Origin of the sequence: Citrobacter sp. Cpo040, from assembly GCF_030332915.1 — a bacterium.
GTDB classification, from domain to species: domain Bacteria; phylum Pseudomonadota; class Gammaproteobacteria; order Enterobacterales; family Enterobacteriaceae; genus Citrobacter; species Citrobacter portucalensis.
Map to the genome: position 1 here is coordinate 403,312 of NZ_JAOWGX010000036.1, position 57,347 is coordinate 460,658.

54 protein-coding genes and 1 pseudogene (2 of these 55 only partly in view) are annotated in these 57,347 nt (G+C 53.4%); 25 read left to right on the forward strand and 30 right to left on the reverse strand.

The window, feature by feature from the left end; genetic code table 11:
* From nagC to nagB, 3 genes are all read right to left on the reverse strand, one after another.
* Positions 1-1,104, reverse strand: the 5' portion of a protein-coding gene (gene nagC, locus OGX86_RS16770; RefSeq protein ID WP_003022796.1) for a DNA-binding transcriptional regulator NagC. 117 nt of this gene lie to the left of the window's left edge; only the first 1,104 of its 1,221 coding nucleotides appear in the window; its start codon is at positions 1,102-1,104; the stop codon falls past the left edge of the window.
* A gap of 8 nt (positions 1,105-1,112) precedes the next feature.
* A complete protein-coding gene (nagA, locus tag OGX86_RS16775; RefSeq protein ID WP_003831339.1) occupies positions 1,113-2,261 on the reverse strand; it encodes an N-acetylglucosamine-6-phosphate deacetylase in 1,149 nt (382 codons plus the stop codon).
* Between the two features lie 61 nt (positions 2,262-2,322).
* Positions 2,323-3,123 carry a glucosamine-6-phosphate deaminase gene (gene nagB, locus OGX86_RS16780; protein ID WP_003022803.1) on the reverse strand — a complete coding sequence of 267 codons (801 nt, stop codon included), beginning with the start codon at positions 3,121-3,123 and terminating at the stop codon, positions 2,323-2,325.
* Between the two features lie 342 nt (positions 3,124-3,465).
* Here nagB and nagE point away from each other — a divergent pair, with 342 nt between their 5' ends.
* From nagE to OGX86_RS16800, 4 genes are all read left to right on the forward strand, one after another.
* The gene (gene nagE / locus OGX86_RS16785; RefSeq protein ID WP_003831342.1) at positions 3,466-5,415 is read left to right on the forward strand and encodes a PTS N-acetyl glucosamine transporter subunit IIABC; all 1,950 of its coding nucleotides are present in this window, start codon (positions 3,466-3,468) and stop codon (positions 5,413-5,415) included.
* 187 nt (positions 5,416-5,602) lie between these two features.
* Entirely contained in the window at positions 5,603-7,270 is a 1,668-nt protein-coding gene (gene glnS, locus OGX86_RS16790) for a glutamine--tRNA ligase (protein WP_048226099.1), read from the forward strand.
* 436 nt (positions 7,271-7,706) lie between these two features.
* Positions 7,707-9,113 (forward strand): chitoporin ChiP, encoded by a 1,407-nt coding sequence (gene chiP / locus OGX86_RS16795; RefSeq protein WP_008784105.1) that lies wholly within the window; start codon positions 7,707-7,709, stop codon positions 9,111-9,113.
* A gap of 49 nt (positions 9,114-9,162) precedes the next feature.
* Positions 9,163-9,495, forward strand: a complete 333-nt coding sequence (locus OGX86_RS16800) for a ChiQ/YbfN family lipoprotein (RefSeq protein WP_008784106.1) — start codon at positions 9,163-9,165, stop codon at positions 9,493-9,495.
* Positions 9,496-9,546: 51 nt separating this feature from the next.
* Here OGX86_RS16800 and OGX86_RS16805 read toward each other — a convergent pair whose 3' ends face one another.
* The 9 genes from OGX86_RS16805 to ybfF all read right to left on the reverse strand — a co-directional run bounded on the left by OGX86_RS16805 (position 9,547) and on the right by ybfF (position 17,189).
* Entirely contained in the window at positions 9,547-10,842 is a 1,296-nt protein-coding gene (locus OGX86_RS16805) for an MFS transporter (protein ID WP_048226097.1), read from the reverse strand.
* A gap of 53 nt (positions 10,843-10,895) precedes the next feature.
* Positions 10,896-12,035, reverse strand: a complete 1,140-nt coding sequence (gene tcuB, locus OGX86_RS16810; protein WP_103015091.1) for a tricarballylate utilization 4Fe-4S protein TcuB — start codon at positions 12,033-12,035, stop codon at positions 10,896-10,898.
* Positions 12,022-13,425 carry an FAD-dependent tricarballylate dehydrogenase TcuA gene (gene tcuA / locus OGX86_RS16815; protein ID WP_048226094.1) on the reverse strand — a complete coding sequence of 468 codons (1,404 nt, stop codon included), beginning with the start codon at positions 13,423-13,425 and terminating at the stop codon, positions 12,022-12,024. The genes tcuB and tcuA overlap by 14 nt, the downstream gene beginning before the upstream one ends.
* A gap of 97 nt (positions 13,426-13,522) precedes the next feature.
* On the reverse strand, positions 13,523-14,449 hold the full coding sequence (gene tcuR / locus OGX86_RS16820) for a tricarballylate utilization LysR family transcriptional regulator TcuR (RefSeq protein WP_213785908.1): 927 nt from the start codon (positions 14,447-14,449) through the stop codon (positions 13,523-13,525).
* Positions 14,450-14,577: 128 nt separating this feature from the next.
* Positions 14,578-15,024, reverse strand: coding sequence for a ferric iron uptake transcriptional regulator (gene fur, locus OGX86_RS16825; RefSeq protein ID WP_003022836.1), 447 nt, complete (start codon positions 15,022-15,024; stop codon positions 14,578-14,580).
* Positions 15,017-15,103, reverse strand: coding sequence for a ryhB-regulated fur leader peptide (locus OGX86_RS16830; RefSeq protein WP_100247215.1), 87 nt, complete (start codon positions 15,101-15,103; stop codon positions 15,017-15,019). Before OGX86_RS16830 ends, fur begins: the two co-directional genes overlap by 8 nt.
* A 210-nt stretch (positions 15,104-15,313) precedes the next feature.
* Entirely contained in the window at positions 15,314-15,844 is a 531-nt protein-coding gene (fldA, locus tag OGX86_RS16835; protein WP_003022839.1) for a flavodoxin FldA, read from the reverse strand.
* A gap of 155 nt (positions 15,845-15,999) precedes the next feature.
* Positions 16,000-16,287, reverse strand: a complete 288-nt coding sequence (gene ybfE, locus OGX86_RS16840) for a LexA regulated protein (RefSeq protein WP_003831362.1) — start codon at positions 16,285-16,287, stop codon at positions 16,000-16,002.
* Between the two features lie 128 nt (positions 16,288-16,415).
* The gene (gene ybfF, locus OGX86_RS16845) at positions 16,416-17,189 is read right to left on the reverse strand and encodes an esterase (RefSeq protein WP_048236466.1); all 774 of its coding nucleotides are present in this window, start codon (positions 17,187-17,189) and stop codon (positions 16,416-16,418) included.
* 194 nt (positions 17,190-17,383) lie between these two features.
* Between ybfF and seqA the strand changes: the two genes are divergently transcribed.
* Positions 17,384-17,926, forward strand: a complete 543-nt coding sequence (gene seqA / locus OGX86_RS16850) for a replication initiation negative regulator SeqA (RefSeq protein WP_048214679.1) — start codon at positions 17,384-17,386, stop codon at positions 17,924-17,926.
* A 24-nt stretch (positions 17,927-17,950) separates the two neighbouring features.
* Positions 17,951-19,591 carry a phosphoglucomutase (alpha-D-glucose-1,6-bisphosphate-dependent) gene (pgm, locus tag OGX86_RS16855; RefSeq protein ID WP_008784117.1) on the forward strand — a complete coding sequence of 547 codons (1,641 nt, stop codon included), beginning with the start codon at positions 17,951-17,953 and terminating at the stop codon, positions 19,589-19,591.
* Between the two features lie 97 nt (positions 19,592-19,688).
* On the opposite strand, the gene kdpE is transcribed toward pgm, so the two are convergent.
* The 6 genes from kdpE to kdpF are packed head-to-tail and all read right to left on the reverse strand — an operon-like array spanning position 19,689 to position 27,470.
* Positions 19,689-20,366 carry a two-component system response regulator KdpE gene (kdpE, locus tag OGX86_RS16860; protein ID WP_048226088.1) on the reverse strand — a complete coding sequence of 226 codons (678 nt, stop codon included), beginning with the start codon at positions 20,364-20,366 and terminating at the stop codon, positions 19,689-19,691.
* Positions 20,363-23,047 carry a two-component system sensor histidine kinase KdpD gene (kdpD, locus tag OGX86_RS16865; RefSeq protein WP_286640309.1) on the reverse strand — a complete coding sequence of 895 codons (2,685 nt, stop codon included), beginning with the start codon at positions 23,045-23,047 and terminating at the stop codon, positions 20,363-20,365. The genes kdpE and kdpD overlap by 4 nt, the downstream gene beginning before the upstream one ends.
* A 10-nt stretch (positions 23,048-23,057) precedes the next feature.
* A complete protein-coding gene (gene kdpC / locus OGX86_RS16870; RefSeq protein WP_168978505.1) occupies positions 23,058-23,624 on the reverse strand; it encodes a potassium-transporting ATPase subunit KdpC in 567 nt (188 codons plus the stop codon).
* A gap of 8 nt (positions 23,625-23,632) precedes the next feature.
* On the reverse strand, positions 23,633-25,681 hold the full coding sequence (gene kdpB / locus OGX86_RS16875; protein ID WP_168978504.1) for a potassium-transporting ATPase subunit KdpB: 2,049 nt from the start codon (positions 25,679-25,681) through the stop codon (positions 23,633-23,635).
* Between the two features lie 20 nt (positions 25,682-25,701).
* Entirely contained in the window at positions 25,702-27,381 is a 1,680-nt protein-coding gene (gene kdpA / locus OGX86_RS16880) for a potassium-transporting ATPase subunit KdpA (protein ID WP_168978503.1), read from the reverse strand.
* Positions 27,381-27,470, reverse strand: a complete 90-nt coding sequence (gene kdpF / locus OGX86_RS16885) for a K(+)-transporting ATPase subunit F (protein WP_001670793.1) — start codon at positions 27,468-27,470, stop codon at positions 27,381-27,383. The genes kdpA and kdpF overlap by 1 nt, the downstream gene beginning before the upstream one ends.
* Before the next feature lie 308 nt (positions 27,471-27,778).
* On the opposite strand from kdpF, the gene OGX86_RS16890 reads away from it, so the two are divergent.
* The 3 genes from OGX86_RS16890 to phrB all read left to right on the forward strand — a co-directional run bounded on the left by OGX86_RS16890 (position 27,779) and on the right by phrB (position 30,074).
* The gene (locus OGX86_RS16890) at positions 27,779-27,985 is read left to right on the forward strand and encodes a YbfA family protein (protein ID WP_003022870.1); all 207 of its coding nucleotides are present in this window, start codon (positions 27,779-27,781) and stop codon (positions 27,983-27,985) included.
* A gap of 97 nt (positions 27,986-28,082) precedes the next feature.
* Positions 28,083-28,637: a DUF1722 domain-containing protein gene (locus tag OGX86_RS16895; RefSeq protein ID WP_100247216.1), complete on the forward strand. Its 555-nt coding sequence runs from the start codon at positions 28,083-28,085 to the stop codon at positions 28,635-28,637.
* A gap of 18 nt (positions 28,638-28,655) precedes the next feature.
* On the forward strand, positions 28,656-30,074 hold the full coding sequence (gene phrB / locus OGX86_RS16900; RefSeq protein ID WP_100272762.1) for a deoxyribodipyrimidine photo-lyase: 1,419 nt from the start codon (positions 28,656-28,658) through the stop codon (positions 30,072-30,074).
* Between the two features lie 254 nt (positions 30,075-30,328).
* Here the strand turns inward: phrB and dtpD are convergent, their stop codons facing one another.
* Positions 30,329-31,810: a dipeptide permease DtpD gene (gene dtpD / locus OGX86_RS16905; protein ID WP_128316863.1), complete on the reverse strand. Its 1,482-nt coding sequence runs from the start codon at positions 31,808-31,810 to the stop codon at positions 30,329-30,331.
* 289 nt (positions 31,811-32,099) lie between these two features.
* On the opposite strand from dtpD, the gene ybgI reads away from it, so the two are divergent.
* From ybgI to nei, 8 genes are read left to right on the forward strand one after another with little or no spacing between them, the layout of a single operon-like run.
* Entirely contained in the window at positions 32,100-32,843 is a 744-nt protein-coding gene (gene ybgI, locus OGX86_RS16910) for a radiation resistance protein YbgI (RefSeq protein ID WP_057067734.1), read from the forward strand.
* Between the two features lie 15 nt (positions 32,844-32,858).
* Complete coding sequence (pxpB, locus tag OGX86_RS16915; protein ID WP_123268521.1) at positions 32,859-33,515, forward strand: 5-oxoprolinase subunit PxpB; 657 nt, start codon at positions 32,859-32,861, stop codon at positions 33,513-33,515.
* Positions 33,509-34,441 (forward strand): 5-oxoprolinase subunit PxpC, encoded by a 933-nt coding sequence (gene pxpC / locus OGX86_RS16920; RefSeq protein ID WP_048214672.1) that lies wholly within the window; start codon positions 33,509-33,511, stop codon positions 34,439-34,441. The genes pxpB and pxpC overlap by 7 nt, the downstream gene beginning before the upstream one ends.
* The gene (gene pxpA, locus OGX86_RS16925) at positions 34,431-35,165 is read left to right on the forward strand and encodes a 5-oxoprolinase subunit PxpA (RefSeq protein WP_008784130.1); all 735 of its coding nucleotides are present in this window, start codon (positions 34,431-34,433) and stop codon (positions 35,163-35,165) included. The genes pxpC and pxpA overlap by 11 nt, the downstream gene beginning before the upstream one ends.
* 55 nt (positions 35,166-35,220) lie before the next feature.
* Entirely contained in the window at positions 35,221-35,943 is a 723-nt protein-coding gene (locus OGX86_RS16930) for a DUF969 domain-containing protein (RefSeq protein WP_003831395.1), read from the forward strand.
* Positions 35,940-36,935 (forward strand): DUF979 domain-containing protein, encoded by a 996-nt coding sequence (locus OGX86_RS16935; RefSeq protein WP_008784131.1) that lies wholly within the window; start codon positions 35,940-35,942, stop codon positions 36,933-36,935. Before OGX86_RS16930 ends, OGX86_RS16935 begins: the two co-directional genes overlap by 4 nt.
* 9 nt (positions 36,936-36,944) lie before the next feature.
* Positions 36,945-37,589, forward strand: a complete 645-nt coding sequence (gene pcp, locus OGX86_RS16940; RefSeq protein ID WP_003831398.1) for a pyroglutamyl-peptidase I — start codon at positions 36,945-36,947, stop codon at positions 37,587-37,589.
* A gap of 14 nt (positions 37,590-37,603) precedes the next feature.
* Positions 37,604-38,395: an endonuclease VIII gene (nei, locus tag OGX86_RS16945; RefSeq protein ID WP_286640310.1), complete on the forward strand. Its 792-nt coding sequence runs from the start codon at positions 37,604-37,606 to the stop codon at positions 38,393-38,395.
* On the opposite strand, the gene OGX86_RS16950 is transcribed toward nei, so the two are convergent.
* The 3 genes and pseudogenes from OGX86_RS16950 to OGX86_RS16960 form a co-directional block, all read right to left on the reverse strand.
* Positions 38,392-39,438 (reverse strand): AbrB family transcriptional regulator, encoded by a 1,047-nt coding sequence (locus OGX86_RS16950; protein ID WP_048226078.1) that lies wholly within the window; start codon positions 39,436-39,438, stop codon positions 38,392-38,394. The two genes, nei and OGX86_RS16950, sit on opposite strands and share 4 nt — an antisense overlap.
* Before the next feature lie 175 nt (positions 39,439-39,613).
* Positions 39,614-40,897: a citrate synthase gene (locus OGX86_RS16955; RefSeq protein ID WP_003831404.1), complete on the reverse strand. Its 1,284-nt coding sequence runs from the start codon at positions 40,895-40,897 to the stop codon at positions 39,614-39,616.
* Positions 40,898-41,100: 203 nt separating this feature from the next.
* Positions 41,101-41,211 (reverse strand): annotated as a pseudogene (locus OGX86_RS16960) (hypothetical protein).
* Between the two features lie 383 nt (positions 41,212-41,594).
* Between OGX86_RS16960 and sdhC the strand changes: the two are divergent.
* The 8 genes from sdhC (at position 41,595) to sucD (ending at position 51,269) form a co-directional block, all read left to right on the forward strand.
* The gene (gene sdhC, locus OGX86_RS16965) at positions 41,595-41,999 is read left to right on the forward strand and encodes a succinate dehydrogenase cytochrome b556 subunit (protein ID WP_003831406.1); all 405 of its coding nucleotides are present in this window, start codon (positions 41,595-41,597) and stop codon (positions 41,997-41,999) included.
* Positions 41,993-42,340 carry a succinate dehydrogenase membrane anchor subunit gene (gene sdhD / locus OGX86_RS16970; protein ID WP_003831408.1) on the forward strand — a complete coding sequence of 116 codons (348 nt, stop codon included), beginning with the start codon at positions 41,993-41,995 and terminating at the stop codon, positions 42,338-42,340. The genes sdhC and sdhD overlap by 7 nt, the downstream gene beginning before the upstream one ends.
* Positions 42,340-44,106: a succinate dehydrogenase flavoprotein subunit gene (gene sdhA / locus OGX86_RS16975; protein ID WP_003831409.1), complete on the forward strand. Its 1,767-nt coding sequence runs from the start codon at positions 42,340-42,342 to the stop codon at positions 44,104-44,106. The genes sdhD and sdhA overlap by 1 nt, the downstream gene beginning before the upstream one ends.
* 15 nt (positions 44,107-44,121) lie before the next feature.
* On the forward strand, positions 44,122-44,838 hold the full coding sequence (sdhB, locus tag OGX86_RS16980) for a succinate dehydrogenase iron-sulfur subunit SdhB (RefSeq protein WP_003022921.1): 717 nt from the start codon (positions 44,122-44,124) through the stop codon (positions 44,836-44,838).
* A gap of 265 nt (positions 44,839-45,103) precedes the next feature.
* Complete coding sequence (gene sucA, locus OGX86_RS16985) at positions 45,104-47,905, forward strand: 2-oxoglutarate dehydrogenase E1 component (protein ID WP_168978499.1); 2,802 nt, start codon at positions 45,104-45,106, stop codon at positions 47,903-47,905.
* A gap of 14 nt (positions 47,906-47,919) precedes the next feature.
* Positions 47,920-49,143, forward strand: a complete 1,224-nt coding sequence (gene odhB, locus OGX86_RS16990; protein ID WP_003022925.1) for a 2-oxoglutarate dehydrogenase complex dihydrolipoyllysine-residue succinyltransferase — start codon at positions 47,920-47,922, stop codon at positions 49,141-49,143.
* A gap of 90 nt (positions 49,144-49,233) precedes the next feature.
* Positions 49,234-50,400, forward strand: a complete 1,167-nt coding sequence (gene sucC / locus OGX86_RS16995) for an ADP-forming succinate--CoA ligase subunit beta (protein WP_003022927.1) — start codon at positions 49,234-49,236, stop codon at positions 50,398-50,400.
* A complete protein-coding gene (gene sucD / locus OGX86_RS17000; protein ID WP_003022929.1) occupies positions 50,400-51,269 on the forward strand; it encodes a succinate--CoA ligase subunit alpha in 870 nt (289 codons plus the stop codon). Before sucC ends, sucD begins: the two co-directional genes overlap by 1 nt.
* A 96-nt stretch (positions 51,270-51,365) precedes the next feature.
* Here the strand turns inward: sucD and OGX86_RS17005 are convergent, their stop codons facing one another.
* The 8 genes in view from OGX86_RS17005 to otnK are tightly spaced (at most 28 nt apart) and all read right to left on the reverse strand, a layout consistent with a single transcriptional unit that may run on beyond the window.
* The gene (locus OGX86_RS17005; protein WP_048214664.1) at positions 51,366-52,019 is read right to left on the reverse strand and encodes an aspartate/glutamate racemase family protein; all 654 of its coding nucleotides are present in this window, start codon (positions 52,017-52,019) and stop codon (positions 51,366-51,368) included.
* On the reverse strand, positions 52,016-52,435 hold the full coding sequence (locus tag OGX86_RS17010) for a GlcG/HbpS family heme-binding protein (RefSeq protein ID WP_032942726.1): 420 nt from the start codon (positions 52,433-52,435) through the stop codon (positions 52,016-52,018). Before OGX86_RS17010 ends, OGX86_RS17005 begins: the two co-directional genes overlap by 4 nt.
* A 5-nt stretch (positions 52,436-52,440) precedes the next feature.
* Positions 52,441-53,787, reverse strand: coding sequence for a bile acid:sodium symporter family protein (locus OGX86_RS17015; protein WP_020996543.1), 1,347 nt, complete (start codon positions 53,785-53,787; stop codon positions 52,441-52,443).
* Between the two features lie 21 nt (positions 53,788-53,808).
* Complete coding sequence (locus tag OGX86_RS17020) at positions 53,809-54,621, reverse strand: beta-keto acid cleavage family enzyme (RefSeq protein ID WP_008784143.1); 813 nt, start codon at positions 54,619-54,621, stop codon at positions 53,809-53,811.
* A gap of 28 nt (positions 54,622-54,649) precedes the next feature.
* On the reverse strand, positions 54,650-55,426 hold the full coding sequence (locus OGX86_RS17025; protein ID WP_128316867.1) for a hydroxypyruvate isomerase family protein: 777 nt from the start codon (positions 55,424-55,426) through the stop codon (positions 54,650-54,652).
* Positions 55,407-56,216: a DeoR/GlpR family DNA-binding transcription regulator gene (locus OGX86_RS17030; protein WP_008784145.1), complete on the reverse strand. Its 810-nt coding sequence runs from the start codon at positions 56,214-56,216 to the stop codon at positions 55,407-55,409. Before OGX86_RS17030 ends, OGX86_RS17025 begins: the two co-directional genes overlap by 20 nt.
* Positions 56,217-56,222: 6 nt before the next feature.
* The gene (gene otnC, locus OGX86_RS17035) at positions 56,223-56,867 is read right to left on the reverse strand and encodes a 3-oxo-tetronate 4-phosphate decarboxylase (RefSeq protein ID WP_008784146.1); all 645 of its coding nucleotides are present in this window, start codon (positions 56,865-56,867) and stop codon (positions 56,223-56,225) included.
* Positions 56,864-57,347: the 3' portion of a 3-oxo-tetronate kinase gene (gene otnK / locus OGX86_RS17040; RefSeq protein WP_128316868.1), read on the reverse strand. The gene runs 773 nt beyond the window's last position; the window shows 484 of its 1,257 coding nt (coding positions 774-1,257); the start codon falls outside the window, past its right edge; the stop codon is at positions 56,864-56,866. Before otnK ends, otnC begins: the two co-directional genes overlap by 4 nt.

Sequence of the window (57,347 nt, forward strand, 5' to 3'; positions counted from 1 at the left end):
GCGAAACGCTTTCAACGCCTGCGTGTTGATACAGCTTTCTATTGCAGGCAGCAGCACCTTATCCGCCTCGGTAATTTCGCCCGCAATGACGATTTTTTGCGGGTTAAACAGGTTGATGGCAATGGCGATAGTTTTACCCAGATGGCGACCAACGTGCTCAATAACTTCTGCTGCCAGATTATCGCCTTTATTCGCGGCCTTACAAATGGCTTTGATGCTGCAATCATCCAGCGTGAGTCGACTTGGATAACCCTGCTTCAGTAAGTTCTGCACGCGATGTTCAATAGAAGCATTGGCGGCAATGGTTTCCAGGCAGCCGAAATTACCGCAGTGACAGCGCTCACCCAGCGGCTCTACCTGAATATGACCAATCTCGCCGACGTTGCCATTGCGACCGATGAAAATTCGGCCATTGGAGATGATACCCGCGCCGGTTCCGCGGTGCACTCGCACCAAAATGGAGTCTTCGCAATCCTGGCTTGCCCCGAAATAGTGCTCAGCCAGCGCCAGGCTGCGAATATCATGACCAACAAAGCAGGTGACTTTGAAGCGTTTTTCGAGCGCTTCGACCAGTCCCCAGTTTTCGACCTGAATGTGTGGCATATAGCGGATGACGCCGCTTTCAGGATCGACAAGGCCTGGCAGGATGACAGAAATTGCGATCAGCTCACGGATTTTCCGCTGGCAGCTCTCAATAAAGATGGCAATGGTGTTGAGCAGCGCATATTCCAGCGTTTCCTGGGTGCGCTCCGGGAGGGGGTAATGCTCTTCGGCGACAACTTTACTGCTCATATCATAGAGCGTGAGCGTTGTGTCGTGGCGACCCAGTCGTACGCCAATGGCGTGGAAATTGCGAGTTTCTGTGACGATAGAGATAGCGCGGCGGCCCCCGGTGGAGGCCTGCTGATCGACTTCTTTGATCAGCCCGCGTTCGATCAACTGACGCGTAATTTTGGTTACGCTGGCGGGGGCAAGCTGGCTTTGCTCGGCAATTTGAATTCGCGAGATTGGCCCATGCTGGTCAATCAGGCGATAAACCGCCGCGCTGTTAAGCTGTTTTACGAGATCAACATTACCTATTTGAGCTTGTCCGCCTGGTGTCATTCTTTCTCTTACTCAGTAACGACCTCGTTGCCATTAACGATGGTCTTGATGATTTTAAAGTCGTGCGTGAACGCAGTCAGGTTGGCTACTTTGCCTGGCGCGATGCTGCCGAGTTGTTTGTCGACGCCAATGGCGCGAGCAGGGTAGAGCGTTGCCATGCGTAAGACTTCGTCGAGGGCGATATTTGCATGCTCGACCAGATTGCGTACGCCTTCAATCATGGTTAATGATGAACCGCTCAACGTACCGTTCTCATCAACACACAGTCCATTACGGTAGTATATTGTTTTACCAGCGAAAATGAACTGTTCAATGTTTGCACCTGCTGGCGCGGTCGCGTCAGTGACCAGGCACAGCTTGTCGCCTTTCAGGCGCTTAGCATTACGAATGTTAACGTAGTCAACGTGCAGGCCATCGGCGATGATACCGCAGTAGATATCTGCTTCATCCAAAATAGCGCCCGCCAGACCGGGTTCGCGGCCGGTAATGTACGGCATCGCGTTGAACAGATGCGTTGCAAAGGTAATCCCTGCACGGAATCCGATTTTTGCTTCTTTTACCGTTGCATTGGAATGACCCGCAGAAACCACGATACCCGCATTCACCAGTTTGGTGATGACCTCTACCGGGACCATTTCTGGTGCCAGTGTGACTTTGGTGATCACATCGGCATTATCGCACAGGAAATCAACCAACGCAGCGTCCGGCTGACGGACAAATCCCGGATTATGGGTGCCTTTTTTCACAAGGTTCAGCCACGGGCCTTCAAGATGAAGTCCTAATGCCTGATTCGGGTGTTTCGCCAGGTATTCACGCATCACGCGAACACCCTGTTTCATCAGGTCATCGCTGGTGGTGATGAGCGTTGGCAAATAGTTGGTGCAGCCAGATTTTTCATTGGCTTTCTGCATGATTTCCAGCGTTTCAACGGTTACGGCTTCTGCCGTATCGTTAAACTGCACGCCGCCGCAGCCGTTCAGCTGTACATCAATAAAACCGGGGGAAACAATGGCCCCATTCAGTGAGCGCTGTTCAATCCCTGACGGTAATTCAGCCAGTGGGCAAACGCTGTCGATCAGGCCATTGGCGACAACAATCGCATGGTCATCAAGAATTTCGTGACCGGTAAAGATCCGGCCCTGGGTTAAAGCATACATTCCGACCCCCGATTTCAAAAAAATGCCGCCCTGCAACTTATCGACAGGGCGGAGACATCAATTACAGACCTTTAATATTTTCCGCTTCTAACTCGTTGAAGTATTTCAGCGTCTTCACTTTCAGTTCCATGGTGGAAGGCTCATCGCAGACCACAACGGCTTTTGGATGCAACTGCAGGCAGCTGATGGTCCACATGTGGTTAACGTTGCCTTCAACGGCAGCTTGCAGCGCCTGTGCTTTCTGGTGGCCCAGAACCAGGATCATCACTTCTTCAGCATCCAGCAGGGTGCCCACGCCAACGGTCAGGGCATATTTAGGCACCTGGCTTACGTCGCCGTCAAAGAAGCGTGAGTTAGCAACACGTGTGTCGTGAGTCAGCGTTTTGATGCGGGTACGGGAAGCCAAAGAGGAAGCGGGTTCGTTGAACGCGATGTGACCATCGTTGCCTACACCGCCCATAAACAGGTGGATTTTACCGTAAGAACGGATTTTTTCTTCATACTGACGGCATTCTGCATCAATATCCGGCGCGTTACCATTGAGGAGGTTGATGTTTTCTGCTGGAATATCAACGTGATCAAAGAAATTGCGGTGCATAAAGCTGTGGTAGCTTTCCGGATGCTCTTTCGGTAGGCCAACATATTCGTCCATGTTGAACGTAACAACATGCTTGAAGCTCACCTGGCCCGCTTTGTGCATTTCAACCAATGCTTTATAAGCTGTCAGTGGAGTACCGCCAGTCGGCAGGCCCAGAACGAACGGACGATCTGCCGTTGGTTTGAACGCGTTAATACGGTTAACGATATGGCGAGCAGCCCATTTGCCGACTTGTTCAGCGGTATTCAGGGGGATCAGTCTCATTCTTCACCTCAAAAGTAAAAGTAAGCAGTTGGCGGATTGAGTCTCTGTGCAGTATTAAGCGTAACCTGGTTTTGCATCGGTAAGGATCAATCCGTTTCGATTTTTTGAATGATAAAATAAGTTTTCGTAGTTAGCCAGTGAAAGGGAGGGTTAATAACGATATTTGGTGACTGTAATCACAAAAAACACGCGTTTAATTTGCGATACGAATTAATTTTTCACACACTCTGAATGTAGATGAATGGTTAATATCGTTGTTCCAGAATCTTGCTGTCAGGAATGGTCGCACAATAAAAATATGGCTTCAAAGAAGCCTAATCGGGGTCTCGTAGGGGGAATAAAATGAATATTTTAGGTTTTTTCCAGCGGCTGGGTAGGGCGTTACAGCTCCCCATCGCTGTGCTGCCAGTCGCGGCACTGCTGCTGCGATTCGGCCAACCAGATTTACTTAATGTACCCTTCATCGCGCAAGCGGGTGGGGCCATCTTTGATAACCTCGCGTTAATTTTTGCGATCGGTGTTGCTTCCAGCTGGTCAAAAGACAGCGCAGGTGCAGCAGCGCTGGCAGGTGCGGTCGGTTATTTCATATTGACCAAAGCAATGGTTACCATTAACCCTGCAATCAATATGGGCGTGCTGGCGGGTATCATCACCGGTCTGGTCGGCGGTGCCGTGTATAACCGCTGGTCTGGTATCAAACTGCCTGACTTCCTGAGCTTCTTTGGCGGCAAACGCTTTGTGCCGATCGCCACTGGCTTCTTCTGTCTGGTGCTGGCTGCTATCTTCGGTTACGTATGGCCGCCGGTACAGAACGCCATCCATGCGGGTGGTGAGTGGATCGTGGGCGCTGGTGCGCTGGGTTCCGGTATCTTTGGTTTCATCAACCGTCTGCTGATCCCAACCGGTCTGCATCAGGTGCTGAACACCATCGCCTGGTTCCAGATTGGCGAATTTACTAACGCTGCAGGTACCGTATTCCACGGTGACATCAACCGCTTCTACGCGGGTGACGGCACTGCGGGTATGTTCATGTCTGGCTTCTTCCCAATCATGATGTTTGGTCTGCCGGGTGCGGCGCTGGCAATGTACTTCGCGGCTCCGAAAGCACGTCGTCCAATGGTTGGCGGTATGCTGCTGTCCGTTGCGATCACCGCGTTCCTGACCGGTGTTACCGAGCCGCTGGAATTCCTGTTCATGTTCCTGGCTCCACTGCTGTATCTCCTGCACGCACTGTTAACGGGTATCAGCCTGTTCGTTGCAACACTGCTGGGGATCCACGCAGGCTTCTCCTTCTCCGCAGGTGCTATCGACTACGTGTTGATGTACAACCTGCCGGCAGCAAGCCAGAACGTCTGGATGCTGGTGGTGATGGGGCTGGTGTTCTTCGTTATCTACTTTGTGCTGTTCAGCGCGGTTATTCGTATGTTTAACCTGAAAACGCCGGGCCGCGAAGATAAAGAAGACGATATCGTTACTGAAGAAGCCAACAGCAACACTGAAGAAGGTTTGGCTCAACTTGCAACCAACTACATTGCAGCGGTTGGTGGTACTGATAACCTGAAAGCGATTGATGCCTGTATCACTCGTCTGCGTCTGACCGTTGCCGACTCCGGTCGCGTAAACGATGCGATGTGTAAGCGTTTAGGCGCATCTGGGGTAGTTAAGCTGAACAAGCAAACTATCCAGGTCATCGTGGGTGCGAAAGCCGAATCCATCGGCGACGAAATGAAGAAAGTTGTCGCGCGTGGCCCGGTGGCAGCAGCATCTGGTGAAAGTGCGCCAGCAGCAGCGGCTCCAGTAGCAAAACCGCAGGCTGTAGCGAATGCAGTCACCGTTGAAGCGCTGGTTTCTCCGATTACTGGTGACGTAGTTGCGCTGGAACAGGTTCCTGATGAAGCCTTCGCCAGCAAAGCAGTAGGCGACGGCGTTGCAGTGAAACCAACGGATAAAATCGTGGTTGCTCCGGCTGCGGGCACCATCGTGAAAATCTTCAACACTAACCATGCGTTCTGCCTGGAAACTGTTAAAGGCGCGGAAATCGTGGTCCATATGGGCATCGATACCGTAGCGCTGGAAGGCAAAGGCTTTAAGCGTCTGGTCGAAGAAGGTGCGGAAGTTACTGCAGGCCAACCGATTCTGGAAATGGATCTGGAGTTCCTGAACGCTAACGCACGTTCCATGATAAGCCCGGTTGTGTGCAGCAACAGCGATGATTTCGGCGCTCTGGTTATTAAAGCCGAAGGTCATGTGGTTGCCGGTCAAACACCACTGTATGAGATTAAAGGTAAATAACTGCTCCTGAGTAAAGTGAGTTAAGTGCCTTAAGCGGCGGGGGATATTCCTCCGCCGCTTTTTTTTGCAGCAAATGCCCTCATATATCCTGTTGAAACACCTTTTTTGTGCAACTAATAGTTGTCTCCTGACGTCGCTTATAAGATCATACTCCGTTATACGTTGTTTACGCTTTGAGGAATCCACGATGAGTGAGGCTGAAGCCCGCCCGAGTAACTTTATTCGTCAGATCATCGATGAAGATCTGGCCAGTGGTAAGCACACCACTATCCATACCCGTTTTCCGCCGGAGCCAAATGGCTATCTGCACATTGGCCACGCGAAATCCATTTGTCTGAACTTTGGCATTGCGCAAGATTACCAGGGCCAGTGCAACCTGCGTTTTGATGATACGAACCCGGTTAAAGAAGATATCGAGTACGTTGAGTCGATTAAAAACGACGTTGAATGGTTAGGTTTCCACTGGACTGGCGACATTCGCTACTCTTCGGATTACTTCGATCAGCTTCACGCCTATGCGGTAGAGCTTATTAATAAAGGCCTGGCGTACGTTGACGAACTGTCAGCGGACGAAATCCGTGAATACCGCGGCACGCTGACTCAGCCTGGCAAAAATAGCCCGTACCGCGATCGTAGCGTCGAAGAGAACCTGGCGCTGTTCGAAAAAATGCGTGCCGGTGGTTTTGAAGAAGGTAAAGCCTGCCTGCGTGCGAAAATCGACATGGCGTCGCCGTTTATCGTGATGCGCGATCCGGTGCTGTACCGTATTAAGTTCGCCGAACACCACCAGACCGGCAACAAGTGGTGCATCTACCCGATGTACGACTTTACCCACTGCATCAGCGATGCGCTGGAAGGCATTACGCATTCCCTGTGTACGCTGGAGTTCCAGGATAACCGTCGTCTGTACGACTGGGTGCTGGACAACATCACCATTCCGGTTCATCCGCGTCAGTACGAATTCTCGCGCCTGAATCTGGAATATACCGTGATGTCCAAGCGTAAGCTGAATCTGCTGGTGACCGACAAGCACGTTGAAGGCTGGGACGATCCGCGTATGCCGACGATTTCTGGCCTGCGTCGTCGCGGTTACACTGCTGCCGCGATCCGTGAGTTCTGCAAACGCATTGGCGTGACCAAGCAAGACAACACCATTGAGATCGCTTCTCTGGAATCCTGTATCCGCGAAGATCTGAACGAAAACGCCCCGCGCGCGATGGCGGTTATCGATCCGGTTAAACTGGTTATCGAAAATTATCCGCAGGGCGAAAGCGAATTGGTCACCATGCCTAACCATCCGAACAAACCGGAAATGGGCAGCCGCGAAGTGCCATTTAGCGGTGAAATTTGGATCGATCGCGCAGACTTCCGTGAAGAAGCGAACAAGCAGTACAAGCGTCTGGTGATGGGCAAAGAAGTACGCCTGCGTAATGCTTATGTGATCAAGGCCGAACGTGTTGAGAAAGATGCGGAAGGGAATATCACCACCATTTTCTGCACCTACGATGCCGACACCCTGAGCAAAGACCCGGCCGATGGTCGTAAAGTCAAAGGCGTTATTCACTGGGTGAGCGCGTCCCATGCGCTGCCGATTGAAATCCGCTTGTATGATCGTCTGTTTAGCGTGCCAAATCCAGGCGCGGCGGAAGACTTCCTGTCCGTTATTAACCCGGAATCGCTGGTCATTAAGCAGGGTTACGGTGAGCCGTCGCTGAAGGCAGCGGTTGCAGGTAAAGCGTTCCAGTTTGAGCGTGAAGGTTACTTCTGCCTGGACAGTCGTTATGCAACGGCTGACAAGCTGGTGTTTAACCGTACCGTTGGTCTACGTGACACGTGGGCTAAAGCGGGCGAATAAGCCGTAACACATCCTCTCTAAACGCCGCTTCATGCGGCGTTTTTTTTCGCAAAAAAAACGTGTTCCAGGCTCCGTTTGCGGAGCGAATTAATTACATGTCCGTAATAATGGGCTGGGCGAATGTTTTTACGTTTAAATAACTTACCTCAATATGAAATGGGCTGAAACCGATTTCATCTCCATGGAAAACAAGCGATTTTTTAATTTTTTCAACGCTTTTTTATCTTCCGATGAAAATGTAACAGAAAGCAATCAAATATGTGCGGTTGCTCATACTATTACATACTCGTTACAGAAAGAGATTGATAATTCGCGTCGCGAAAAATAGTCTATTCATTGTAGTCACTGAGGTTTTCTTAGCGCTACTTTTTTATTTTTTGTTTTTTCGCTGTCCGCTTTTGTCGGCAGTATTTTATATGTCAAAGAGGATTAACATATGCGTACGTTTAGTGGCAAACGTAGTACGCTGGCGCTGGCTATCGCCGGTATCACAGCAATGTCGGGTTTTGTTGTCGCTCCGCAGGTACACGCCGAAGGATTTATTGATGACTCAACCTTAACAGGTGGCATCTATTACTGGCAGCGTGAGCGTGACCGTAAAGATGTGACCGATCATGACAAATATAAAACCAACCTTTCTCACTCCACCTGGAACGCTAACCTCGACTTCCAGTCCGGTTATGCGGCCGATATGTTTGGTATTGATATCGCAGCATTTACCGCTATTGAAATGAACGAAAGTAGCGAAAGCGGCCATCCAAACGAAATCGCATTTTCTTCCAAAAATAAAGGCTATGACGAGGATTACTCCGGCGATAAGAGCGGGATTAGCCTTTATAAAGCAGCAGCCAAATTTAAATACGGCCCAACATGGGCGCGCGCCGGTTACATTCAACCAACCGGGCAGACTCTGCTGGCACCGCACTGGAGCTTTATGCCAGGTACCTATCAGGGTGCTGAAGCCGGTGCCAACTTCGATTACGGTGATGCTGGCGCACTGAGCTTCTCCTATATGTGGGCTAACGAATATAAAGCACCGTGGCACACCGAAGTCGATAAATTCTATCAGGCTGATAAAAAGACCAGCGTTGATTACCTGCACTCAATTGGCGCGAAATATGACTTCAAAAATAACCTCTTGCTGGAAGCGGCATTTGGTCAGTCTGAAGGTTATGTCGATCAGTACTTCGCAAAAGCCAGCTACAAATTCGATTTAGGCGGTAACCCATTTACCACCAGCTACCAGTTCTACGGTGCACGCGACAAGGTTGATGATCGTACCGTGAACGATATTTATGATGGCACTGCCTGGTTGCAGGCGTTGACCTTTGGCTACAAAGTGGCAGAAGTCGTCGACCTTCGTCTGGAAGGGACCTGGGTTAAAGCGGACGGCCAGCAGGGTTACTTCCTGCAGCGTATGACCCCAACCTACGCCTCTTCAAACGGTCGTCTGGATGTCTGGTGGGATAACCGTTCTGACTTCAACGCCAACGGTGAAAAGGCAGTCTTCTTCGGCGCAATGTATGACCTGAAGAACTGGAATCTGCCGGGCTGGGCAGTAGGTGCGTCCTACGTTTACGCATGGGATGCTAAGCCATCAACCTGGCAGCTCAACCCGGATGCGTACTACGACAAAAACCGGACTATCGAAGAATCTTCTTACAGCCTGGATGCGGTCTACACCCTGCAGGAAGGTCGTGCGAAGGGCACCATGTTTAAGCTGCACTTCACTCAGTACGACAACCATTCAGACATTCCGAGCTGGGGCGGTGGTTACGGCAACATGTTCCAGGATGAGCGCGACGTGAAGTTCATCGTTATTGCTCCGTTCACCATCTTCTAATGCCAACAGCGGCAGGTCGGGTGCCTGCCGCATCGTTGAGGAAAGTGCTATGAAAAAACTGATACTCATCGCCGTTATGGCATCAGGGCTGGTGGCATGTGCGCAATCTCCTGCGCCGAAAGAGGACAGCCGTCTGAAAGAAGCCTACAGCGCGTGTATTAATACCGCGCAGGGATCGCCGGAGAAAATTGAAGCCTGCCAAAGCGTGTTGAATGTGCTGAAGAAAGAAAAACAGCACCAACAGTTTGCCAATGAAGAAAGCGTACGCGTGCTGGATTATCAGCAGTGTATCCAGGCCACGCGCACGGGTAACGGTCAGTCCGTCAATGCTGATTGTGACAAGGTCTGGCAGGAAATACGCAGTAAGAATACTGCGCAGTAAATTGAAAAAATGAAAATACAACGGGCGGAGAATTCTCCGCCCGTTTGCATGTCAGAGTTTCTGTTCGGCCGGTTGATAATGACGACTCAGGCGGACAAACAGCATTGCCGTGGCGGCGAGTCCGCAAAGTGCCGCGCACATCAGCCACCATCCCGGCGAGCTTTTATCTCCGGTTAGCTGGACCAGCGCCGTGGATATGACGGGTGTCAGACCGCCAAAAATCGCCGTAGCCAGACTGAAGGCCAGTGAAAAACCCACCGTACGGACATAGACAGGCATCACCTCGGTGAGTGCCGCGACCATTGCCCCATTGTACATACCAAAAAAGAACGAGAACCAAAGCAGGACCAGCGTCATACGCGTAAAATCTGGTGCGGCGGTGAGCCAGTGCATTACCGGCCAGGTGGTGATCAGTGCGAGTAGGGTAATCCCCATCAATACCGGACGACGACCAATTCGGTCAGAAATCGCCCCGCCAATCGGCAGCCAAATAAAGTTAGAAATACCGACCAGCATGGTGACTATCAGGCTATCACGGGCGCTCAGGTGGAGTACAGCCCTGCCGTAGGTCGGGGTATAGACGGTTATGAAGTAAAACGTCGTTGTGGTCATCGCTACCAGCAGCGTACCTGCTGAGATAAGACGCCAGTTTTTGAGGATAGTGGTGAAAATCTCCCTGGTGTCGGGACGGTGCGTGCGTTGTAAAAATGCATCGGTTTCCTGAAGCGAGCGGCGCAGGACGAAGATCAACGGAATAATCATACAACCAATAAAGAACGGAATGCGCCAGCCCCATTCAGAGATTTCATCGTGCCCCAGCGTGGCATTCAGGCCGTAGCCAATCAGCGCTGCCACCACAATGGCAACCTGTTGGCTGGCGGACTGCCAGCTGGTGTAGAAACCTTTATTGCCAGGCGTGGCGATTTCAGAAAGATAAACCGAAACGCCGCCCAACTCTACGCCCGCAGAGAAGCCCTGCAATAATCGACCGACTAATACCAGCACAGGAGCCAGCAGGCCAATACTTTGATAACCGGGAACCAGGGCAATCAGCAGGGTCCCGCAGCCCATGATCGCCAGCGTCACCATCAGTCCTTTGCGGCGGCCAATTCTGTCGATATAAGCACCCAGCACTATTGCGCCAACGGGCCGCATTAAAAAACCCGAACCGAAAACCGCAAAGGTCAACATGAGCCCGGCAAACTCACTCTCCGCGGGGAAGAACGTCTTTGCAATATAGGTGGCGTAAAACCCGAACAGAAAAAAGTCGAACTGTTCGAGAAAATTACCGCTGGTTACCCGCAGTATTGCGCCGAAAGTTCCGGCGCGCGATGGTTGTTGTGTCATTGGGTTTGCTCCACTGTCTTATCATAATATTTATAGAGGTAAGAGTTTGCGGGTTAGTCGCCTGTGACCCCCGCCTGTTTGCCGCGCCGTTTCTCAATCGCCCACTTGAGTAAGGCTGCGCAGCGGTAAAATCCGTGGGCAAATTTTCCGTAAGGAATGGTCAGAAAAAGCGCCATGACCACACCGAGATGAATGGCCAGTAAAATAGCCATCCATGAAGTGTCCCTTCCCGCCAGCAGCGCCAGACCGGTCAGACTGGTCAGCAGCAGCAGCAAAATAAAACCGCGATCCATCGGTTTTTGCCGTGCGTCGCCATGTAGCGGTGAGCGCTTAAGATTAAGCCATAGCAAGCCAGCCGGGCCGACAACCAGGCCAATGCCACCCAACGTGCCCAGCATGACCGGAACGCTGAAGAACGGGTAGGGCGCTTCTATGCCTGCAAAGTAGTGATAGCCTGTTGCCACCACGGTGGCGGCAAAGCAGAGCATAAAACCGTAGAAGGTAAAGTGGTGGAAACGGCGGCGCATCAGGGTGAAGGCATCATCCGCTTCGTTACAACCTTTGCCGTGGCCACCATCGAGATATTTCAGCGTCAGCGCATCGTGTGAGGCTTCAGCGATCTCGGCGGAACGCGGCATACCCGGAGAGATCTCGCGCCAGAAGCGGATCACGCCCGCCATCAGCAAACCGATCGCCAGAATAAACACCGAACCAAACATCCAGGCCAGCAGGTTATGCGGGAAAATTTGATAGAAATCCCCGGCCAGTGGAGGATGGAATAATGAACCTTTCAAACCTATAGCGAGGAGTAAAAACAGGATCAGACCGAAAACCAGCGCCAGCGTCACGGTTACGCCTGCGCGACGATAAAGCGTGCCAAAGGCGGCGGGTTGCGCGTAATGCTGATAGGTTTCGAGCCGGACTTCCGCCATCGCTTTCGGCACGTTGATGGCAAATTCATGAGGTGGGGCATACTGACACGCGTGCAGGCAAGCGCCGCAGTTATGGCACAAGTTTGCCAGATAATTGATATCCGCTTTACCGAATTCCAGACGCTGCGTCATGGCCGGGAACACGGCGCAAAAGCCTTCACAATAGCGACAGGCATTGCACACCTGCATTACACGTTCAACTTCCGCTTCCGGTTCGGTGATAATTTGTGCTTCGATGATCAGTTTCTCAAGCTGCTTCATGACGTGTCTCCTTACGTGCGGCCAGCGCGGCTTCTTTTCCGGCAATGCGGCCAAAGGTGGTGCCGATCGACATCCCCACGCCTGCGGTGTAACCCTTGCCCAGCACGTTGCCCGCCATCATCTCTCCGGCGACGAACAGGTTACGGCTTGGAAGCCCGGCAAAATGCACAGCGGCGCGTTCGTTCACTTTTAACCCAAGATAAGTGAAGGTGATCCCTGGCCGCAGGGCATAGCCGTAGTATGGCGGCAGGTCCAGCGGTCGCGCCCAATGCGTTTTCGCGGGTAGCAAATCTTTAGTGGCGCAGTTATCCAGAACGGTATGGTCGAACTGACCTGGCTGGCAGGCGTTGTTGTACTCTGTCACGGTGTGGGTAAAGCGTTCGGCATCCAGTCCTAACTGAAGGGCCAGTTCTGCCAGCGTATTGGCCTGCGTGCCAGGAAAGACCGGAGGCATGAAGTGTCCGATAGCTTTACTGTCGATGATGGAGTAGCCAATCTGTCCTGGCTGTTGAGCGACCAGACGTCCCCAGATGGCGTAGCGTTTGGGCCAGAAATCTTCACCTTCATCATAAAAACGCTCAGCGTCCCGGTTCACCACAATACCGAGCGAGACGCAGTCCACGCGAGTGCAAATCCCGCCGTCATATAATGGCGCTCTGGCATCAATTGCCACACAGTGTGACTGGGAGGGATCGCCAATAATGTCTGCGCCAGCATCCATCATAAATTTGAGCAGTACGCCCTGATTAAAACGCGTGCCGCGAATCAGAAAGTTATCCGCAGGCCACTCGCCGCGGGCATTTTCCCCCCAGGCTTCGCGCAACCACTCCCGGTTAGATTCGAATCCGCCAGCGGCAAGCACGCAGGACTTAGCGGTGATGCGCTCTTCGCCTGCCAACGCCGCCACGAACTCGCCATTACGCAGTTCAAGCGCCTGAACGGGGGTGTTATAGCGAATTTGAACGCCCAGCTTTTCTGCGCTGCGATAATAGGCATTCACCAGGGCCTTTCCACCGCCCATAAAAAAGGCGTTGGTTCGCGCCACGTGCAAAGCGCCGGAGAGAGGAGGTTGAAAGTTAACGCCGTGCTGACGCATCCAGTCACGGCATTGTGAAGAGGTACGGATCACCAGACGCGCCAGCGCTTCGTTGGTATTCCCTTCCGTGACGCGCCACAGATCCTGCCAGAATTCTTCTTCAGGATAGCTTTCCACCAGCACATCCTGCGGCGCGTCATGCATACAACGTAAATTACGTGTGTGTTGGGAGTTTCCTCCGCGCCATTCACGGGGAGCCGCTTCGAGCAGGAGTACCGAAGCTCCTTGCTCGCGGGCGGACAAGGCAGCGCATAACGCGGCATTGCCACCACCAATCACCAGAACATCAACCATCGTATACTCCATTACCATTTAACCATTTGTTAAATTTGTAATTGAAATGTATACGCACGGCTTGTGCGGGCGCTATGACGTGGTGCTAAACGGTACTTTAGTTATTGTAAAGGATGGCGCCAGGCCAGCTTCCTGCTTCCACCAGTTGATGCATCACTTTCGTCAGCACCACGCGGGCCGCGAGGCCTGCCGGGGTGAGTTCATCGTCTGAGAGACTCACCAGAAAGTTGGGGCGGCTAAGTATTGGATTGTGGACGCCGATCACTCTTAGCGTCTCTTTATCGAGATGGGAAATTGCCGCGCCGGGCTGGAGAGTGGCACCAATGCCACTGCGCACGGCGTGCATGAGTAGCGCCAGACCATCAATTTCCGTGGCGATCTCAATGTTCAGCGCGTGTTCCTGACAAATCGCTTCCAGCCTGCCGCGCAGACCGTGGCCCGGGCTTGGCATTATCAATGGGATACTTGCCAGCTGGGCTGGAGCAATATTGTCATCGGCAATATCAGCCAGTAAGGCATGAGTCCCAATCAAAAACAGCCGCTCTTCGAGAATCGGTATGGCGCTCCAGCGCAGGATCTTTTCTTTCTGAAACACGACAGCCAGATCAATCTGGCGGGTATTAATCATCCGCTCCAGATTGCCAGAGAGGCTTTCCACCACATGCAGACGGACATCACTGTAGCTTTCCCGCATGGCGTTGATAAACGGCATTCCGAGAACGGAAGCAGTACTGGGAGCCATGCCGACGCTGACGTGCCCGGAAAGCCGGGACTCGCGTGCGGCGAGGATCGCGTCGTCTGCGTGACGAAGCGCCAGCTGCGCCTGGGAGTAAAAAGCCAGCCCGGCGCTGGTGGGTGTCACACCGCGCGAGGTGCGCTGCAGCAGGCGAATAGCGAGTTCGCTTTCCAGACGCGACATTTGCTGGCTGAGTGCCGAAACCCCGATATTGAGATCGAGTGCCGCGCTACCCATGCTGCCGGTTTCTACAATGCGCACAAAATAGCGTAGCTGGCGAAGTTCCATTTCGACTCTCCGGAAGGGGCAATTGATTTTTACATTAAAGCAACACAGGAGCGGAGGGAAGGGGAAAAGGGCAGGTAATGCCCATAAAAAAAGCCAACCGGAAGGTTGGCTTTTCAAAAAGCATTACATTATTTGCCGTCGTGGGCATGCTCATCTTCGCGGCAATCGCCTTCAGCGCAGTGGCCGTAGAGATAGAGACTATGGTTGGTTAAACGAATACCATGTTTAGCCGCAATCTCACGCTGGCGCGCTTCGATGGAATCATCGCTGAACTCGACTACTTTGCCGCAGTCGAGACAGATGAGGTGATCGTGATGATGCTGTTGAGTCAGTTCGAAGACGGATTTACCACCTTCAAAATTATGGCGGGTCACGATACCGGCATCATCAAACTGGTTCAGCACACGATACACGGTCGCCAGACCAATTTCTTCACCCATATCGATCAGGCGTTTGTATAAATCTTCCGCACTGACGTGATGGTTATCCGGTTCCTGAAGAACTTCCAGAATTTTTAAACGAGGAAGCGTTACTTTCAGGCCAGCCTTCTTTAATGCGGTATTGTTGTCAGTCATGCGGAATCTGTCCTGTAGCTAAACGATTCACTTCATTAACAGAAGTGACAGAAATTGCACTTGAGATAATGCGTATCATTATAGAACTGCCATGGCTAAATGAAAACTGCAAGTCTCTGGCATATATTGTTAATCAAAACGTGGTATCGCCGACAAACACACTGTGCAACACCCGATTGGCATCCAGCCATTGTACAGGGTCAGACGAAAAAGTTACAAATTTGTAGCAATTATTTTGATTGGTTTTATCTATTGATGCGGCGCAGATGGAAATCTACGCCGCACGAAATCAGGCATTAATGATTTCGTCGAGGTGCAGCTCTTCAGAGATCTGCTTAACCCATTTTTCTACGCGTTCTGCTGTCAGTTCTGGCTGGCGATCTTCATCGATAGCCAGACCGACAAAGTGGTCGTCGTCAGCCAGGCCTTTAGACGCTTCAAAGTGATAACCCGCCGTCGGCCAGTGACCAACGATGGTTGCGCCGCGCGGTTCGATGATGTCGCGAATGGTCCCTAACGCATCGCAGAAATATTCTGCGTAATCTTCCTGGTCGCCGCAGCCGAACAATGCAACCAGTTTGCCATTAAAATCAATGTCTTCGAGGGTAGGGAAGAAGTCGTCCCAGTCACACTGCGCTTCACCGTAGTACCAGGTTGGGATGCCGAGCAGCAGAATGTCATAACCTTCGAGGTCTTCTTTGCTGCTTTTTGCAATGTCATGAACATCGGCAACGTCTTTACCAAGCTGTTTTTGAATCATTTTTGCGATGTTTTCGGTATTACCGGTGTCGCTGCCGAAAAAGATGCCAGTGATTGCCATGAGTTAAATAACCTCTTGAAACTTATTGAAATGGTGGTGGCGCATTGCCCACGGATAAGGGCAATCATAGCAGAACAGTCAGGCATGCGGAAACAGCAAACACGCAGGACTGCACTCTGTGCTACACGATTTATGATTTAGAGCAGAAATTCAGACTATGCCTGACCGCGCAATGTGCTGAGTTGGGTCATCAGCATCTCTTCGATGAGTTCACTGCGACTCATGTTGCGCGCCTCGGCCAGCTCGTTCAGAGCGTCAACGGCATCAGCGTTCAGTTTCAGTTCGACACGCTTAAGCCCGCGAACTTTGTCACGCTTAAGCTGATTACGTTTATTAATACGTAACTGTTCATCACGCGAGAGCGGATTAGTTTTGGGTCGTCCCGGGCGACGCTCCTGCGCGAACAGATCTAATGTCGTACGGTCCGTTTGTTCTTTGGCCATGATCTTGGTGACTTCGGGGAAACAATCAGCCAGGCGTCTGCCCGGATGGATAGCGCGCCATAATACATCAGCAGGGGTGACACGCCAACGCCCACGCGCGTAATCGCGCGCAGACGCTGAGTTTTTAATCAGTTAGCCTGTTCGTTCAGATAACGACGGATGGCGCGCAGCACCGCCTCCGGTTTTTCCGCATGCACCCAATGACCGGCTCCTGCAATAACATGCGCCCGAGCCTGTGGGAATTGCGCCAGCAGTTGTTCGCGATACGCTTCGGTAACATACGGTGAGTTGCCGCCAGGGATAAACAGCGCCGGGTGCTCCCACGCAGGAATGGTTTCCCAACCGACGATATGAGGATACTGATCCCACAGCACGGGAACGTTAAAACGCCATTCGCCGTCGACGAAAGATTTCAGCAGAAACTGGATTACGCCTTCCTCATGCAGATGTTGACGCATGACGCTGGCCGCCTGCTGACGCGAAGTGGCCTGGGCATCGGTTACGGCATTAATAGCGGTAAAGATCGCATCGTGACGGCGAACATGATAGTCGACCGGAGCAATATCAATGGCCACCAGTCGATCGATACGATCAGGAGCCAGTGCGGTTAACGCCATGACGGCTTTTCCCCCCATCGAGTGACCAATAAAGGTCGCCTTTTCTATTTGCTGAGCGTCCAACGTATCCAGCAAATCTTGCGCCATGGCCGGATAATTCATCTCAGGGGAACGAGGGGAGAGGCCATGATTTCGCATATCAACCTGGATGATATCGTGATCGACCACCAGATCGCGCGCCAGGATCCCCAGGTTATCAAGACTGCCAAACAGGCCGTGAACCAGGACGATGGGAGAATTATTGTGCAGGTTTTGCGCAGATTGCGCTCGGATATTCAATTTCATGGCAAAGTTCTTTTTTTCACACTCACGGGTTAGGGTATCATGTTGACCATTCTGCCACATGGCTGCAACAACTACGGTTACTCTGAGTTTTGCTGGCCACCAGGCTTGACGCTATCCGCTGTTGGGATTTGCCTTTACACTACGTGTGTTTACCCCGACAACTTGTATTCAGCTAAACACTGCACTGGATTAAGATGAAAACGATTGAAGTTGATGATGAACTCTATAGCTATATTGCCAGCCACACCAAGCATATTGGCGAGAGCGCATCCGACATTTTACGGCGTATGTTGAAATTTTCCGCCGCATCACAGCCTGTCACTCCGGTAGTCAAAGAAGTCCGCGCTGTGCAACCTGTCGTGGAAGCTAAGCCGGTTAACCCCGTAAAAGATAAAGTGCGCGCGATGCGTGAACTGCTGCTGTCCGACGAATACGCGGAACAGAAGAAAGCAGTAAATCGCTTTATGCTGGTGCTGTCTACACTCTATTCACTGGATCAAAACGCGTTCGCCGAAGCAACGGAATCGTTGCATGGCCGTACGCGCGTTTATTTTGCAGCGGATGAACAGACGCTGCTGAAAAATGGTAATCAAACCAAACCGAAACACGTGCCAGGCACGCCGTACTGGGTGATCACCAACACCAATACCGGCCGTAAATGCAGCATGGTTGAACACATCATGCAGTCAATGCAATTCCCTGCGGAATTGATTGAAAAGGTTTGCGGAACAATTTAATCCTTGCATTAGAAGGACCAGGCAATGGCAATCCACAACCGTGCAGGTCAACCTGCGCAACAGAGTGATTTGATTAACGTCGCCCAACTGACGGCACAGTACTATGTACTGAAACCAACAGCAGGGAACGCTGAGCACGCCGTTAAGTTCGGTACGTCCGGACATCGTGGCAGTGCAGGTCGTCATAGTTTTAACGAGCCGCATATTCTGGCTATCGCTCAGGCGATTGCTGAAGAACGTGCGAAAAACGGGATTACTGGCCCGTGCTATGTGGGCAAGGATACCCACGCGCTGTCTGAACCGGCTTTTATCTCTGTACTGGAAGTGCTGGCGGCGAACGGCGTTGACGTCATCGTGCAGGAAAATAACGGCTTTACGCCAACCCCTGCTGTGTCGAATGCTATCCTGGTCCACAACAAAAAAGGCGGCCCGCTGGCTGACGGCATTGTGATCACGCCGTCCCACAACCCGCCGGAAGATGGCGGCATTAAATATAACCCGCCAAACGGTGGTCCGGCAGATACCAACGTCACCAAAGTGGTGGAAGACAGAGCCAACGCGCTGCTGGCTGACGGTCTGCAAGGCGTGAAGCGCATGTCGCTGGATGCTGCGCTGGCATCTGGTCATGTAACAGAGCAGGATCTGGTTCAGCCGTTTGTTGAAGGACTGGCTGACATCGTCGACATGGCAGCGATCCAAAAAGCGGGTCTGACACTGGGTGTCGATCCGCTGGGCGGTTCCGGTATCGAATACTGGAAGCGTATTGCTAAGCACTACAACCTGAACCTGACTATCGTTAACGATCACGTTGATCAGACTTTCCGTTTCATGCATCTCGACAAAGATGGCGCAATCCGCATGGACTGCTCCTCCGAGTGCGCGATGGCGGGCCTGCTGGCGCTGCGCGACAAGTTCGATCTGGCCTTTGCCAACGACCCAGACTACGACCGTCACGGTATCGTCACCCCGGCAGGGCTGATGAATCCGAACCACTATCTGGCGGTGGCGATCAACTACCTGTTCCAGCATCGTCCGCAGTGGGGCAAAGATGTTGCCGTTGGTAAGACGCTGGTGTCCTCGGCAATGATTGACCGCGTGGTGAATGATTTAGGGCGTAAACTGGTCGAAGTGCCGGTTGGCTTTAAATGGTTTGTTGACGGTCTGTTCGACGGCAGCTTTGGCTTTGGTGGTGAAGAGAGCGCGGGGGCATCTTTCCTGCGTTTCGACGGTACACCGTGGTCGACCGACAAAGACGGCATCATCATGTGCCTGTTGGCGGCAGAAATTACCGCAGTGACCGGTAAGAATCCGCAGGAGCACTACAACGAACTGGCTGCCCGCTTTGGTGCGCCGAGCTACAACCGCCTGCAGGCAAGTGCGACCTCCGCACAGAAAGCGGCGCTGTCTAAGCTGTCTCCGGAAATGGTGAGTGCCAGCACGCTGGCGGGCGACCCGATCACCGCTCGTCTGACGGCGGCACCGGGCAACGGTGCTTCTATCGGCGGTCTGAAAGTGATGACTGACAACGGCTGGTTTGCCGCTCGTCCGTCCGGCACCGAAGACGCTTATAAAATCTACTGCGAGAGCTTCCTCGGTGAAGAACACCGCAAGCAGATCGAAAAAGAAGCGGTTGAGATCGTCAGCGAAGTGCTGAAGAACGCGTAAACCGTAGGCCGGATAAGACGCTAGCGTCGCTATCCGGCATGAATTAAAAAGCCGGATAGCTTTGTGCTGATCCGGCTTTTTTTTATTCGGCTTAGATTCACGGCATAAACCGATAACCAATCCCGGTTTCGGTCAGAAAATGACGCGGACGCGCCGGGTCCTGTTCCAGCTTCTGGCGCAGGTGTCCCATGTAAATTCGCAGATAGTGACTGTGTTCGACGGCATTCGGTCCCCAAACCTGATTTAACAGCTGGCGTTGCGTTAGTACCTTTCCGGCATTATTCAGCAGTACCGCTAACAGGCGAAACTCAATCGGCGTCAGATGAATCTCTTCATCACCACGATGTACGAGCCGGGCGGCGATATCTACTTTTACGTTGGAAAAATGCACCACCGGCTCGGGAGACGCGCCGCTGGCGTGGCGGCGCAATGCCACGCGTAATCGCGCCTGTAGCTCGCCAATACCAAAGGGTTTACTGAGATAGTCATCGGCACCGGCATCCAGGGCAGCGATTTTATCGCTTTCTTCGCTGCGGGCTGAGAGCACAATTACCGGTATCGCGCTCCATTGTCGCAGGTCACGAATAAAATCAATGCCGTCACCGTCCGGCAGACCGAGATCGAGAATGATGAGATCGGGTTTTCGCGTGGCGGCTTCCAGCAGACCACGTTGCAGCGTTTCCGCTTCATATACACGCAGACCATCGGCTTCCAGCGCGGTGCGCAGAAAGCGACGGATAGCCTGTTCATCTTCAACAATCAGTACGTTCGTCACATATCCTCATGAAAATCTTCAAGTTCAGGGGGGATTTCCTGGGGCAGTGTAACACGGAAACATGCTCCTCCCTGTGCGCGATTGTGGACGGAAATCGTACCGCCGTGCACGTCCACAATGGCCTGACAGATTGCCAGCCCCAGCCCAACGCCCGGTACCGATGACTCTTTGTTTCCCCGGGAAAACTTGTCAAAAACTTGCTGCTCCATACCCGATGGAATGCCGGGGCCATTATCCCAGACGTCCAGTTGCAGGTGTTCGCCATCGACGCTGGCATCAATACCGATTTGCGCCGCTGGACCTGCGTATTTAACGGCGTTTTCCAGCAGATTAATCAGCACCCGTTCAAAGAGTGGGCCATCGACGTGGATCAGCGTTAACGGTGCTGGTAGCGACAAATTAATAGGAGCAGAGAGTCCTGGCTCCAGCATCTGCAGGGCGCTGCCGACCACCTCTTCCAGTGTTAACCACTCCTTCTTAAGATTAAAGCCGCCAGACTGAATTCGCGCCATATCCAGCAGGTTATTAACCAGTCGGGTGGTATTCAGGACGTGCTGGCGAATCTCGCTGGCCTGGCGCGCATGCGGCGATCCTTCGCTGGCCAGATCCAGCGTTAAGATCTCTGCCTGACCGAACAGCACCGTTAGCGGTGTACGTAAATCGTGGGAAAGGGCGGCGAGCAGCGCGTTGCGAATGCTTTCACGCTCGCTGGCAAACCGGGCCTGCTCTTCGCTGGCGGTTAGCGTCAGACGCTCCAGCGCACTGGCGACCAGTAAAGTGAAAGTTTCCAGCAGGCGTTGCTGTTCGGGGATCATCAGCTGGCGTAAATTTCCCGGTTCCACAACCAGCAGCCCATGCGTTTTGTCGGCACTTTTTAACGGTAATATTTGATACGGCACACCTGGCAAAGTGTCAGTACCTGCGCCTGCCGGTTGCCCTTTATCAAAGCTCCATTGGGCAATGGCATCATCCCACGGCGTCATGCCCTGTTGATGGGTGAGAGGGGCCAGCTTACCGTTCTCACCGGGCAGTAAAACCTGGCTGCGGGCCTGGAACGTTGAGGCAATAAACTGTTCGCTGGTGGCTGCGATATCTTGCTGACTCCGTCCGACGGCCAGCGCTTTCGACATCTCATACAAATGGCGCGTACGTTGTTCACGATAACGGGCCACCCGCGCCTGATAACGCACTCCGGCGGTCAGATTACCGATTACCAGCCCTACCGTTAGCATCACGGCGAAGGTGAGCAGGTACTGGACGTCGGAAACGGCCAGCGTGCCACGCGGAGCAATAAAGAAGAGATCGAAGCTGGCGACGTTAATAAAAGTTGCCAGCACCGACGGCCAGCGTCCATAAAAGAGGGCGATAACCACCACGCCCAATAAATAGATCATCACCAGGTTGGCGGCGTCAAAGGCCATCAACCACTGCATGGCAATCAACGTAATGATGGCGCACAGCGCGACGGCAACCACACAACCCTGAATTTGTACCCGCCATTTATCCTTAAAGGTGCGGTTATCTGCAGTTGGTAGCACAGGGCGCGAAGGTGGCTCATCGAGCGCAACAATCATCAGGTCGAGATCCGGTGCGCGATGGGCCAGTTTGTCAGCAAAAGAATCACTGCGCCACCAGCGTCGCGTAGTCGGACGTCCTAGGACAATTTTTCCCAGATTATGCTCACGGGCGTAGCGGATTACAGCCTTGTCTTCAGCGGGATCGGAAAGGGTGGCGGTTTCTGCACCCAGCTCCTGGGCTAACCGCAGAGCGCTTAGGATTGCCCGGCGCTGTTTTTCGGGCAGTCGGTGCAGCGCTGGCGTTTCGACATACACTGCATGCCAGACGCTGCCGAGGCGCGCTGCCAGACGCGCGGCAGCACGCACCAGCTTTTCGCTGCCGGTATTGTGTCCAATGCACAGTAAAATGGCGTCACGGGTATGCCAGACTTTTTCTTCCCCCGGACGCCCTCGCCAGGCACGCATCTGATCGTCAACCCGATCGGCCGTGCGGCGCAGGGCCAGCTCACGTAGCGCGATCAAGTTCCCTTTGCGAAAGAAATGCTCGATGGCTCTTTCCGCCTGACCGGCGATATAGACCTTGCCTTCGTTCAGGCGTTGGCGCAAATCGTCGGGGGGAAGATCGACCAGCACCACATCGTCGGCGGCATCGAAAAAAGGATCGGGGACGGTTTCGCGAACTTGAATGCCTGTGACGCCGCTGACCACATCATTGAGACTTTCCAGATGCTGTACGTTAACGGTGGTAAAGACGTCGATACCGGCTTCGAGCAGCTCTTCAATATCTTGCCAGCGCTTAGGATGGCGTGAACCTGGCGCATTACTGTGCGCCAGTTCATCCATTAAAATGAGCGCCGGACGGCGGGCCAGCGCGGCATCGAGATCGAACTCGCTGATGTGACGACCATGACGCGCGTGTCTCTTTAGCGGCAGGATGCTGAGACCGTCCAGCAGCGCGGCGGTCTCTTTGCGTCCGTGGGTTTCCACCACGCCAATCAGCACATCTAACCCCTGCGCCCGCAGCCGCTGGGCCTCTGCCAGCATGGCCCAGGTTTTACCGACGCCTGCACACGCGCCGAAGAAAATTTTCAGTTTTCCGCGGTGCGGGGCAGCGGTCTGCTCCAGCAGGCGATCGGGGTCGGGGCGTAAGGGTTCGTTATGCATGTCCTTTTTCTCAGTGCTTATCCAGCGCTAAATTAAGTTCTACCAGGTTCACCACCGGCTGGCCGATAAAACTGACCAACGGCTTTTGCGTGTATTGTGCAACCAGGCGCGTGACTTCTTCAACGCTGAGGTTGCGAGCCTGCGCCACGCGGGGGATTTGCCAGGCCACCGCGGCGGGTGTCAGGTTGTTGTCCAGCCCGCTGGCAGAAGCCGTTACCAGCTCTACCGGAACGGCAGGATTTGCCTGCGGGTTGGCGGCACGCAGCGCGGCTATCCGGCTTTGCAGCTGTTTATCCAGTTCCGGGTTGCTGGCTGCCAGATTGCTGCCGCCTGAAGCCATTGGATTATAGGGCATTTCTGCTGTAGCAGACGGGCGTCCCTGAAAATAACCGGCCGCGGTAAAATGTTGCCCAATGAGCGCAGAGCCGCGAACGACCTGACCTTCACGCAGAAGCGAGCCGTTAGCCTGGTGGGGAAACCACCACTGCCCCAACGCGGTGGTCAACAACGGGTAAGTCCCGCCGGTGATAAGCATCAGGAAAATCAATGTTGATAATGCAGGACGTAATCCACTCATCTGAAACCTCACACCAGACCCAGCAGGGTCAGCAGTAAATCAATTGCTTTGATACCGATAAACGGCACAACCAGACCACCCAGACCATAGATCCACAAATTACGGCGCAGCATTGCGGATGCGGATAACGGTTTGTAGCTCACGCCTTTAAGCGCCAGCGGGATCAGAAAGACGATAACCAGCGCATTAAAGATAACCGCGCTGAGGATCGCCGAGTCCGGCGAATGCAGACCCATCACGTTAAGCGCATTGAGCTGCGGGTAGGTGGCGGCAAACGCGGCCGGGATAATGGCGAAATACTTCGCCACGTCGTTGGCGATACTGAAGGTGGTCAGCGAACCACGCGTCATCAGCATCTGTTTACCAATGTGCACCACTTCAATCAGCTTGGTGGGGTTAGAGTCGAGATCCACCATGTTGCCCGCTTCCTTCGCTGCCTGGGTCCCGGAGTTCATGGCGACCGCCACGTCGGCTTGCGCCAGCGCCGGGGCGTCATTGGTTCCGTCGCCGGTCATCGCTACCAGACGACCTTCCGCCTGATACTGACGAATCAGCGCCAGCTTGGCTTCCGGCGTGGCTTCAGCTAAGAAGTCATCTACCCCGGCTTCTGCCGCAATCGCGGCAGCGGTCAGGCGGTTATCGCCGGTGATCATCACCGTTTTGATGCCCATTTTACGCAGTTGGGCAAAACGTTCTTTGATTCCGCCTTTTACGATATCTTTCAGGGCAATCACGCCCAGTACGTGGGAGCCTTCGGCAACCACCAGCGGTGTAGCGCCTAGGCGTGCGACGTTTTCGACCTTCTGCTCCACGTCGGCAGGGAAGTGGCCGCCGTTGGCTTCGACGTGACGACGAATAGCATCGACCGACCCTTTGCGGATCATGCGGTTGTCGATGTTGATCCCGCTCATCCGACTTTGGGCGGTAAACGGTACAAAGGTGGCGTGTAGCGATTGCACGTCGCGAATACGCAGATTAAAGCGCTGTTTTGCCAGAATCACGATACTGCGGCCTTCAGGGGTTTCATCGGCCAGAGATGAAAGCTGCGCGGCGTCGGCCAGCGTTTTTTCGTCCACGCCCTGGGCGGGCAGGAAATCTGAAGCCTGGCGGTTACCCAGCGTAATGGTGCCGGTTTTGTCCAGCAGCAGTACGTCCACGTCACCTGCAGCTTCTACTGCACGTCCGCTGGTGGCGATGACGTTCGCGCCCAGCATGCGGCTCATCCCGGCGACGCCAATTGCGGAGAGTAGCCCGCCGATGGTGGTGGGGATCAGACACACCAGCAGGGCAACCAGTACCGTGACGCTAACCGCGCTACCACCCCAGGCGGAAAATGGCCACAGCGTAGCGGTCGCCAGCAGAAAAACGATGGTCAGGGCTATCAACAGGATCGTCAGGGCGATTTCATTCGGCGTTTTACGCCGCTGCGCGCCTTCAACCATGGCGATCATCCGGTCGAGGAACGTTTCACCAGGGTTCACGCTACATTCGATCACCAGCCAGTCGGAGAGGATGCGGGTCCCGCCGGTGACGGAGGCGAAATCACCACCGGATTCACGAATGACCGGCGCGGATTCACCGGTAATGGCGCTTTCATCCACCGATGCGCCACCTTCCATGACCTCGCCGTCACACGGGATAATATCGCCCGCTTCTACTAACACGATATCTCCTTTGCGCAAATCCTCCGCCGGAACGTGATCCATGGCGGCACCGTATTTCGGCTCGCGGAGTTTGCGAGCAAAAGCGGTTTTTTTCACTCCTTTCAGACTGTTAGCCTGAGCCTTACTGCGTCCTTCCGCCAGCGCTTCGGCAAAGTTGGCGAACAGTACGGTGACCCACAGCCACAGACTTATCGCGCCGGTAAACCACGGATTGCCTTGCATATGGCCTGTGGCCATTGCCAGCGTTAACAGGGTTGTCAGCAGACTGCCCAGCCAGACGATAAACATCACCGGATTGCGCCACTGGGTATGTGGGCTTAATTTTTTCACGGCGTCCATCAGCGCCTGTGCGACCAGAGAGGGTTCGAACAGCGCCAGTTGCTTGCGACTCATAGTCATGTGCTCCGCATCACTCAGTGTAATGACAGGTATTCTGCGACCGGGCCAAGCGCCAGGGCAGGAACAAAGGTGAGGGCGCCAACCAGTAACACCGTACCGATTAACAACCCGACAAACAGTGCACCGTGGGTAGGCAGCGTGCCTGGACTTGCTGGCTGGATCTTTTTACTGACCAGCGATCCGGCAATTGCCATCACGGGGATGATCACGCCGAAACGGCCGAAGAACATGCACAGGGCCAGCAGACAGTTCCAGAACGGGCTGTTGGCGCTTAATCCGGCGAAGGCGCTGCCGTTGTTGTTCGCGGCAGACGATACGGCGTACAACACCTCACTAAAGCCATGTGGACCAGGATTGAGCATGGCGCTGCGTCCGGCATCGCTCATCATCGCTATCGCCGTACCGAGCAGGACCAGCGCAGGGGTGACCAGAATCGCCAGCGCGGTCATTTTCATTTCACGCACGTCTATTTTCTTACCCAGATATTCCGGCGTGCGACCAATCATCAGGCCCGCGATAAACACCGCCAACAACACGAACAGCAGCATGCCGTACAGGCCCGAACCGACACCACCGAAGACCACTTCGCCAATCTGCATTAGCCACATCGGCACCATCCCGCCCAGCGCGGTGAAGGAGTCATGCATCGCATCGACAGCGCCGCAAGATGCCGCTGTCGTCACGATGGAAAAAAGACTCGTAGCCAGCACGCCAAAGCGGCTTTCTTTGCCTTCCATGTTGATATTACTGTCTGCACCGAATGCCATCAGGTGCGGGTTGCCTTGAACTTCGGCCCACATCACCACGGCTACGCAGACTACAAATATCAGCGACATGGCCCACAGCAGGGTCCGCCCCTGGCGACGATCGCCAACCACATCACCAAAGGCAAAACACAGCGCGGTAGGAATTAAGAAAATGGCCAGCATCTGTACCAGATTGGTCAACGCGGTAGGGTTTTCAAACGGATGTGATGAGTTAGCGTTAAAGAAACCGCCCCCGTTAGTGCCAAGCATCTTAATCGCTTCCTGTGAGGCGACGGGCCCCATCGGCAGCAGCTGTTTCACCCCTTCAAGGGTAGTCATGGGCTGATAGGGCAACACGTTTTGCAGCACACCTTGCTGAATGAAGAACAACGCAATGAGCAATGCAATGGGGAGCAGGATCCACAATGTAATGCGAACCAGATCGACCCAGGCATTGCCCAGCGTGTTCATGCTCTGGCGAGTAAAGGCACGGGCCAGGGCAAAAATCACCGCAATCCCGGTTGCCGCTGACAGGAAGTTCTGCACGGTCAGCCCGACCATTTGGCTGAAGTAGCTTAAGGTGGTTTCACCAGCATAGGATTGCCAGTTGGTATTAGTGACAAAACTCACCGCTGTGTTGAGCGCTAAATCCCACGAAAGCCCAGGTAGCTGTTGCGGATTTAGCGGCAGCAGGTTTTGCGCCATCAGCATTGAAAACAGGACCAGCAAACCCAGCACATTGAGCACGAGGATCGCCAACAGATACTGCCGCCAGTTCATCTCCTGCTGCGAGATGCCCAGACCGCGCCAGAGCAGATGTTCCACGCCAGCCAGACCCGGCAGGGACGTATTATTGATCAGCCGAGCCAAGCCAAAACCCAGCGGTCTGGCGATGATAAACAGTACCAGCAAGAAACTGGCAATGAGTAAAAATCCTTGGGCCGCCATCAGAACGCCTCCGCATTAATCAGGGCATACACCAGATAACCTAATAATAAAAAGACCAGCACAATGCCGGTTATCACGCCTGCACTCACGGTGCACCTCCAGTGGCATAAATGTGATAACCAGAGCGTAGATTTTTGCTTGCAAAGATTTCGCAAAAATCAGTGGGAGGGGTGTAAAAAAAGTATAAAAATGGCAAAGACCATTATTTAACTAATGATTAGTATTAATTTAACTTTTATGTAACTTAATTACGGTTTTTAGCTAAACGGAGCATCAATAGATAAAAATAAGTGGTCGGATGAGTAGCAAAATTACACACAAGGCGGTATTATTTTCATCAGTTAACCAAGTTTATTTTTCCGGTGCGATTCACCGAACAGATATATGGGAGAGGATTATGGACTTTTATAAAGAATATCCAGCACACATTGTTTTCTTGCGCCGTACCTTTGCCGTTGTGGCGGGCGTGCTGGCGCTGCCGGTCATGTTGTTCTGGAAAGACCGCGCCCGTTTTTACAGCTATCTGCACCGCGTCTGGTCCAAAACCAGTGATAAACCGGTGTGGATGGAGCAGGCTGAAAAAGCCACCTGCGACTTCTATTAAGTTGTCGTTATTGTTCAAGAAAACCGCCAACAGCAATGTGGCGGTTTTTTTATACGCCGACGTCTACACTTATCTGAGTAACGGATAAGGAGTGGCGATGAGCACGAGAATTCCTGTTGGTATCCGCACCTGTCTGACCACAGAAGCGAGTGAGGCACCTCAGTTCGACGAAAATACATTAATACGTGTTTACGCTTTGCATGAATTGCACCGCCTGCGTCAGCGAAAATTAACGCGGGGCGCATTAATTGACTATCATACCCGCTACAAACTGGTACTACTGGCGCATTCCCAGCCAGAGTATCGGGAGCTTGGCCCCTTCGTTGCCGCAATCCATGAATGGCAAGATCTCGATGCTTTTTTTACCGAGTATCGCCTACGATTGATCCATCTGTTATTAAATCCTGCTACCCGGCGTAACCATACCAATGTATTGATGCACGTACAGGGCTATTTCCGTAATCAGCTCGATCTGCGTCAACGTCAGGAATTGACCTCGATAATCGATAACTATCGACGCGAGGCGCAGCCGCTACTTGCACCCTTAATGCTCCTCAAACACTATATGGCTGAGCACCCGAACACCTGGTTGTCCGGGCAACGTTATTTTGAACTCTGGCCTGCGATTTGGCGTTTACAGGGCAATGATTAATTTTTATCAGGGAGTTTTATGACCACGCATCTGGTCTGGTTTCGGCGTGATTTACGTCTGCATGACAATCTCGCGCTGGCGGCGGCTTGTCGGGATCGTTCTGCACATGTACTCGCGCTCTATATCTCCACGCCTGAACAGTGGAAGGCGCATGATATGGCCCCACGTCAGGCGGCATTGGTTAATGCGCAGCTGAACGCGTTGCAAACGGCGCTGGCAGAAAAGGGCATCCCGCTTCTGTTTCATGAAGTTGCTGATTTTGCGACCAGTGTGGAAACCGTCAAAAACGTCTGCGTACAGCATGGCGTCAGTCGAATATTTTATAACTATCAATATGAAATAAACGAACGCCAGCGTGATGCTGCCGTCGAAAAGTCATTACCTCAGGTGGTGTGCGAAGGGTTTGACGACAGCGTGATCCTGCCTCCGGGGGCGGTCATGACCGGTAATCACGAGATGTATAAAGTCTTTACGCCGTTTAAAAATGCCTGGCTGAAGCGGATAAAAGACGGGATCCCGGAATGTGTCAGTGCGCCGAAGGTGAGAGAAAGCGGTGCTCTTGACTCTCCATTAACATCCATCGCGCTGAGCTACCCGCAGCAGGATTTTGATACGCAGCAATTTCCGGCAGAAGAAAAATTGGCCATCGCGCAGTTACGCCATTTTTGCCAGCAGGCCGCCGGAGAATATGAACAACTGCGTGACTTTCCGGCGATTGACGGAACCAGTCGATTATCCGCGAGCCTGGCGACAGGTGGACTATCACCGCGCCAGTGCCTGAATCGACTGCTCGTGGAGCAGCCGCAGGCGCTTGAGGATGGGGCAGGCAGCGTTTGGTTGAATGAGCTTATTTGGCGCGAATTTTATCGTCATCTGATGACTTACCATCCGGCGCTATGTCGGTATCAACCTTTTATTCGCTGGACCGAACGCGTGCAATGGCAGAATAATCCGACGCATTTCCAGGCCTGGAAAACAGGGAATACAGGCTACCCCATTGTGGATGCGGCCATGCGTCAGCTCAACGCCACGGGCTGGATGCATAATCGTTTACGCATGATTACCGCCAGTTTTTTAGTGAAAGACCTGCTGATCGACTGGCGTAAAGGCGAACAATATTTCATGTCGCAACTGATCGATGGCGACCTGGCGGCCAATAACGGAGGCTGGCAGTGGGCAGCCTCAACCGGAACCGACGCCGCACCGTATTTCCGTATCTTTAACCCCACGACTCAGGGCGAAAAATTTGATCGTGACGGTGAGTTTATCCGCCAGTGGCTGCCGGAACTGCGCGACGTGCCGGGGAAAGCTATTCATGAACCGTGGTCATGGGCTGAAAAAGCGCAGGTGACGCTTAACTATCCTCGTCAGATTGTCGATCATAAACAGGCAAGGCTGGCGACGCTGGCGGCATATGAGGCGGCGCGTAAGGGATAAGCGCGCAGCGGATTTCTGCGTAAGACCTTCCAGTAGAATGAATATGTTGCAGTGGTGGGACATTTAGCACTGAAGCGTGTACGCAAGGCTGCTAATGCCTTGATGAAGATGTTTTCTGCCAGCAGTAAAGTGCAGTCATCTTCAACCAGAAACAGCTTTCTGGTTACAGGTCTTTCTGAAGAGGAGTTGACTGCCAGCCATGCGTAATTCCTGAAAAAAAGCCCGAATCAGATTACATCATCGGGCCCCTACACTCAGGATTCTACCGCCAGCGGACGGTTTCTGAACTTAAGTGACTGGTACAGCCAAATCAGCAGCACCAGCACCACACAGGCCAGTGCGCCCCAGGTAATTTCACTAAAGACATCAATATAGGCATTGATGGAGTAGTTGATAGCGCCGGCAGCATCAAACGAGCCTTGTGAGGTCTGATCGGCGATAACGCCTGCCAGGTAATTGGCGATAGCACCGGAAAGCAGCATATAAATGCCGGTTAATACGCCGGTAACACCAGGGATCTCAATACGCGTAATTTGTGACATTGCCACCGGATCGATAAACAGTTCGGCAAAGCCCATGACCGCCAACCCAAGTACCATCAGCGGCATGGAAGAGTGGCCGTAAGCAGCGGACCAGCGAGCGCTCAAGGTTAGAATACAGAACCCAGCGCTCATTAAGCCGAGGCCAAGGGCAAATTTACCCCAGATACGTACGGTACGATTGCCACTCACGCTTTCTTTGACTACCCACGCCAGTACGATACCGCACAGCATAACGGCAAAAGCGTTAACCGACTGGAACATCGCGGTAGGGACGGAATACCCCAGAATATCGCGGTTAACGAAGCGGTCGATATACAGGCTGATCGAACTGCCGCCCTGTTGAGCAAAGGCCCAAAACAACAGGCTGAAGAAGGTCAGCGTGACGATAAGCCCCAGCTCTTTGCGTTGTTTCTGCGTCTGTGCCTGGCGATAAATCTTCGCCAGAACTGCCAGACCAATAATGGTGGCAACTATCAGGGCGTAAACGGACCACTCTTTCCAGAACAGCACGGTAATCAGCAGCGGTGCGGCAACCAACAAAACTAACAGCCAGGCCCAGTTTGGCAGAATAAAGGTTTTAGCACATAGAACGGCCTTGTTGACGCCGGTGGTGTGGGCGAAATGGCGATTACCACATAAGAAAATCACCAGCCCTGCCAGCATGCCGATGGCAGCCAGCGCAAAGCCCATCGCCCAACTGTACTCTTCCTGCACGTATCCGCAGGCAATTGGTGCGATGATCGAACCGATGTTACCGGCGGCGTAGAGCAGAGAGAATCCACCGTCGCGACGCGGGTCTTCAGGTTGATATAACTCGCCCAGCAGGCAACTGATATTTGATTTAAACAGACCGTAACCGCAGACAATTATCGCCAGCGACAAATAGAGGAACGCCGGAGCCATTTCACTGGCACCTAATACCAGATGTCCCACCGCCATTAAAAATGCGCCGATCATCACCGCCATTCGATTGCCGAGCACTTTATCGGCCAGGTATCCCCCGAGAATAGGGGTGACATAGACCAGCGAGCAGTAGGCGCTGAACAGTTCATATGCGTGATTATCGTCGTACTTAAGCTGGTTAGTGAGATACAGGATCAGCAGCGCACGCATACCGTAAAAACTGAAGTATTCCCAGATTTGTAGCGCGACAACGTAGTATATCGCCCGTGGTTGAGATGCTTGTTTATTCATTATTTTCTCGAAGTAAATGCCTCGCGACTGGCTGAACGTGCTGCGCGAGTGTGTTTCCTTAAAGTTGTAACTTTGATACAGATCTGATTATTTTTGCAATATGCTGTCTGATTGCATAAATATACATGAATTAGATCGCGTAGTGGTAAGCAAATCACGTTCAAAGCGGGTGTGATTGTTTCTTTATGTGTCAGTGAAATGGCTATCGACGAACGCAGGCGGGGACGCTATTTTAACCTAAGCTGTGTTGCTGATTGAGCAGGCAGAAATGATGACTACGAGGACGATGATGAAAAACACCGAACTGGAACAACTGATCAACGACAAACTAAACAGCGCCGCCATTAGCGATTATGCGCCGAATGGTTTGCAGGTTGAGGGCAAAGAGACGGTGCATAAAATCGTGACCGGTGTGACTGCAAGCCAGGCATTGCTGGACGAGGCGGTACGCCAGCAAGCGGATGCGGTTATTGTTCACCACGGCTATTTCTGGAAAGGCGAATCTCCGGTTATTCGCGGCATGAAGCGCAATCGTCTGAAAACGCTGTTAGAAAATGATATCAACCTGTATGGCTGGCACTTGCCGCTGGATGCACACCCGGAATTGGGGAATAACGCGCAGTTGGCCGCGCTGTTGGGAATCACCGTGATGGGGGAAATTGAACCGCTGGTGCCATGGGGAGAACTCTCCATGCCGGTTCCGGGACTGGAGCTGGCATCGTGGATTGAAGCGCGTTTAGGCCGTAAACCGTTATGGTGCGGTGATACCGGGCCGGAGAAAGTTCAGCGCGTTGCCTGGTGTACCGGGGGCGGTCAAAGTTTTATTGATAGCGCAGCCCGATTTGGTGTCGACGCCTTTATTACCGGTGAAGTCTCTGAGCAAACCATTCACTCAGCCCGCGAGCAGGGGCTGCATTTTTATGCTGCCGGTCACCATGCGACCGAACGCGGCGGCATTCGCGCATTAAGCGAATGGCTGAATGAAAATACCGATCTGGACATAACCTTTATCGATATTCCTAATCCAGCGTAATAAAGAGGGATGAAAGTGCAGCGAGCGCGTTGTTATCTGTTAGGTGAAACGGCGGTGGTTCTCGAACTGGAGCCTCCCATCACGCTGGCGACTCAGAAACGCATCTGGCGTCTGGCTCAGCGTTTAGTTGACGCCCCGAATGTGCTTGAAGCTATTCCGGGAATGAACAATATCACGGTTACTCTACGCGACCCGCAAACGCTGGCGCTGGATGCGATTGAACGCCTGCAGCGCTGGTGGGAAGAGAGCGAAGCACTGGAGCCGGATTCACGCTTCATTGAAATACCTGTGACCTATGGTGGTGAGTTTGGCCCCGATCTGGCAGAGGTCGCCCGACACAGTGGATTAAGCGACAAGCAGGTCGTCGAACTTCATGCGTCAGTTGACTATGTGGTGTGGTTTATCGGTTTTCAGCCGGGATTTCCCTATCTCGGGAGCTTACCTGAACAGCTGCATACCCCCAGACGTGCGGAACCGCGTTTGCTTGTTCCGGCAGGTTCTGTCGGTATCGGTGGATCTCAAACGGGGATCTACCCGCTTTCCACACCCGGTGGATGGCAATTGATTGGGCGTACCTCCGTTTCGTTATTTGATCCAAAACGGGAGGAGCCGATTCTGTTACGGGCTGGCGATACCGTGCGTTTTGTCCCGCAGAAGGAGGGGATATGTTAAACATCATCCGCGCTGGCATGTACACCTCTGTACAGGACGGGGGACGCCATAGTTTTCGTCAATCCGGAATCAGTCACTGTGGCGCGCTGGATAAACCGGCGCTGAACGTAGCCAACCTGCTGGTGGGTAATGATGCGAATGCCGCAGCGCTGGAAATCACGCTGGGGCAACTGGTGGTGGAGTTTGAAGCCGATGGCTGGTTTGCCCTGACCGGTGCAGGATGCGAAGCGCATCTGGATCGTACTCCCGTATGGAGTGGGTGGCGGCTACCGGTAAAAGCCGGGCAGCGCCTGACGCTAAAACGTCCGCTTCATGGCATGCGCAGTTATCTGGCGGTAGCTGGCGGTATTGATGTTCCCGAAGTGATGGGCTCGCGCAGTACCGATCTGAAAGTGGGCATTGGTGGGTTTGAAGGGCGTCTGCTGCGTGATGGCGATCGACTGGCGATTGGCGTATCGACCCGGCAATTCAGCGGGCCACAAGGTGTAAAACAACTGATGTGGGGTAATCTCATTCGTGCACTGCCCGGCCCTGAATATCAGGAGTTTGATGAGGTATCTCAGGCCTCTTTCTGGCGCTCGCCGTGGCAGCTTAGCCCACAAAGTAACCGTATGGGGTATCGTCTTCAGGGGCAGCCGCTGACGCGCACGACCGATCGCGAGCTGCTGTCGCATGGTTTGCTCCCCGGCGTGGTGCAGGTTCCGCATAATGGTCAGCCAATCGTGCTGATGAACGATGCTCAGACGACGGGTGGCTATCCGCGCATCGCCTGTATTATCGAGGCAGATATGTATCATCTGGCGCAGATCCCGCTCGGTCAGCCGATTCATTTTGTGCAGTGTTCGCTGGAGGAAGCGCTGAAGGCGCGGTACGACCAGCAGCGTTATCTGGAACAGTTAGCATGGCGACTTAACAATGAAAATTGATCTCAATGCAGACCTCGGTGAGGGATGTGCGAACGATGCAGCGTTGCTGCAATTGGTGTCATCGGCCAACATCGCCTGTGGGTTTCACGCCGGCGATGCGCAAACTATGCTCTCAAGCGTGCGTGATGCGTTAAAAAATGGTGTGGCGGTAGGTGCGCACCCCAGCTTTCCGGATCGGGAAAATTTTGGTCGTAGCGCCATGACCCTGCCTGCACAAACGGTGTATGCACAGACGCTGTATCAAATTGGCGCGCTGGCTGCCATCACGCGGGCAGAAGGCGGCGTGATGCGCCATGTCAAACCGCATGGCATGCTCTATAACCAGGCGGCGAAAGATCCTCAATTGGCTGATGCGATTGCGAAAGCGGTTCATGCCTGTGATCCGTCGCTGGTTCTGGTCGGGCTGGCGGGAAGCGAACTGATTCGCGCTGGAGAACACTATGGCTTGATAACGCGTCAGGAGGTTTTTGCCGATCGGGGTTATCAGGCCGATGGCAGTCTGGTGCCACGTAACCAGCCGGGCGCACTGATTGAGGATGAAGAGCAGGCGCTGGCGCAAACGTTAGAAATGGTGCAATCCGGCAGAGTAAAAAGCCAAAGTGGAACATGGGCAAGCGTGACCGCCCAGACGGTATGCATTCATGGGGATGGCGAGCACGCACTCGCTTTTGCCCGTCGCTTGCGTAGCGCCTTTAATGCATGCAATATTGAAATTGGTGCATAAGATTTACCATACAAAACAACAATATATTACACAACAACATATACGGGAATGAATTATGGGAGAGGTAATTTCTCTCTGGCCATTGACGGGGATCGCCGTCATCGTGGTCGGATTTCTTTTACGTTTTAATCCGGTATTGGTGGTTATTATTGCCGGGATCGTCACGGGACTGGCGGCGCATATGCCGATCGCCACCATCCTCGAGAAGCTGGGTGAAGGTTTTCTTAACACCCGCAACCTGCCGTTTATCCTGCTGATCCCGCTGGCGGTTATTGGCCTGCTGGAACGTCACGGACTCAAAGAGCGTGCTCAGGCGTGGATTGCGAAAATCCGCAGTGCCACCAGTGGCCGTCTGCTTATTGTCTATCTGTTCATTCGCGAAGCGACCGCTGCGTTAGGGTTGACCAGTCTGGGGGGGCATCCGCAGATGGTGCGCCCGCTGCTGGCGCCAATGGCGGAAGGGGCCGCCGAGAAAAATCACGGAGAGATACCCGGCGCGGTTCGCTATCGCCTGCGCGCAATGTCAGCGGCGACCGATAACGTCGGGCTGTTTTTCGGTGAAGATATCTTTGTTGCCTTCGGCGCGATCATATTCATGCACAACTTTATGCTGGAGTCTGGAGGGATCCAGACCGAACCTCTGCATATCGCCTTGTGGGGGATCCCAACGGCAATTTGTGCTTTCCTGATCCACGGCACGCGTTTGTGGCGTCTGGATAGCTATTTGCAACGTGAGGTGGCGAAAGCAAATGCCGCAGCGAAAGGGGAAGCGAAATGAATTTTCAACAAAGCTATCTCTACTGGCTGGCAGGTGCGGTATTACTGATTGTGGCGCTGATGTCCTGGCAGGACAAAGCAAACCCGCGCCGTTTCACCACAGGCCTGTTTTGGGGCATATATGGCGTACTGTTTCTGCTTGGTGACTGGACATACTCGCTGTTTGGCGATAAACGCGCAGTGCATATTGCCGTCGGCGTTGCGGTGGTCGTGCTGGCCCTGATCGCGGGTTTTGGCGGTGTGAAGCTGGGAAGCTACCATCAACGCACGCAGCAACAGCGCGAAGAAAGCGCCAGCCGCCTGGGCAACCGCCTGTTTTTCCCAGCGTTGGCGATCCCGGTGGTAACGGTCATTGGCGTACTGATGTTCAACCATATTCCGGGCTTACAGGATGCGCTGTTCGGGCCGGGTAATCACGCCACTCTGGTGACGCTCTTTTCAATGACAGCGGGTTCGTTGATTGGTCTGGCGATGGCGATAAAAATGACCCATGAGCGGGTGCATCAACCGATTCAGGAGGCACGCCGTCTGCTGGACTCCATTGGCTGGGCGTTCATTTTGCCGCAGATTCTGGCTACGCTTGGGCTGCTGTTTACAGCGGCGGGTGTCGGTAGCGGCATTTCATACCTGACGCAGGAATATCTGGCGGTGGATAGTCGCTTTATCGCGGTGGCGGTGTACACCATCGGCATGGCATTGTTGACCATGGTTATGGGTAATGCGTTTGCTGCTTTCCCGATCGTGACCGCTGGGATTGGCATTCCGATCCTCGTACTGCAACACGGCGGCAACCCAGCGGTAATGGCGGCGATAGGTATGTTCTCCGGCTATTGTGGGACGCTGATGACGCCGATGGCGGCGAACTTTAATATTGTTCCTGCAGCGTTGCTGGAACTACCGGACAAAAATGCGGTGATTAAAGCGCAGGTGCCAACCGGCGTACTGCTGCTACTGGTCAACGTGTTCCTGATGTATTTCCTGATGTTCCTGTAAGGAGGAAGGATGAAAACAGTACTCATCACGGGATTTGAACCCTTTGGCGGCGAGTCAGTTAACCCTTCCTGGGAAGTGGTCTCGAGCCTCGACAATGCTATTATCGGCGGATGCCGTGTTATTGCCCGCCAACTACCGTGTGTCTTTGGCGAGTCTCTCGCTGTACTCAACGCCGCGATTGACGCGTTGTCGCCATCACTGGTGCTGGCGGTGGGGCAGGCGGGTGGTCGCACGGATATCACCGTGGAACGCGTGGCGATTAACGTTGACGATGCGCGTATTGCGGATAATCAGGGGCAACAGCCGGTCGATGTGCCGATTGTGGTCGATGGCCCGGCGGCATGGTTTAGTACGTTGCCGATTAAAGCGATGGTTGTCGCCATGCGCAACGCGGGAATTCCGGCCTCGGTTTCCCAGACTGCGGGTACTTTCGTGTGTAACCACGTGATGTATGGCCTGCTGCATAAACTACGCGACGTACCGGCGGTGAAGGGCGGCTTTATTCATATCCCTTATTTGCCGCAACAGGCTGCGCAGCATCCCGGGGCGCCAAGTATGGCGACAGAAACGGTGCGCCGTGCGCTGGAGATTGCGATTGCCACCGCCTTGCAGGTGGAAAGCGATATCGCAGTGACGGGCGGCGCAACACATTAACAAAGGACAGTATTATGCCTGAAGGCCCGGAGATCCGCCGCGCGGCGGATAACCTGGAGGCGGCAGTCAAAGGCAAACCCCTGACGGATGTCTGGTTTGCCTTTGAGCAGTTAAAACCGTATCAATCTCAACTGATTGGGCAACGTGTTACCCAGCTTGAAACGCGGGGGAAAGCATTACTGACCCATTTTTCTAATGGCCTGACGCTGTACAGTCACAATCAGCTCTATGGCGTGTGGCGAGTGGTGGATACCGGCAAAATTCCGCAAACTTCGCGGGTACTGCGTGTCAGGCTGCAGACACACGACAAAACTATCCTGCTCTATAGCGCGTCTGATATCGAAATGCTAACGCCAGAACAGCTCTCCACCCATCCGTTCCTGCAACGGGTAGGGCCGGATGTACTGGATTTACGTTTAACGCCCGATGAGGTTAAAGCGCGTCTGTTATCTCCGCGTTTTCGCAATCGCCAGTTTTCTGGTCTGCTACTGGACCAGGCGTTTCTGGCGGGATTAGGTAACTACCTGCGGGTAGAGATCCTTTGGCAGGTTGGGTTGACCGGGCAGCATAAAGCGTCGCAGCTTAGTGATGAGCAACTGGATCAACTGGCACATGCGCTGCTTGATATTCCGCGGCTGTCTTATACTACCCGCGGCCTGGTCGATGAGAATAAACATCACGGCGCGCTGTTTCGCTTCAAGGTCTTTCATCGGGACGGTGAAGCCTGTGAGCGCTGTGGTGGAATCATCGAAAAAACGATGCTCTCTTCGCGCCCCTTTTACTGGTGCCCTGGTTGTCAGCACTAAGCGGGCTGTTTTGGCGCGTGCACCGAAATAAACCTTGCGACTGCGGGGCCAGTTAACAAAATGCTGAACAGTCGCAGGGTTTGCATCGCCATGATGAGCGCCATATCTGCGTGGCTTCCTGCGGCGATTACCGCAACAGAATCCACGCCTCCAGGACTGGTTGCCAGATAGGCAGTGAGGAAGTCGATCTGCATGTAATGCGCCAGTCCCCAGGCCATGGCTGCGCAGATCGCCATCAGTGAAAAAATGGACAACAGGATCTGTGGCAGTGGTCGTAATGCCATCAAAAAGATCTGCTTGTCAAAGCCAAGACCGATTTGCCAGCCAATTGACATGTAGGCTATAGCCAGTAGCCATTCCGGCAGTTCAATCACCATCACTCCGCTTGCATTCAGCATGGCACCCACCAGCATTGGCAATAGCATAACGCCAGAGGGAATACGCAGTAGGCGTCCAGCCGTGCCGGCAACGGCGGCCAGTATCAGAGTGCTGAAAAGATTGCCGCTTAGCGGCGGAAACCAGATGATTTGTTCACTGATTGTTTGGGCCTGGTCGCCCATCACCAGCCGGGTGACCAGCGCCGCCGCGCCGACCACCAACAGTACGCGCAGATACTGCATAAACGCCACCAGCCGGATGTCGGCGCCATAATCCTGGGCCATTGCGACCATTGCCGCAGCACCGCCTGGTGACGAGCCCCACGCACCGGTATTCCCCGGTAGATTACTATAGCGAACCAGCAGCCAGCCGATTATCGCGCTGCTGATAAGGGTTGCCAGCAGGATAACAATCACCATCGGCCAGTGGGCTGCAAGGGTTGTAAAGATTGAACCAGTCAGATTTTGGGCAATCATACAGCCGAGAATCGCCTGTGCGCCAAGAAATGTGCAGCGAGGAGGGTGCAGCGAGATGCCGCGCATACTGAAGATGATGCCGACGATCATCGAACCGAGCAGCAAGGGGCCTGGAAGATGGATAAACAGAAAGAGCAGGGAAAGAAGGAGCGATAGCACAAACAACAGGCTCCACTGCAAAACAGGCATCCCATGCTCCTGAGTAAAATGTGAGAAATCTCAGTAAATCATAGAGAAAGCACGATAAGAATAAAATAATGTGGATCAAATAAAAACAGGCCGGACATAGGCATCACTGCTTTATCCGGCCTGGGAGCGTTTATAACTTTAAGCCGGACAAGCGCTAGCGCCATCCGGCAGACAATTAACGCTTAATATCAGACTTAAAATCGCGCTTGTCGTAGCCGGTGTACAGCTGACGAGGACGGGCGATTTTCATGCCGTCAGTGTGCATTTCATTCCAGTGTGCAATCCAGCCAACGGTACGCGCCATGGCGAAGATAACGGTGAACATGGAGGACGGAATGCCCATCGCTTTCAGGATGATGCCGGAGTAGAAGTCTACGTTCGGGTAGAGTTTCTTCTCGATGAAGTACGGGTCGTTGAGCGCAATGTGCTCAAGTTCCATCGCCACTTCCAGCAGATCATCTTTGGTGCCCAGTTCTTTCAGTACTTCATGGCAGGTTTCACGCATGACGGTAGCGCGCGGGTCATAGTTTTTATAAACACGGTGACCAAAGCCCATCAGGCGGAAGGAATCATTCTTATCTTTCGCGCGGCGAACAAATTCCGGAATGTGTTTAACAGAGCTGATTTCTTCCAGCATTTTCAGCGCAGCTTCGTTTGCGCCGCCGTGTGCCGGTCCCCACAGGGAAGCGATACCAGCCGCGATGCAGGCAAACGGGTTAGCGCCAGAAGAGCCAGCGGTACGTACGGTAGAGGTTGAGGCGTTCTGTTCGTGGTCAGCGTGCAGGATTAAGATACGGTCCATTGCGCGTTCCAGAATCGGATTCACTTCGTATTTTTCGCACGGCGTAGAGAACATCATGTTCAGGAAGTTACCGGCGTAGGAGAGATCGTTACGTGGGTACACGAACGGCTGCCCGATGGAATATTTGTAGCACATCGCTGCCATGGTTGGCATTTTGGACAGCAGGCGGAAGGCGGCGATTTCACGGTGACGTGCGTTGTTTACATCCAGCGAGTCATGATAGAACGCTGCCAGCGCTCCGGTAACACCGCACATAACGGCCATCGGGTGAGAGTCGCGGCGGAAACCGTGGAACAGACGGGTGATCTGCTCGTGGATCATGGTATGGCGAGTGACTGTGGTTTTGAACTCGTCGTACTCTTCCTGCGTCGGTTTTTCGCCGTACAGCAGGATATAACACACTTCCAGATAGTTGGACTCGGTCGCCAGTTGGTCAATCGGGAAGCCGCGATGCAGCAAAACACCTTCGTCACCATCGATGAAAGTAATTTTGGATTCGCAGGATGCGGTAGAGGTGAAACCTGGGTCAAAAGTAAACATCCCTTTTGAGCCAAGGCTACGAATATCAATAACATCTTGACCGAGCGTACCTTTCAGCACATCCAGTTCAATAGCAGCGTCACCGTTTAGAGTGAGTTTTGCTTTAGTATCAGCCATTTACGGTCTCCTTAGCGCCTTATTGCTTAAGACTGCCGGAACTTAAATTTGCCTTCGTGCATCAATAAACCGTTACCAGTTTGTTATTTGGCTCGCCGCTCTGCGAAAGAGGGGATGACCTGGGTACAGAGCTATGGGCGCTTGCAGGTAAAACGGTCTTTTCATGGCGAATAAACTGCAAATCAAGAACTTAGCAATCCGAATTATTTAACCTGTCTATCACTAATAACTGTCCTGAAGGTATTGGTCAATACTTCCACACTGTTACATAACTAAATCTCCGGTGAAAGAGTGACCCCATAACTTTTACGCATTATATGCTTTTTCTGGTGTCGTTTGTAACAACTTTGTTTAATGATTGTCAAATCAGATGATTAAAAATTAAAATAATGTTGTTATCGTGACCTATGTCACTGTTCGGGATAAAACCCGACAAACTATATGTAGGTTAATTGTAATGATTTTGTGAACGTCCTATACTGCCGCCAGGTCTCCGGAATACCCTGCAATCCCGAGCCAACCAGCGTTGTAACGTGTCGTTTTAGCATCTGGAAGCAGTGTTTTATATGACGCGTAGTTATAGTAAGGACGCTGTCTGACCCGCACGCAGACCGGAGGAAGGAAATCCCGTCGTCTTTCAGGCTACAGGTGTCTTCATCTTCTGTACCCGAAGTCTAAAGGGAATAATAAGAACAGCATGTGGGCGTTATTCATGATAAGAAATGTGAAAAAACAAAGACCTGTCAATCTGGATCTGCAAACGATCCGGTTCCCAATCACGGCGATAGCGTCCATTCTCCATCGCGTATCCGGAGTGATCACCTTTGTGGCGGTCGGGATTCTGTTGTGGTTATTGGGTACCAGCCTTTCCTCCCCTGAAGGTTTCCTCACCGCGTCATCCATTATGAATAACTTCTTTGTGGAGTTAATTCTGTGGGGGATCCTGATTGCGCTGGCATATCACGCCGTAATGGGCATTCGCCATCTGTTGATGGATTTTGGCTATATCGAAGAAACCCTCGAAGCAGGGACACGCTCCGCCAAAATTTGTTTCGTTATCATTGTCGTGCTTTCACTTCTCGCAGGAGTCCTCGTATGGTAAGCAACGCCTCCGCATTAGGACGCAACGGCGTACATGACTTCATTCTGGTCCGTGCTACCGCTATCGTTCTGACGTTATACATCATCTATATGGTCGGTTTCTTCGCCACCAGCGGCGAGCTGACGTATGAAGTCTGGACCGGTTTCTTCTCATCGGCATTCACCAAAGTCTTCACCCTGCTGGCACTTTTCTCCATCTTGATTCATGCCTGGATTGGCATGTGGCAGGTGTTGACCGACTACGTTAAACCTCTGGCTGTGCGCCTGATTCTGCAATTGGCTATCGTTGTTGCGCTGGTGGTTTACGTCATTTATGGATTTGTTGTGGTGTGGGGTGTGTAATGAAACTGCCAGTCAGAGAATTTGATGCTGTTGTGATTGGTGCCGGCGGCGCAGGTATGCGCGCGGCGCTGCAAATTTCCCAGAGCGGTCAGACCTGTGCGCTGCTCTCCAAAGTGTTCCCAACCCGTTCCCATACCGTATCCGCGCAGGGTGGCATCACCGTTGCGCTCGGTAATACCCATGAAGATAACTGGGAATGGCACATGTACGACACCGTTAAAGGGTCGGACTACATTGGTGACCAGGACGCTATTGAATATATGTGTAAAACCGGTCCGGAAGCGATTCTGGAGCTGGACCACATGGGGCTGCCGTTCTCTCGCCTCGACAATGGCACAATTTATCAACGTCCGTTTGGCGGCCAGTCGAAGAACTTCGGCGGCGAGCAGGCGGCACGTACTGCGGCAGCGGCCGACCGTACCGGTCATGCACTATTGCACACGCTGTATCAGCAGAACCTGAAAAACCATACCACCATCTTCTCCGAGTGGTATGCGCTGGACCTGGTGAAAAACGCCGATGGCGCAGTTGTCGGTTGCACCGCGCTGTGTATCGAAACCGGTGAAGTGGTTTACTTCAAAGCCCGTGCGACCGTGCTGGCCACCGGTGGTGCTGGCCGTATTTATCAGTCCACCACTAATGCCCACATCAATACCGGTGACGGTGTTGGTATGGCTATCCGCGCTGGCGTGCCGGTGCAGGATATGGAGATGTGGCAGTTCCACCCAACCGGTATCGCCGGTGCAGGCGTTCTGGTAACAGAAGGCTGCCGTGGTGAAGGTGGCTACCTGCTGAACAAACACGGCGAGCGCTTCATGGAGCGTTATGCCCCGAATGCGAAAGACCTGGCGGGTCGTGACGTGGTGGCGCGTTCCATCATGATCGAAATTCGCGAAGGTCGCGGCTGCGACGGCCCGTGGGGTCCGCACGCCAAACTGAAACTCGACCACCTGGGTAAAGAAGTACTGGAATCCCGTCTGCCGGGTATTCTCGAACTGTCCCGTACCTTTGCTCACGTTGACCCGGTCAAAGAGCCGATTCCGGTTATCCCAACCTGCCACTATATGATGGGCGGTATTCCGACCAAAGTAACTGGCCAGGCGCTGACCGTGAATGAGCAGGGCGAAGATGTGGTGATCCCTGGGCTGTTTGCCGTCGGCGAAATCGCCTGCGTATCGGTTCACGGCGCCAACCGTCTGGGCGGCAACTCGCTGCTGGACCTGGTCGTATTTGGTCGTGCGGTTGGTCTGCATCTGCAGGAATCAATCGCCGAGCAGGGTGACCTGCTGGATGCGACCGAAGATGAAATCGACGCTTCTCTGGCGCGTCTGAACCGCTGGAACGGTAACCGTAACGGTGAAGACCCGGTGGCGATTCGCAAAGCGCTGCAAGAATGTATGCAGCATAACTTCTCGGTATTCCGCGAAGGCGATGCGATGGCGAAAGGTCTGGAAGAGCTGAAAGCGATCCGCGAACGCCTGAAAAATGCCCGTCTGGACGATACCTCCAGCGAGTTCAACACCCAGCGCGTTGAGTGTCTGGAGTTGGATAACCTGATGGAGACCGCGTACGCCACTGCAGTATCTGCAAACTTCCGTACCGAAAGCCGTGGTGCGCATAGCCGCTTCGACTTCCCGGAACGTGATGATGAAAACTGGCTGTGCCATTCCCTGTACCTGCCAGAGTCGGAATCCATGACGCGACGTCAAGTCAATATGGAACCGAAGCTGCGCCCGGCATTCCCGCCGAAGATTCGTACTTATTAATGCGGAGACAGGACAATGAAACTCGAGTTTTCAGTTTATCGCTATAACCCGGATGTTGACGACGCTCCGCGCATGCAGGATTACACCCTGGAGGCGGAAGAAGGGCGTGACATGATGCTGCTGGATGCCTTGATGCAGCTGAAAGAAAAAGATCCGTCGCTGTCGTTTCGTCGCTCCTGCCGTGAAGGGGTTTGTGGCTCCGACGGTCTGAACATGAACGGCAAAAATGGACTGGCCTGTATCACTCCTATTTCCGCACTGAATCAGCCGGGCAAAAAAATTGTCATTCGCCCGCTGCCGGGTTTACCGGTTGTGCGCGATTTGGTGGTAGACATGGGGCAATTCTACGCACAGTATGAGAAGATTAAGCCTTACTTGTTGAATAATGGGAAAAATCCGCCAGCTCGTGAGCATTTACAAATGCCAGAGCAGCGTGAGAAGCTCGATGGGCTGTATGAATGTATTTTGTGCGCATGCTGCTCAACGTCCTGCCCATCATTCTGGTGGAACCCGGACAAGTTTATTGGCCCGGCAGGCCTGCTGGCAGCGTATCGCTTCTTAATTGATAGCCGCGATACCGAGACCGACAGCCGCCTGGAAGGTTTAAGTGACGCTTTCAGCGTATTCCGCTGCCATAGCATCATGAACTGCGTCAGCGTATGTCCGAAAGGACTGAACCCGACGCGCGCCATCGGCCATATTAAGTCGATGCTGCTCAAACGTAGTGCGTAAGTTGTTGTAGTGGTTGCCGGATGGCGACGTAGCGTCTTATCCGGCATACGGGTTACGTACCTTGTAGGCCTGATTAGCGAAGCGCCATCAGGCAATATAAGTGCAGGAAACCTCTAAAAACTGCCACATTATTAGACAGTTTTTAAAGGTTCCTTAGCGGACGCAGATGACACGACAGTCCGCAACAAGTGAACCCCGGCACGCACATCGGTGTGCGTGGTAGTATCCACGGCGAAGTAAGCATACAAATGCTTAAGGGATCACGATGCAGAACAGCGCTTTGAAAGCCTGGTTGGACTCTTCTTACCTCTCTGGTTCTAACCAGAGCTGGATAGAACAGCTCTATGAAGACTTCTTAACCGACCCTGACTCGGTAGATGCTAACTGGCGTTCGACGTTCCAGCAGTTACCTGGTACCGGAGTCAAACCGGATCAACTTCACTCAAAAACACGTGATTATTTCCGTCGACAGGCGTTGATTACCCCACGTTACTCTTCTTCTATTTCCGACCCTGATGCCAATGTGAAGCAGGTTAAAGTCCTGCAGCTCATTAACGCCTACCGTTTCCGCGGTCATCAGCATGCGAATCTTGATCCGCTGGGACTGTGGCAGCAAGAAAATGTGGCCGATCTGGACCCGTCTTTCCACGATCTGACCGATGCGGATTTCCAGGAAAGCTTTAACGTAGGTTCTTTTGCCGGCGGCAAAGACACGATGAAGCTGAGCGACCTGGTTGTCGCGTTGAAACAAACCTACTGCGGCCCAATTGGCGCCGAGTATATGCACATCACCAGCACCGAAGAAAAACGTTGGCTTCAGCAGCGTATCGAGTCTGGCCGTGCCGCATTCAGTAGCGAAGAGAAGAAACGCTTCCTCAGTGAACTGACCGCAGCAGAAGGTCTGGAACGCTACCTGGGCGCTAAGTTCCCGGGCGCGAAACGCTTCTCGCTTGAAGGCGGCGATGCGTTAATCCCAATGCTCAAAGAGATGATCCGCCACGCCGGTAACAGCGGTACCCGTGAAGTGGTACTGGGCATGGCGCACCGTGGTCGTCTGAACGTTCTGGTTAACGTATTGGGCAAACGCCCGCAGGAACTGTTCGACGAATTTGCGGGCAAACATAAAGAACACCTCGGCACCGGTGACGTGAAGTACCACATGGGCTTCTCATCAGATATCGAAACCGAAGGTGGTCTGGTACACCTGGCGCTGGCGTTTAACCCGTCGCACCTGGAAATCGTTAGCCCGGTGGTTATCGGTTCCGTACGTGCACGTTTGGATCGTCTGGACGAGCCGAGCAGCAATAAAGTCCTGCCAATCACCATTCACGGTGATGCGGCAGTTACCGGGCAGGGCGTGGTTCAGGAAACCCTGAACATGTCGAAAGCGCGTGGTTACGAAGTGGGCGGTACCGTTCGCATCGTTATCAACAACCAGGTGGGCTTCACTACGTCTAACCCGCTGGATGCGCGTTCTACACCGTACTGTACCGACATCGGTAAGATGGTTCAGGCGCCGATTTTCCACGTGAACGCGGATGACCCGGAAGCGGTCGCTTTCGTGACGCGTCTGGCGCTGGATTTCCGTAATACCTTTAAACGCGATGTCTTCATCGATCTGGTGTGCTATCGCCGTCACGGCCACAACGAAGCCGACGAGCCGAGCGCAACCCAGCCGCTGATGTATCAGAAAATCAAAAAGCATCCGACCCCGCGCAAAATCTACGCTGATAAGCTGGAAACGGACAAGGTCGCCACGCTGGAAGATGCGACCGAGATGGTCAATCTGTACCGTGACGCGCTGGATGCTGGCGAATGCGTAGTGAAAGAGTGGCGTCCAATGAACATGCACTCCTTCACCTGGTCGCCGTACCTCAACCACGAGTGGGATGAAAACTACCCGAACAAAGTTGAGATGAAGCGTCTGCAGGAGCTGGCAAAACGCATCAGCACTGTACCTGAAGCGGTTGAAATGCAGTCGCGTGTTGCCAAGATTTACGGCGACCGTCAGGCCATGGCCGCAGGCGAGAAGCTGTTTGACTGGGGTGGTGCAGAGAATCTGGCTTACGCCACGCTGGTTGACGAAGGCATTCCGGTCCGTCTGTCGGGTGAAGACTCCGGTCGCGGAACCTTCTTCCACCGTCACGCGGTGATTCATAACCAGGCGAACGGTTCAACCTACACGCCGCTGCAGCATGTGCATAACGGACAGGGCACCTTCCGCGTATGGGACTCCGTGCTGTCTGAAGAAGCCGTGCTGGCTTTCGAGTACGGTTATGCCACAGCAGAACCGCGCACGCTGACCATCTGGGAAGCACAGTTCGGTGACTTCGCTAACGGTGCACAGGTCGTTATCGACCAGTTCATCTCTTCCGGCGAGCAGAAATGGGGCCGTATGTGCGGTCTGGTTATGCTGCTGCCGCACGGCTATGAAGGTCAGGGTCCAGAGCACTCCTCCGCGCGTCTGGAACGTTATCTGCAACTTTGCGCTGAGCAAAACATGCAGGTTTGCGTCCCGTCTACCCCGGCGCAGGTTTACCACATGCTGCGTCGTCAGGCGCTGCGCGGTATGCGTCGTCCGCTGGTGGTGATGTCACCGAAGTCGCTGCTGCGTCATCCGCTGGCGGTGTCTACGCTGGACGAACTGGCAAATGGTACTTTCCTGCCAGCTATTGGCGAAGTAGATGAACTTGATCCTAAAGGCGTGAAGCGTGTCGTGATGTGTTCTGGTAAGGTTTATTACGACCTGCTGGAGCAACGCCGCAAGAACGACCAAAAAGATGTCGCCATTGTGCGCATCGAACAGCTCTATCCGTTCCCGCATAAAGCGGTGCAGGAAGCGCTGAAACCATTTGCTCATGTACATGATTTTGTCTGGTGCCAGGAAGAGCCGCTCAACCAGGGCGCATGGTACTGCAGCCAGCATCATTTCCGTGAAGTAATTCCATTTGGGTCAGCTCTGCGTTATGCAGGTCGCCCGGCCTCTGCCTCTCCGGCAGTAGGGTATATGTCCGTTCACCAGAAGCAGCAACAAGATCTGGTAAATGACGCGCTGAACGTCGATTAAATAAAGGATAAATAATGAGTAGCGTAGATATTCTTGTTCCCGACCTGCCTGAATCCGTAGCGGATGCAACGGTTGCAACCTGGCACAAAAAACCGGGCGATGCAGTACGTCGTGATGAAGTACTGGTAGAAATCGAAACTGACAAAGTGGTACTGGAAGTACCGGCATCAGCGGACGGTATTCTTGATGCGGTTCTGGAAGATGAAGGGACAACCGTCACTTCTCGCCAGATCCTCGGTCGCCTGCGTGAAGGCAACAGCACCGGTAAAGAAACCAGTGCTAAGTCTGAAGAGAAAGATTCTACTCCGGCACAGCGCCAGCAGGCGTCTCTTGCTGAGCAGAACAACGATGCCCTGAGCCCGGCGATCCGTCGCCTGCTGGGTGAGCATAACCTCGAAGCCAGCGCTATCAACGGCACCGGTGTCGGCGGTCGTATCACCCGTGAAGATGTTGAAAAACATCTGGCGAAAGCTCCGGCTGCGAAAGCCGAAGCAAAAGCGCCGGCTGCAGCACCTGCACCGCAGGCTCAACTGGGCGCGCGTGGCGAAAAACGTGTTCCGATGACCCGTCTGCGCAAACGCGTAGCCGAGCGTCTGCTGGAAGCGAAAAATTCCACCGCCATGCTGACCACGTTCAACGAAGTCAACATGAAGCCAATCATGGACCTGCGTAAGCAATACGGTGATGCGTTCGAGAAACGCCACGGTATCCGTCTGGGCTTTATGTCTTTCTACGTGAAAGCGGTTGTTGAAGCGCTGAAACGCTATCCGGAAGTGAACGCGTCCATCGACGGCGATGACGTGGTTTACCACAACTACTTTGATGTCAGCATGGCGGTCTCCACGCCGCGTGGCCTGGTCACGCCGGTCCTGCGTGATGTGGATCTGCTGGGTATGGCTGACATTGAGAAGAATATTAAAGAACTGGCAGTTAAAGGTCGCGACGGCAAGTTGACGGTCGAAGATCTGACGGGTGGTAACTTCACCATCACTAACGGTGGTGTGTTCGGTTCCCTGATGTCCACGCCGATCATCAACCCACCGCAGAGCGCCATCCTGGGTATGCATGCCATCAAAGATCGTCCGATGGCGGTAGACGGCAAGGTTGAAATCCTGCCGATGATGTATCTGGCGCTGTCTTATGACCACCGTCTGATCGATGGTCGTGAGTCAGTAGGCTTCCTGGTAACTATTAAAGAGTTGCTGGAAGATCCAACGCGTCTGCTGCTGGACGTGTAGTTAATAAGAGTATCACCTGCCCCGTAGGTCTGGACGCTTATCAGACCTACGGGTAAAAGATAACGATTACCTGAAGGATGGACAGAACACATGAACTTACATGAATATCAGGCAAAACAACTTTTTGCCCGCTATGGCTTACCGGCACCGGTGGGTTATGCCTGTACTACTCCGCGTGAAGCCGAAGAAGCTGCATCTAAAATCGGCGCTGGCCCGTGGGTAGTGAAATGTCAGGTTCACGCTGGTGGCCGTGGTAAAGCGGGCGGTGTGAAGGTGGTAAACAGCAAAGAAGACATTCGCGCTTTTGCTGAACACTGGCTGGGTAAACGTCTGGTCACTTACCAGACAGACGCTCATGGCCAACCGGTAAATCAGATTCTGGTTGAAGCCGCGACCGACATTGGTAAAGAACTTTACCTCGGCGCAGTTGTTGACCGTAGCTCCCGTCGCGTGGTCTTCATGGCCTCTACCGAAGGCGGCGTGGAAATCGAAAAAGTAGCGGAAGAAACCCCGCACCTGATCCACAAAGTGGCGCTCGATCCGCTGGCAGGCCCGATGCCTTACCAGGGTCGTGAGCTGGCGTTCAAACTGGGTCTGGAAGGTAAACAGGTTCAGCAGTTCACCAAGATCTTCATGGGTCTGGCGACTATCTTCCTGGAGCGCGATCTGGCGCTGATCGAAATCAACCCGCTGGTGGTGACCAAGCAGGGTGACCTGATCTGCCTCGACGGTAAACTGGGCGCTGACGGCAACGCACTGTTCCGCCAGGCTGATCTGCGCGAAATGCGCGACCAGTCTCAGGAAGATCCGCGTGAAGCGCAGGCTGCACAGTGGGAACTGAACTACGTCGCACTGGACGGTAACATCGGTTGTATGGTTAACGGTGCGGGCCTGGCAATGGGCACCATGGACATCGTTAAGCTGCACGGCGGCGAACCGGCTAACTTCCTCGACGTTGGCGGCGGTGCGACCAAAGAGCGTGTAACCGAAGCGTTCAAAATTATCCTCTCTGATGACAATGTTAAAGCCGTACTGGTTAACATCTTCGGCGGTATCGTACGTTGCGATCTGATCGCTGACGGTATCATCGGCGCGGTAGCAGAAGTAGGTGTAAACGTTCCGGTCGTGGTACGTCTGGAAGGTAACAACGCTGAACTCGGCGCGAAAAAACTGGCTGATAGCGGCCTGAATATTATTGCAGCGAAAAGTCTGACGGATGCAGCTCAGCAGGTTGTTGCCGCAGTGGAGGGGAAATAATGTCAGTTTTAATTAATAAAGATACCAAGGTTATCTGCCAGGGCTTCACCGGTAGCCAGGGGACATTCCACTCCGAACAAGCGATCGCTTACGGTACGCAAATGGTCGGTGGCGTTACGCCGGGCAAAGGCGGCACCACGCATCTGGGTCTGCCAGTGTTCAACACCGTACGTGAAGCGGTAGAAGCGACCGGCGCAACCGCCACCGTTATCTATGTTCCGGCACCGTTCTGCAAAGATTCCATTCTGGAAGCAATCGATGCAGGCATCAAGCTTATCATCACCATCACCGAAGGTATCCCAACACTGGATATGCTGACCGTGAAAGTGAAGCTGGATGAAGCTGGCGTACGCATGATCGGCCCGAACTGCCCAGGCGTTATCACTCCGGGTGAATGTAAAATCGGTATCATGCCGGGCCACATTCACAAGCCGGGTAAAGTGGGTATCGTTTCCCGTTCAGGTACCCTGACCTATGAAGCGGTTAAGCAGACCACCGACTACGGTTTCGGCCAGTCTACCTGTGTGGGTATCGGCGGCGACCCGATCCCAGGCTCTAACTTCATCGACATCCTGAAGCTGTTCCAGGAAGATCCGCAGACTGAAGCGATCGTCATGATCGGTGAGATCGGCGGTAGCGCGGAAGAAGAAGCTGCTGCTTATATTAAAGATCATGTGACCAAGCCGGTTGTGGGTTACATCGCGGGTGTGACTGCGCCGAAAGGTAAGCGTATGGGTCACGCGGGTGCGATCATCGCGGGTGGTAAAGGTACAGCGGATGAGAAATTCGCTGCGCTGGAAGCCGCAGGCGTGAAAACTGTTCGTAGCCTGGCCGATATCGGCGAAGCGCTGAAAACCGTTATTAAGTAAGAAATAAAAAAACAGCCCTGACTCTCTGCATAGTCAAGGGCTGGTCCCGTTTCGACATGGTTGGCCATCTGATGATGGCCTTTTTTTGCCGAGAATTTAGCGTTCAGCCAGCGTTTTCAACCAGCGAATTCCACTTTCCGGTGAGGTCATTACCGGCACCGGCGGGGAAGGGAGCTGTTGTAAAACGCGCGCCATCGAAGCCTGCGCCAGCATCACGACATCCGCCTGGGTAAAGGCGCTCTGTAACCCTTCACTGACGATACGGTCATGGGTATCCATATCTCCCGCCAGCAGCGCGTGGAATGCATCCTCCATTAATACAGGCGTAATGGTTCGTGATTTACCGCTTTGCTGAACTTTACGCTGGACGTAATCCAGCGTTGGCTTCAGCGTGGTTGCCACGGTTGCTAACACGGCGATCCGTTCGCCTTTTTCAATCGCCTCTTCCACCATCGCGCAGTCAATGCGCGCGAGCTGGAGTGGGGTCATAAACTGGCATTGCTCCACCGCAGTACCAATTGAAGAGCAGGCGGTAATAAAGATATCGCAGTCCGCCTTTTCAGCAATATGCACATAGTCGGCGATGCGGGCGGCAATATTTGGCGATACGCCTCCGGCTTTCATCACCTGTTTAATCATAGATTCTTCAACCAGGTGCATCACTTCGACCTCCGGCATGATGTCGGCGATCAGCTGTTGCATTATCGCAAGCGTGGCTGCACTGGTATGCAGCATGGCGACCTTTTTCATTGGGCAATCTCCTTAAGTAACGTTTCCGCGACGGACAGCGCCGCATCATGATCTTCCTGCGCGGATAAACCGCCCACCGCGACGGCTCCAAGGCATTTCCCCTGGTGCAGAATCGGGATCCCGCCCGGCAGCGCCGTAAAACGCGGATCGGCAAAATAGCTAATATCCAGCTGCTCTTTTTGCAGACGCTGTAAAAATGCCTGCGTGGTGCAGCCCAGGCGGCTGCTGGTGCGCGCTTTACGCTGGGTTAACTCGATGGTTAACAGTTTGGCGTTATCCATCCGCGCAAAGCTGAGCAGTTCTCCATTGGCATCGCATACGGCCACGCTTAACGGGCGATTTGCATAACGTGTTTCGGCGAGTTCGAGCGCATAGGTTACGGCGCGCAGGGCGTGTCCCAGAGTGAGAGTTGTCATCGTGATTATCCTTTCGACAGATTTTCGCAAGCAGGTTGAACGGGATCTTTGGCTGCTGCTACTTGCGCCTGTCTGGCGTCTTTTTTGCGCCAGTAGTTAGCGAGCAGCGAGCCGCTAACGTTACCCAGCGGTGTCATCACCGCTGATGCGAGTCCAACCGTTGCCAGTTTGCCCATCGCGGCGGCAAGCCCTGACGCCATACCGCCGTTTTGCAGGCCGACTTCAAAGGCCACGGTACGGGCAGACTGCACGTCCATGCGGAAGATCCAACGGCTCATCAGATAACCAATCAGGAAGCCGCCGAGGTTATGCATCAACATGGCGAAGCAGAGCAGGAAACCGACCTGCACCAGGTTGTCGCGCCCGGCGGCGGCGGCGGTGGTGGTAAAGAAAATGATCCCCATCATTGAGATGGTTGGCATGACCTTCTTCACGCCCGCCACGCGGCCATACAGCCAGTTGTAGAACAATGCCCAAACGAGGCCGCCTGCTACGAAGTTGAGGACCACCGCGTACATCTGCGCTTCGGCGCTGGCATGACCAAACAGCGCGTCCCAGCCGCCGGCAATCATATACAGCAGCCAAATTGCGCCGATCCCGGCCAGCATCTGGACAACACGGCGTCCGCGCACGCCTGCATAGGTTTTCAGATAGTCATGCAGAATTGCTGCTCCGATGGGAATTAATACGATTTTCACCACGTCCATCACCATCGCGGTGAGCTGGATATCGATCATCGAACCCGCCAGCAGATTAACCCACAGTGGCGTCATTACCGTTGCCGCCAGCGTTGAGACTGCGGCGATTGACACCGCCAGCGCGAGGTTGGCGTTGGCGATGTAAACCATCACCGTCGACGAGAGACCGCTGGGGCAAGCGCCAATCAACAAAATGCCCACCGCCACTTCAGGCGGAAAATCAAAGATCAGGGTAATGCTCAGGCCGAGCAGGGGCATGATCACGAAATGGCAGAAGGTACCGATAAAAACTGCCCACGGCATTTTGGCGACATCAATAAAATCCTGGATCGTTAGCTTGGTGCCCATGCTGAACATGGTGGCCTGAATCACAAGGAACACGATCCATTTATGAGTGATATTGAAACCGCCCCAGACGATCAGATCCGTAGACCAGGTCATGGCGGCAACAAAACCAGCGATGATCCACAGCGTAAACTGATAGCTGCGTAAACCAGGCCAGTAGCCTGCACCGGCGGCGAATCCGACGGTGAACATCACCAGCCCCGGCTGCCACAGCGCCGTGGACTGGATGAGCGCGCCGATAATCGCCAGCACCACGCCCGCAACGCTGACGCCGAGTCCGGTTTTGTGAATAACAGTGGTCATAGTCATGTTGAAATGTCCTTGCTGTTGTTATTGCTGCCGGGGTGGAATAGATAACATGCGCCGCGCAATTTCCGGCGTAGCAACTTTTTTATCCATACTGCGAATGAGCGTAGCGAGTTTGGCTACCTGCTGATAATTATGCTGCGCTTTTTCTTCGGCGCTTAAATAATAACTATCTTCATAGCCGATTCGCACTTCACTGGCACCCATAGCGACCGCGGCAGCGATAATATCGAAATTCCTTCTGCCAAAATGAGTAATTCCCCATAAGGCGTCACGTGGGATCATGCTACGCAGAGCAATTAATGCATCAACGGTTGCAGGCGTACTGCCGCGGTGACCGAGAACAATATTAAAGAGCATAGGTTTTTGAAATTTTATTTTATCTTCAAGGTTCAGGATGTTATTTATCATGCCGATTTCAAAAACTTCAAACTCTGGAATAATATTGCGTTCAGTTATTTGCCGTGAACAATATTCCACGTCCGGACCGGGATTAAAATACACCGCATCACCGAGGTTAACTGAACCGACGTTCAGCGAGGCCATCTCCACGCCGGGGCAGGCCAGTGGCGCGCAGCGCTCGGCGATGGACATCGAAGAGACGCCGCCGGTAGAAGCCTGAATAATCAGGTTTGAATGGCGCATAACGCGGTCAATTGTTGCCTGAAAGTCGGTAGTATCTGGCGTCAGGCGTCCCTGTTTATCGCGAACGTGTAAATGGACGATGGACGCGCCATGTTCTACGCTGGCGAGTATTTCCTGCGCCAGTTCTTCGGGTATAACTCTGGGGCAATCCGCGGCAACGGGTGCCAGCGAAATAATAACAGTATCCGACATTTTTTCCTCCGGTACAGAGATATTAAAATTATAGGTAAGGCGTTATCCAGCGTAATGATTCCGGCCCTGATGTTGATGGTTGATATTCACAGCCAATCCAGTCCTGGTAATTCATTTTTCTTATAAAATTAAATAGCCATGCTTCATTTAACTCCCCGGTTCCCGGTTCATGGCGATAAGGAACAGAAGCGATTTGAAAATGTTTAATAAGGATAAAATAGCGTTCGATATTTTTTGCCACGTTGCCATGAGTTTTCTGACAGTGGTAAATATCAAACTGTAAGCCGATATTCTTCTTACCAACCTCGTGAATGATAGATTCAGCCAGCGGGAAACTGTCAATAAAATAACCGGGCATATCCTGCGAATTTAATGGTTCAATCAGTACATCGATTTCCGCGTCTGCCATCACATCGCAGGCGATGCGCAGTCGATTCGTCAGGAGGTCGCGCTGGGCGTGCAGCGTCAGGTCATTGCAGCGCAAGCCGGACATAACGTGAACCCGGCGACAACCCAGTGCCGTGGCGTAATCTCGCGCCACGTTCAGGCTGTGATGAAATTCCTGGTCTCGACCGGGCAATGCTGCGAGTCCCCGTTCACCCTGTGCCCAGTTGCCAGCCGGGGCGTTCATTAGCACCACCGGCAGAGAAGTTTCCCGCTGAGCGGCCCGCAAATGCTCCAGCGGGTGCTGCCAGAGAAACAGCCCTTCTACGCCGCGAAAACCGGCTGCTTTTGCCGCCTGAAATCGACCCGCTATCGGTAAATCAGTAAATAACCAGTCGAGGTTAGCCGCTAACTTCAGCATGGCGTGCACCCTCCCGGCCATCAACCAGATGCAGCTTAACGCCCTGGCTGACAATAGTCTGCTGCGCATTTTCCGGTAACCGGTTATCAGAAATAATGTCGGTTAACTGCTCCAGCCCACAGATGTGGAACATGCCGTATTTGCCAAATTTACTGCTGTCACAGACCAGCACCCGACGCCGGGAGACGGTAAGCACCGCTTCTTTGACCGAGGCTTTCCCTTCACTCGGCGTCGACATGCCGCGCTCGGTATCCCACGACGATGAACTGAGAAACGCCACATCAATATTAATGGTGCGCAGAAAACTGGCGGCGCTTTTGCCAAGACATGAGCGGTTACGCTGATCCACCAGACCGCCGGTGTGATAGAGCGTAATGTGTGGCATATCCATCAGATAGTGGCTGATGGAAAAATCGTTGGTGACTACCGTCAGATTGAAACAGTGGCTGGCGGCTACCGCTTTCGCCACTTCAAACAACGATGTTCCGGCATCCAGATACAGCGTTTGTCCGGGCTCAATGAGCATTGCGGCGAGCTGGCCCATTTTGCGCTTCACATCATGATTCAACTCGGCTTTTTCCCGCCACGGCAGTTCGGATTTCAGCAGGTTATTGAGCTTCACGCCGCCGTTAATGGCGATAACTTTGCCTTCTTCTTCCAGCAACTGAATGTCGCGACGTACGGTCATATGCGACACGCTCATTAGATCTGCCAGTTCATTAAATGAGGCGGCATTTTTTTCGTGCACGTAGCGGTAGATAAAATCACGTCGTTGCTCGGGGATCATCATGTCACCTCACGCTTGCCGGGAATGTTCAAGTTCGGCCACCGCCTCTTCTGAGAGCGGAACATAGCCGAGCGGTTTTAATGTCAGCCAGATGCGGGCGCTGTCTTCTAGTTCCTCGGCGTTAAATACCGCCTCACGCAGCGAGCGACCGCTTACTACCGGCCCGTGATTGGCCAGCAACGCAGCCGTATGATCTGCCGCGATTTCACTCAGTGCGCTGGCAATGCCTTCATGGCCGGGCTTGAAATAAGGCAGCAGCGGTAGCTGTCCGACGCGCATCACATAGTATGGCGTTAGTGGCGGTAGACAGTTTTCTGGTGTGGAGCAAGGCAGACAGGAGAGCGCGGTCAGCCATGGAGAATGCAGGTGCACAACCGCGCCGCAGGATGGCCGATGCCGATACCACGCCAAATGCATGGGCACCTCTTTTGACGGTTTGTCGCCGCTAAGATGCACGCCGTTGGCATCCAGCCTACTTAGCGTGGCAGGATCAAGCTCACCCAGGCAGGAGTTGGTCGGGGTCACCAGATAGCCGCCATCCGGTAATTTGACGCTGAGGTTGCCGGAGCCGCCGCTGCTGTAACCACGCATAAACAAGGAACGGCCATAGTGGACGAGTAGTTCGCGTAGTTGGTGTTCACTCACCGGATTCATAATGCGTACTCCTGGGCTGTAAAAAAGAAATCTTCGTCACCAAAGTTGCCTGACTTCAGCGCCAGCGCCAGACCGGAGGAAAATACCCACGGCACGCCAGGCGCAATGGCTTTGCCAACGGACAGACGCTTCACCTGCAGTGCCTCTACCACGGTGCCGGATGTTTCTCCGCCAGCGACGATAAAGGTGTTTACACCTGCAACTTGTAGCTTTGCGCTCAGTCGGGAAAAAGCGTGTTCGATCGCCTGGCTGGCAGTCTGTTCGCCGTACTCTTGTTGAATGCGTTGGAGTACGTCTGGCGGCTGGGTGGCGTATATCATCGGCGCGAATGGGTCGTTGATATGCGTCATCGCCCAGGCACACAGTTCATCAGTGTAGCGTTCTGTATCAGACAGGCAGCGGGCCACGTCGAGTACACGAGAGGCTGCTGCGGCCTTATAGCGATTGACCTGACGATTACTCATTGCAGAACAGCTACCG

What these genes read in the sequence shown, in the direction of transcription:
- OGX86_RS17015 (WP_020996543.1), bottom strand. Translation starts at nt 53,787, where the DNA reads ATGACTATGACCACTGTTATTCACAAAACCGGACTCGGCGTCAGCGTT.
- sucC (WP_003022927.1), top strand. Translation starts at nt 49,234, where the DNA reads ATGAACTTACATGAATATCAGGCAAAACAACTTTTTGCCCGCTATGGC.
- ybgI (WP_057067734.1), top strand. Translation starts at nt 32,100, where the DNA reads ATGAAAAACACCGAACTGGAACAACTGATCAACGACAAACTAAACAGC.
- otnC (WP_008784146.1), bottom strand. Translation starts at nt 56,867, where the DNA reads ATGAATCCGGTGAGTGAACACCAACTACGCGAACTACTCGTCCACTAT.
- kdpC (WP_168978505.1), bottom strand. Translation starts at nt 23,624, where the DNA reads ATGAGTGGATTACGTCCTGCATTATCAACATTGATTTTCCTGATGCTT.
- sucA (WP_168978499.1), top strand. Translation starts at nt 45,104, where the DNA reads ATGCAGAACAGCGCTTTGAAAGCCTGGTTGGACTCTTCTTACCTCTCT.
- OGX86_RS16830 (WP_100247215.1), bottom strand. Translation starts at nt 15,103, where the DNA reads ATGATACGCATTATCTCAAGTGCAATTTCTGTCACTTCTGTTAATGAA.
- kdpB (WP_168978504.1), bottom strand. Translation starts at nt 25,681, where the DNA reads ATGAGTCGCAAGCAACTGGCGCTGTTCGAACCCTCTCTGGTCGCACAG.
- OGX86_RS16935 (WP_008784131.1), top strand. Translation starts at nt 35,940, where the DNA reads ATGAATTTTCAACAAAGCTATCTCTACTGGCTGGCAGGTGCGGTATTA.
- OGX86_RS17005 (WP_048214664.1), bottom strand. Translation starts at nt 52,019, where the DNA reads ATGAAAAAGGTCGCCATGCTGCATACCAGTGCAGCCACGCTTGCGATA.
- nagA (WP_003831339.1), bottom strand. Translation starts at nt 2,261, where the DNA reads ATGTATGCTTTAACCCAGGGCCGGATCTTTACCGGTCACGAAATTCTT.
- OGX86_RS17030 (WP_008784145.1), bottom strand. Translation starts at nt 56,216, where the DNA reads ATGATGATCCCCGAGCAACGACGTGATTTTATCTACCGCTACGTGCAC.
- OGX86_RS17020 (WP_008784143.1), bottom strand. Translation starts at nt 54,621, where the DNA reads ATGTCGGATACTGTTATTATTTCGCTGGCACCCGTTGCCGCGGATTGC.
- OGX86_RS16890 (WP_003022870.1), top strand. Translation starts at nt 27,779, where the DNA reads ATGGACTTTTATAAAGAATATCCAGCACACATTGTTTTCTTGCGCCGT.
- OGX86_RS17010 (WP_032942726.1), bottom strand. Translation starts at nt 52,435, where the DNA reads ATGACAACTCTCACTCTGGGACACGCCCTGCGCGCCGTAACCTATGCG.
- fldA (WP_003022839.1), bottom strand. Translation starts at nt 15,844, where the DNA reads ATGGCAATCACTGGCATCTTTTTCGGCAGCGACACCGGTAATACCGAA.
- nagB (WP_003022803.1), bottom strand. Translation starts at nt 3,123, where the DNA reads ATGAGACTGATCCCCCTGAATACCGCTGAACAAGTCGGCAAATGGGCT.
- OGX86_RS16895 (WP_100247216.1), top strand. Translation starts at nt 28,083, where the DNA reads ATGAGCACGAGAATTCCTGTTGGTATCCGCACCTGTCTGACCACAGAA.
- glnS (WP_048226099.1), top strand. Translation starts at nt 5,603, where the DNA reads ATGAGTGAGGCTGAAGCCCGCCCGAGTAACTTTATTCGTCAGATCATC.
- OGX86_RS16955 (WP_003831404.1), bottom strand. Translation starts at nt 40,897, where the DNA reads ATGGCTGATACTAAAGCAAAACTCACTCTAAACGGTGACGCTGCTATT.
- OGX86_RS16800 (WP_008784106.1), top strand. Translation starts at nt 9,163, where the DNA reads ATGAAAAAACTGATACTCATCGCCGTTATGGCATCAGGGCTGGTGGCA.
- odhB (WP_003022925.1), top strand. Translation starts at nt 47,920, where the DNA reads ATGAGTAGCGTAGATATTCTTGTTCCCGACCTGCCTGAATCCGTAGCG.
- pxpA (WP_008784130.1), top strand. Translation starts at nt 34,431, where the DNA reads ATGAAAATTGATCTCAATGCAGACCTCGGTGAGGGATGTGCGAACGAT.
- ybfF (WP_048236466.1), bottom strand. Translation starts at nt 17,189, where the DNA reads ATGAAATTGAATATCCGAGCGCAATCTGCGCAAAACCTGCACAATAAT.
- OGX86_RS17025 (WP_128316867.1), bottom strand. Translation starts at nt 55,426, where the DNA reads ATGCTGAAGTTAGCGGCTAACCTCGACTGGTTATTTACTGATTTACCG.
- pcp (WP_003831398.1), top strand. Translation starts at nt 36,945, where the DNA reads ATGAAAACAGTACTCATCACGGGATTTGAACCCTTTGGCGGCGAGTCA.
- sdhC (WP_003831406.1), top strand. Translation starts at nt 41,595, where the DNA reads ATGTGGGCGTTATTCATGATAAGAAATGTGAAAAAACAAAGACCTGTC.
- tcuA (WP_048226094.1), bottom strand. Translation starts at nt 13,425, where the DNA reads ATGGTTGATGTTCTGGTGATTGGTGGTGGCAATGCCGCGTTATGCGCT.
- kdpA (WP_168978503.1), bottom strand. Translation starts at nt 27,381, where the DNA reads ATGGCGGCCCAAGGATTTTTACTCATTGCCAGTTTCTTGCTGGTACTG.
- OGX86_RS16950 (WP_048226078.1), bottom strand. Translation starts at nt 39,438, where the DNA reads ATGCCTGTTTTGCAGTGGAGCCTGTTGTTTGTGCTATCGCTCCTTCTT.
- pxpC (WP_048214672.1), top strand. Translation starts at nt 33,509, where the DNA reads ATGTTAAACATCATCCGCGCTGGCATGTACACCTCTGTACAGGACGGG.
- nei (WP_286640310.1), top strand. Translation starts at nt 37,604, where the DNA reads ATGCCTGAAGGCCCGGAGATCCGCCGCGCGGCGGATAACCTGGAGGCG.
- sdhA (WP_003831409.1), top strand. Translation starts at nt 42,340, where the DNA reads ATGAAACTGCCAGTCAGAGAATTTGATGCTGTTGTGATTGGTGCCGGC.
- phrB (WP_100272762.1), top strand. Translation starts at nt 28,656, where the DNA reads ATGACCACGCATCTGGTCTGGTTTCGGCGTGATTTACGTCTGCATGAC.
- chiP (WP_008784105.1), top strand. Translation starts at nt 7,707, where the DNA reads ATGCGTACGTTTAGTGGCAAACGTAGTACGCTGGCGCTGGCTATCGCC.
- seqA (WP_048214679.1), top strand. Translation starts at nt 17,384, where the DNA reads ATGAAAACGATTGAAGTTGATGATGAACTCTATAGCTATATTGCCAGC.
- sdhB (WP_003022921.1), top strand. Translation starts at nt 44,122, where the DNA reads ATGAAACTCGAGTTTTCAGTTTATCGCTATAACCCGGATGTTGACGAC.
- OGX86_RS16805 (WP_048226097.1), bottom strand. Translation starts at nt 10,842, where the DNA reads ATGACACAACAACCATCGCGCGCCGGAACTTTCGGCGCAATACTGCGG.
- tcuR (WP_213785908.1), bottom strand. Translation starts at nt 14,449, where the DNA reads ATGGAACTTCGCCAGCTACGCTATTTTGTGCGCATTGTAGAAACCGGC.
- kdpD (WP_286640309.1), bottom strand. Translation starts at nt 23,047, where the DNA reads ATGCATAACGAACCCTTACGCCCCGACCCCGATCGCCTGCTGGAGCAG.
- tcuB (WP_103015091.1), bottom strand. Translation starts at nt 12,035, where the DNA reads ATGAAGCAGCTTGAGAAACTGATCATCGAAGCACAAATTATCACCGAA.
- dtpD (WP_128316863.1), bottom strand. Translation starts at nt 31,810, where the DNA reads ATGAATAAACAAGCATCTCAACCACGGGCGATATACTACGTTGTCGCG.
- ybfE (WP_003831362.1), bottom strand. Translation starts at nt 16,287, where the DNA reads ATGGCCAAAGAACAAACGGACCGTACGACATTAGATCTGTTCGCGCAG.
- sucD (WP_003022929.1), top strand. Translation starts at nt 50,400, where the DNA reads ATGTCAGTTTTAATTAATAAAGATACCAAGGTTATCTGCCAGGGCTTC.
- fur (WP_003022836.1), bottom strand. Translation starts at nt 15,024, where the DNA reads ATGACTGACAACAATACCGCATTAAAGAAGGCTGGCCTGAAAGTAACG.
- nagE (WP_003831342.1), top strand. Translation starts at nt 3,466, where the DNA reads ATGAATATTTTAGGTTTTTTCCAGCGGCTGGGTAGGGCGTTACAGCTC.
- OGX86_RS16930 (WP_003831395.1), top strand. Translation starts at nt 35,221, where the DNA reads ATGGGAGAGGTAATTTCTCTCTGGCCATTGACGGGGATCGCCGTCATC.
- pgm (WP_008784117.1), top strand. Translation starts at nt 17,951, where the DNA reads ATGGCAATCCACAACCGTGCAGGTCAACCTGCGCAACAGAGTGATTTG.
- sdhD (WP_003831408.1), top strand. Translation starts at nt 41,993, where the DNA reads ATGGTAAGCAACGCCTCCGCATTAGGACGCAACGGCGTACATGACTTC.